The following is a 57671-nucleotide window of genomic DNA, read 5'->3' as shown; positions in this document are numbered from 1 at the left end:
GCGGCGGTACTACCACCATTGTTGATCATATGGGCTTCGGGCCCGTCGGCTGCCACCTGCGCCACCAGTTCGAGGTCTATCGCGGCTACGCCGCCTATAAAGCCGTTATCGACTACAGTTTTCACGGCGTTATCCAGCACGTTAACCACGGCATTCTCGACGAGATCCCGATGATGGTGGATAGCGGCATCAGCAGCTTTAAGCTCTATCTGACCTACCAGTACAAACTCAGCGATGATGAGATATTGCAGGCGATGCGCCACCTGCAGCGCGCCGGCGCGCTGACGACGGTGCATCCGGAAAACGATGCCGCCATCGCCCAGCGCCGGGCGGAATTTATCAACGCCGGTAAAACCGCACCGCGCTATCACGCCCTGAGCCGCCCGCTGGAGTGCGAGGCGGAAGCCATCGCCCGAACGATCAACCTCGCGCAGCTGGCGGGAAACGCGCCGCTCTATATTGTTCATCTTTCCAACGCCCTGGGCCTGGAGTATCTACGTCTTGCCAGAAGACGCCACCAGCCGGTGTGGGTAGAGACCTGCCCGCAGTATCTGCTGCTCGACGAGCGCTGCTACGAGCGCGAAGACGCGCTTAACTATCTGCTCAGCCCTCCCCTGCGCAACGCCAGCAACAACGATGCGCTATGGCGCGGTATCCATGATGGAGATATTGACACGGTCGCCACCGACCACTGCGCCTTCTCTGCGCAGCAGCGCAGGCAGATCTCCGGCGGCGACTTTAGCCGCTGCCCGAACGGCCTGCCGGGGGTGGAAAACCGGCTACTGCTGCTGTTCTCGCACGGCGTGATGACCGGGCGCATCACTCCTGAGCGCTTTGTGGCGCTCACCAGCGCCAACCCGGCGAAGCTGTTTGGCCTGTGGCCGCAGAAGGGGCTGCTGGCGCCCGGCGCCGATGGCGACGTGGTTATCATCGATCCGCAGCGTACCACCACCATCCGCCATGCCATGCTGCACGACAACGCCGACTATTCACCCTATGAAGGCTTTATCTGTCAGGGCGCGATTCGCCAGACGCTCTCCCACGGCAGAGTGATCTTTGATAACGGCACCTTTACCGGCATCGCCGGACAGGGCCGCTTTTTACGCCGACAACCCTTTTCCACCGCTCACCAGGCCGTCAGCGGAACAGAAACGTAATGAGAGGAAGCTATGAGTAAAAAAATTGTTCTCGCTCTCGGCGGGAATGCGCTGGGTGACGATCTCGCCGGACAGATGCAGGCCGTACGACACACCGCCCGGACGATCGTCGATCTTATCGCCCTTGGCCACCAGGTGGTGGTCACTCACGGCAACGGTCCGCAGGTGGGCATGATCAACCAGGCCTTCGAAGCCGCGGCAAAAACCGAGGCCCATACGCCCATGCTGCCGATGTCGGTCTGCGTGGCCCTGAGCCAGGGCTACATCGGCTACGACCTGCAGAACGCGATTCGTGAAGAACTGCTAACGCGCCAGCTGGATATCCCGGTGGCGACCTTGATAACCCAGGTGGAAGTGGACGCTAACGATAAGGCATTTCTTAATCCGACCAAGCCCATCGGCTCGTTCTTCAGCAAAGAAGAGGCCGAAAAGCTGAGCCAAAACGGCTACATCATGAAAGAGGACGCCGGGCGCGGCTACCGTCGCGTCGTCGCGTCGCCCATGCCGGTAGATATTATCGAGAAACAAACGGTAAAAGCGCTGATGGATGACTGCCACGTGGTGATCACCGTCGGCGGCGGCGGCATTCCGGTGATTCGCGAGGGTAACCATCTGCGCGGCGCCAGCGCGGTTATCGATAAGGACTGGGCCAGCGCGAAGCTGGCGGAGATGATCGACGCCGACCTGCTGATCATTCTCACCGCCGTAGAAAAGGTGGCGATCAACTTCGGTAAACCTGACGAGCAGTGGCTGGATAACCTCTCCCTGCGCGATGCCGAACGCTTTATCGAAGAGGGGCACTTTGCCAAAGGCTCAATGCTGCCAAAAGTGGAAGCCGCCGCCGCCTTCGCCCGCTCAGGGCCGGGGCGTAAAGCGCTGATCACGATGCTGAGCAAAGCCAAAGAGGGGATTGAAGGAAAAACGGGCACCATTATTAGCCAATAAGCTGTACGCCACGAGTTGCCGGGAACCTCCCGGCAACATTTCCCCTCGCAGAAGCTCAGACCTCAACCGCCTCAGCCAGACAATCCGGCTGGCACGCTTGCCTCACCTGGTTCATCAGCCCCCCCGGCGCGCCGTTTTTCACCTGCAGGATCTCCGCCAGCACGCTGATGGCAATCTCGTTTGGCGTCTCGGCGCCGATGTCATAGCCAATCGGCGCCCGCAGACGGCTGATATCCGCCTCCGTCACGCCGTTTTCCCGCATCTGGCGGACAAAGGCCTGCACTTTCCGCCGGCTGGCCAGCAGCCCCAGCCACGCCACCGGCTGGGTTATCAGCCTGTCCAGCGCCTCCCGATCCTGGTTGTTGGTGGCAATCAGCACGAAATCCTGCGGCCGGACCGCCATCGCCTCCACCACGTCCGTAAAGCTGGCAGCGTGCACCAGCCGCGCCGAAAGCGGAAAAGCGTCGGGGCAAAGGCTGGCAGAATAGATATCGCCGACGCAGATGTCAAAATCCACCCGCGCCGCGGCGTGGGCAACCGCACGGTTGACGTGCCCGGCGCCGACCAGCAGCAGGCGCGGGCGCAGGCCGTGCACGCTGATGTAAACCGACATCGCGCCGCCGCAGTCGGAGCCCACGGCGTCGCTGCCGGTGCGCGCCATGCGGCCGTGAAACATTCGCGACGCCCGTTCGCGCAGCGCTTCCAGCGCCGCATCGATGACTTTACGCTCCACCATTCCGCCGCCAATGGTGCCCACAATCGAACCGTCCTCCCGGATAAGCATCTGAGCGGAGTGTCGGGGGGTGGAGCCCCGACTTTCGACAATCTGCGCCAGGGCAAAGGGGCGATTCTGCTCCTCAAGTCGTGCTGCTTCTGCAAAAATATTCATACCAACCTCAAAGGCGATGTTTACGGCTCTATTTGTTTACCTGCGATATTTCCCGGGTTCTCAGTTTGAGAGTTTACCCGGCGTTGAAATAGCGTCGCAGCGACCCGTATCGACTATGCAATATTTATACTTAGCCGCCGTTTTTCATCGCAAATTGTGAGACAGGTCATTTCGTTAGCCGTAATGACGCTGCAACCGGGATCCTACGCCGAATATTTCCTCTGTCGCCGCGATAAAAGAAAGCCGCCCGCTGAAATCACCGCCGAACGGCCGGCATAAATTATCATTCTGATATTCAGGATCTGATTTTGAGAAATCTCGCCGAATGATAAAGCGTATTGATTTGAGTTCTCATTTCCCCGCTGTGGAATTATTCACGCATTCGCGTCGAGTTTCGACCTGGTTCACAAATTAATTATTCTACCGCCGCGGTTTGAATAACTGGTGTGATTGTTGCTCCTCTTTCGTTATCCGTCGGGATGATTACCACCGGCAATGTCGATCTTACAATGATATCTAAGGAGAGGGTTATGGGAGATATAATGCGTCCCGTGCCGTTTGAGGAGCTTTTAACGCGCATTTTCGACGAGTATCAGAGTCAGCGGACTATTTTTGGCATCCCCGAGCAACAGTTTTATACGCCGCAGGCGCAGCGGTCGATCGGCGTATTCGGCGAAAGCTGCGCGACGCCGCTCGGCCCGGCAGCCGGGCCGCATACCCAGCTGGCGCAGAACATTATTACCGCCTGGCTAACCGGCGGGCGGTTTATCGAGCTGAAAACCGTACAGATCCTTGACCGCCTGGAGCTGGAAAAGCCCTGCATCGATGCCGAAGATGAGTGCTTCAACACCGAGTGGTCCACCGAATTTACCCTCAAAAAAGCCTGGGATGAGTACCTGAAAGCCTGGTTCACGCTGCATCTGCTGGAGCAGGTCTTTCCGCTGGGCACCCATAAAGAGAGCAAGTCGTTTATTTTCAACATGAGCGTCGGCTACAACCTTGACGGTATTAAGCAGCCGCCAATGCAGGAATTTATCGACAACATGATGGACGCTTCCGCCCATCCTAAATTCGCCCAGTACCGCGACACCCTGAACCGCTGGCTGCAAAATAGAACCTTTATCGACAGCCTGCCAACCTGCGCGCGCAAAGACGGGCTGGACAATCTGGCCCAGCGCGTGCCGGCCAGGCTGGTTCAGGGCGTCACCCTCTCAACCATGCACGGCTGCCCGCCGGACGAGATCGAAGCCATCTGCCGCTATATGCTGACGGAGAAAAATCTCAATACCTTTGTGAAGCTCAACCCGACCCTGCTCGGCTATCCGCGCGTTCGCCAGATCCTCGACGCCTGCGGCTTCGGCTATATCGGCCTTAGCGAAGCGTCGTTTGACCATGACCTTAAGATCGACCGGGCGCTGGAGATGCTGACGCGCCTGATGGCGCTGGCGAAAGCGCGCAGCCTCGGCTTTGGCGTCAAGCTGACCAACACCCTCGGCACCGTCAACAACAAGGGAGCGCTGCCGGGAGATGAAATGTATATGTCAGGCCGCGCGCTATTCCCGCTATCGATCAACGTAGCCGCCCTGCTCTCGCGGGCGTTTGACGGCAAGCTGCCGATCTCCTACTCCGGCGGCGCCAGCCAGCTCAACATTCGCGAGATTTTCGACACCGGCATTCGCCCTATCACCATGGCCACCGACCTGCTGAAGCCGGGAGGATATCTGCGCCTGAGCGAGTGCATGCGCGAGCTGGAGAAAGCCGACGGCTGGAACATGACGCAGATCGACGTCGAGCGCCTCAACGCGCTGGCGGAAAAAGCGGTGAGCATGGACTACACCCAGAAACAGTGGAAGCCGGAAGAGCGCATTGATACCGGCGAGCCGCTGCCGCTGCTGGACTGCTACGTCGCCCCCTGCGTGACGGCCTGCGCCATCAAGCAGGATATTCCGGAGTATATCCGCCTGCTGGGCGAGCATCGCTACGCCGACGCGCTGGAGCTGATCTATCAGCGCAACGCGTTGCCGGCCATCACCGGTCATATCTGCGACCACCAGTGCCAGTACAACTGTACGCGTCTGGATTACGACAGCGCGCTCAACATCCGTGAGCTGAAAAAAGTGGCGCTGGAGAAAGGCTGGGACGAGTACCGCAGCCGCTGGCATAAGCCCGCGGGATCCGGCTCCCGGCACCCGGTAGCGGTGATCGGCGCAGGCCCTGCCGGTCTCGCCGCCGGATACTTCCTCGCCCGCGCCGGGCATCCGGTCACGGTTTTTGAACGCGAAGCCAGCGCCGGGGGCGTGGTGAAGAATATCATTCCGCAGTTCCGCATTCCCGGCGAGCTTATCCAGCACGATATCGATTTTGTCGTCGCCCACGGCGTCAAAATTGAGTACGGCTGCGATCCGCATCTGAGCGTGGAAAAACTGCAGGCGAAGGGTTTTCGTTACGTGCTGGTCGGCACCGGTACCGATAAAAACAGCGGCGTGAAGCTGGGCGGCGATAACCAGAACGTGCATAAGTCGCTGCAGTTCCTGCGCGAGTTTAACCGCGGTGCCGAGCTGAACCTGGGCAAACGCGTGGCCGTGGTCGGCGCCGGCAACACCGCCATGGACTGCGCCCGCGCGGCGCTGCGCGTACCCGGCGTGCAGAGCGCGACCATCGTCTATCGCCGCTCGCAGCAAGAGATGCCCGCCTGGCGCGAAGAGTACGATGAGGCGCTGCTCGACGGCGTCGACTTCGAGTGGCTATGCAACCCGGAACAGTTTAACGCCGACGGGACGCTCGTCGTACGCGTCATGAAGCTCGGCGAGCCGGATGAGAAAGGCCGCCGCCGCCCGGTGGAGACCGATGAGATTCGCACCCTGCAAGTCGACTCTCTGATTACCGCCATCGGCGAGCAGCAGGACGGCGAAGCGCTGTCGGCAATGGGGATCCCGCTCGACCCGCAGGGCTGGCCGGTGGTCAACGCCGATGGCGAGACCAGCAAACCGAACGTTTTCCTGATCGGCGACGTTCAGCGCGGCCCCTCTTCTATCGTCTCCGCTATCGGCAACGCGCGACGGGCCACGGACGCGATCCTGGCCCGGGAAAATATCGCCAGCAGCTACGGAAACAAAGTCTGGAACAACGTCGATCCGGCGAAGGTGTACCAGCGTAAAGGCACCATCGCCGTCACGCTGGTGGATAAAAACCAGCGCGAGGCTTTTGTCGAGCAGGAAGCCAGCCGCTGCCTGGAGTGCAACTACGTGTGCAGCAAGTGCGTCGACGTCTGTCCGAACCGCGCCAATATTTCCGTGGCCGTGCCGGGCTTCCAGAATCGCTTCCAGACCCTGCATCTGGACGCTTATTGCAACGAATGCGGCAACTGCGCTCAGTTCTGCCCATGGCAGGGAAAACCGTATAAAGACAAAATCACCGTGTTCAGCCTGGAGCAGGATTTTGTCAACAGCACCAATCCGGGCTTCTTCGTCGCGGGCGCCAGCGTCAAAGTGCGTCAGGACGACCAGACGTGGCAGCTGGAAATTAACGACCGCGGCCAGTTTAACGAGGTACCGGCCCAGCTGGACGCCATGTGCCGCATCATAAGCCATATTCATCAGCACCAAAGCTATCTTCTCGGAGGCGTTGAAGTATGAGTATCCTGATCCTGAAAAATGCCACCGCCGCGCAGATCTATCCGGCGAAAGTGTGGGAGAACGTCGATATCGCCATTGAGAGCGATAAAATTCTCGCCGTCGGCCCCGGCCTGTGCCAGCGCTATCCACAGGCGCAGGTGAAAGAGATGCGCGGGCAGCTGGTGATGCCCGGCATGGTCTGCTCCCACAATCACTTTTATTCCGGCCTGTCCCGGGGGATTCAGGCCAATATCGCCCCCAGCCCGGACTTTATCTCCACGCTGAAAAACCTGTGGTGGCGCCTTGACCGGGCGCTGGACGAAGAGTCGCTCTACTACAGCGGGCTGATCTGCGCCATGGAGGCCGTGCGCAGCGGCTGCACGGCGGTTGTCGATCATCATGCGTCGCCCCACTATATCGCGGGCTCCCTGAGCCAGCTGCGCAACGCCTTCCTCAAAATCGGGCTGCGCGGGATGACCTGCTTCGAAACCACCGACCGTAACTTTGGCAGCCGCGAGCTGCGCGACAGCGTTGAGGAGAACATTCGCTTCGCCAGAGAGATCGACGCCGCGCGCGAAAAGGGCGACCAGCCTTATCTGGTCGAGGCCCATATCGGCGCCCATGCGCCGTTCACCGTGCCGGATGAAGGTCTGGCGATGCTGCGTGAAGCGCTAAAAGCCACCGGCCGCGGCCTGCATATCCACGCGGCGGAAGACCGCTACGATGTCTCTCACAGCCATCACCTTTACGGCAAAGACCTGCTGGTGCGGCTGGCGGAGTTCGACCTTATCAACAGTAAGACGCTCATTGCCCACGGCCTGTACATCTCCGATGCCGACGTCGAGCTGCTCAACGCGCAGGACGGCTTCCTGGTGCACAACGCCCGCTCCAACATGAACAACCACGTCGGCTACAACCCCCGCCTGCCGCAGATGCGCAATCTGGCGCTCGGCACCGACGGCATCGGTTCCGACATGTTCGAGGAGATGAAGTTTGCCTTCTTTAAACATCGCGACGCCGGCGGGCCGCTGTGGCCGGACAGCTTCGCGAAGGCGCTGAGCAACGGCAATGAACTGTTGAATCGCAACTTCAACGCCCGCTTTGGCCGCCTTGAGGCGGGCTATAAAGCGGACCTCACTATTTGCGACTATATGGCGCCGACGCCGCTTATCGCGGAAAACATCGCCGGACATATCGCCTTCGGTCTGGGGGCAAACAGCGTGCGCAGCGTCATGGTGAACGGCGTGATGATCTACAAGGATCGCCAGTTCAGCTTCGACTGCGAGCCGATATTCCGCGAAGCGCAGAAAGTGGCGAAAAAAATGTGGGCGCGAATGGATGCGCTCCCCGCGTAGCCCGCGTAAAAACGCTAAACCGGCCTGGCAGGCCGGTTTTTTTTGCTGACAGAACGCGGGCGTATGAAATTGCCCGGCAGCTTCCGCGCCGCCGGGCGCGAGGTTTACAGCGACAGCAGCGCGGCGGTGGCGATATTGCGCTGCTTTTGCAGCGCGCTGAGCTGCTCTTCGGTCATGATACTCAGCGCCGCCGTCGGGCAGACATCAACGCAGGCGGGGCCGCGCTCCCGGGTGCCGCAAAGATCGCACTTAACGATAACCGGCGTCACACCGGCCTCCACCTCAATGGTAATCGCCCCAAACGGGCAGGCGACCACGCAGCTCTGGCAGCCAATGCAGCGCCCGCCGTCGGCCTCCACTTTCTCCGCCCCCATGCTCAGCGCCCCGGTCGGGCAGGCGCCCACGCAGGGCGCATTCTCGCACTGATGACACATCACCGGCACGCTAAGCTCGTCGAGGCGCATCACCTTCAGGCGGGGATGAAACTCCGCCCCCGGCGCCACGTGTTCCAGCGCACAGGCTACCTCACAGGTCCTGCAGCCGATGCAGGCCTGCGAACTGGCAACGATAAAAAGAGTCATATCTCCTCCCGGGCCGTGAATTGCATCAACATCTCGCTGGCCGCCTGCCGCCCGGCGACCATGGCGGTAACCACCAGGTCCGCGCCGGTCACGGCGTCGCCGCCGGCAAAGATTTTGTCATGGCTGGTTTGCGTCGTTCCGCGCCCTTTGCCGCCGGTCACTATCTGCCCCCAGCGGTCCAGCTTTATCCCGTGGCCGCGCAGCCACGGCATCTCGTGAGCCTGAAAGCCAAACGCCATAATGAGCACATCGGCTTTAAGTTCAAACCCGGAATCCGGGATCGGCTGCGGCCGGCGGCGGCCGTCCGGGCCCGGCTCGCCCATCTTCGTGCGGATCATCTCCACCGCGCAGACCTGCCCCTTGCGGTTGAGCTGAATGCGCCGCGGCTGCACGTTAAACTCAAATTTAACCCCCTCTTCCCGCGCGTTAACCACCTCTTTTTTCGACCCGGGCATGCTCAGCTCATCGCGACGGTAGGCGCAGGTCACGCTCGCTGCGCCGCGGCGAACGGCGGTGCGCAGGCAGTCCATCGCCGTATCTCCCCCGCCAAGCACCACCACCCGTTTCCCCTTAATGTCGGTCAGGGGATACTCGGGGCTCTCTTCGAGCCCCATCACCTCGCGGGTGCTGGCAATCAGGAACGGCAGGGCCTGAATCACGCCGGGGGCGTTCTCTCCCTCCAGGCCGGCGGCCATCAGACCGTAGGTGCCCACGCCGAGGAAGACGGCGTCATAGTCTTTCACCAGATCGGCAAAAGCCACGTCGCGCCCCACCTCCTGGTTGAGATGAAAATTGACGCCCATGGCGCTAAAAATGTCGCGTCGCTTCTCAAGCACGTTTTTATCCAGCTTGAACGGCGGAATACCGAAGGTCAGCAGGCCGCCGATTTCCGGATGGCGATCGAACACGTCAACGTGCACGCCCGCGCGCACGAGAATATCGGCGCAGCCCAGTCCGGCGGGCCCGGCGCCAATCACCGCCACCCGCTCCGGGCGCGGGGCTACTTTGCCGATTGTCGGTCGCCAGCCCATCGCCAGCGCGGTATCGGTGATATAGCGCTCAAGGTTGCCAATGGCGACCGAGCCGCCTTCGTTCTTTAAGGTGCAGGCCCCTTCGCACAGCCTGTCCTGCGGACAGACGCGGCCGCAAATCTCCGGCAGGGAACTGCTCTGATGGCACAGCTCCGCCGCCTCGATAATCTTGCCCTCGCTCACCAGGCGGATGAAATCGGGAATATGATTATGTAAAGGACAGGTCCAGTTGCACCACGCTTTCTGCGCGCAGTAGAGACAGCGTTCGCTCTCATACTCCGCATCGCACTCGCTCAGCGGCTGATAGATTTCGCCGAAGTGCTGCATGCGGTCATCGGCGGGCACTTTTTTCGCCCCCACCCGCGGAGGTTTATTGAGTATCGCGCTGCGTCTGGCGCCGCGAACGGCGCCCAGCGGGGTTTCCAGCGCGGAGCGAATCTGCCGCGCGCTACGTAGCCGGTTAACGGCGGCCTCATCCATCAGTTGCAGCGCCTGGGTTGGACAGCTGGCCACGCACGCCTGCTGACCGGAAGGATGCTGGCTGCAAAGATCGCATTTCTGCGCCAGCTGCGGCGCGTCGTCATCGTTGGCCACCATCTCAATGGCCCCAAAGGGACAGGCGATGACGCAGTTTTTACAGCCGATGCACAGCGCTTCTGTAAACTGAACGCTGTCGTTCGCCACGCGCAGCGCCTGGGTCGGACAGGAGCCGACGCAGGGCGCGTCGTTGCAGTGGCGGCAGGTTGTCGCGCTGCTGGCGTGGCGGTGGAAGAACACCCGAATGCGCGGCAGAAAGTCGCTACGCTGCCGGGGCCAGCTGTCCTGGCGATGAGAGGTGACGCAGGCCACTTCACAGGCGTGGCAGCCAATACAGTTTGCAGAATCGGCAACAATAAATTTATTCATTTGCTTCCCTTTATTATTCCAGGACTCACCGGGAAGCAATGCAATAATCAGGCGCTTTTGTTCAGGGTATTCATATGGTGCTTATTTTTGCGAGCCGTCTCAAAAAAACAGGCCCACTCCCGCTAAGCGGCGCGATATATATCCGCTCTCGCTGAACAAAAATCATTCTCCGCGCTCAGGGTTTAATCATGTTGATAATTCAACGTATCGCGCGTGATACCAAAATGAGACGCTCCCTGTCTCAATGTGATAGCGCGCGTTTATTCACCACGAGATTTATTTGAGAAGTTTCGCAGCGCGTCGATATTCCCGCCTTTTTCTCGTGAGTTATTTCACACAATTCTCCTTCAATCCTCCAGGCGCTTATTTTTGGCACAGCTTACGCATATTACTTCTCGTGCGCGCAACACGCTGATGAACGCATCGGCTCAGGGAGGCAGCGGCCTTCGAATCGTAACTTCGGCTCTGTTCATGTTTATACAGAGTGAAGTCGTACAGGAGATAACAACTTCATGAAAGATATCGCCAATTCCGCCTCACATAACGGGAACTCGACCGCACCGGTCGATGAAATATTACCCGTTACGCAAATGATTCTTTATGGGCTACAGCACGTGCTGGTGATGTACGCGGGCGCCGTGGCGGTTCCGCTCGTTGTGGGTAATGCGGTAGGGCTCCCGCCGGAGCACATTATTTTACTGATCAGCGCCGACCTGTTTATCTGCGGCGCGGCCACCATCGTGCAGTCGCTGGGGGTCGGTAAGTGGCTCGGCTGTCGGCTGCCGCTTATCCAGGGCTGTACCTTCGCCGCGCTGATCCCGATGGTGTTGATCGGTAAGGAGTACGGGATCGGCGGTATTTCCGGGGCGGTGATCGTGTCCGGTATTTTTATCCTCTGCTGCGCGCCGTGGATTAGCAAGCTCATCCGCTTCTTTCCCAAGGTGGTGATGGGCAGCATCGTCACGCTTATCGGCATGTCTATTATGCCGGTGGCAGGCGGGTGGATTGGCGGCGGGAGCAGCGAAATGAGCGGCTTTGGCGCCCCCTTCTCGCTGCTGATGGCGGCAATCACGCTGGTGATTATTCTCAATATTTACACCTTTGCCTCCGGCGTCGTGAAAAACACGTCGGTGCTGATCGGTCTTATCATCGGCACCGTACTCTGGAGCTGCTTTAAGCCTCTCGACTTTAGCCTCGTCCACGCCACACCCTGGCTCCATCTGCCGACCCTGATGCCCTTCGCCAAACCTGAATTTCATATTATCCCCGTCGCCCTGCTGTCGATGGTGATGGTGGTGGTGATGGTGGAAACCATGTCCTCGATGATGGCGACCGGGGATATTGTCGGGAAAAAGGTGGACGCGAAGATGCTGCGCAACGGCCTCAACACCTGCGGTATCGCGACCACTATCTGCGGCTTCTTCAATCTGTTTCCCTACGCCGCCTTCGCGCAGAACGTCGGCCTGATCGGTTTAACCGGGGTGCGCAGCCGTTTTGTGGTGTCGGTCTCCGGCATCATTCTGATTCTGATGGGTGTGTTCTCGAGGATGGCGGCGCTGGTGGTGCTGATACCGAAACCGATCCTCGGCGGCGCGGGCATTGTCATGTTCGGTATGGTGGCGGTGTCCGGTATTCGTACCCTGGGACAGGTCAACTACCGCAACAATAATAACGGTATGGTGGTGGCATTAACGCTCGGCCTCGGCATGATGCCGGTGCTGGTGCCCAATCTGTTTACCCAGTTTCCGCCGATGGTTCAGCTGTTTCTGCACAGCGGGATTACGATTGGCACCCTGACGGCTATCGTCGCCAACCTCACCCTCAACGGCAGCGTGCCATTCCGCGTTAACCACGAAACGCCGGTCCCCGATCCGGCCCCGCCAAGCTCGGCGGCGCGCAACATGGCCGTCAGAACCGTCAGAATGTGGCTCCTGCTGCGCAAAGTTCAGAAGGAGAGACAGCCTGAAGAAGCGCAGGAGGGGTAATGATGCTCACCAGACTCCTGTTTGCCTTGATCACCCTGCTGCTGCTGGCGATTCCCGTCGTGCAGCAGGGTATCGCGCAGGGCCTGAACGGCCGTTTTAGCTATGCCCTGCTGTTCTAAGTTTAAGGACCACTGCTATGAAAAAAGTCACGACCGTCTGCCCCTACTGCGCCTCCGGCTGCAAAATGCAGCTCACGGTAGAAGAGGGAAAAATTACCCGCGCCTACGCTGCGATGGGGAAAAATAATCAGGGCACCCTGTGCCTGAAGGGCTACTACGGCTGGGATTTTATTGACGACCCGCAGATCCTCACCCCGCGCCTGAAAACCCCGATGATCCGCCGCCGGCGCGGCGGTAAGCTGGAGTCCGTCTCCTGGGAGGAAGCGCTCGATTACGTGGCAAACCGCCTCAGCGACATAAAAGCGAAGTACGGGCCGGATGCGATTCAGACCACCGGATCTTCGCGCGCCACCGGCAATGAAACCAACTACATCATGCAAAAATTTGCGCGCGCCGTTATTGGTACCAATAACGTCGACTGCTGCGCACGCGTCTGACACGGCCCTTCGGTTGCAGGTCTGCACCAGTCGGTCTGCAACGGCGCGATGAGTAATGCCATCACCGAGATCGATAATACCGATCTGGTGTTTATTTTCGGCTATAACCCGGCGGATTCGCACCCGATCGTGGCGAATCACATCCTCAATGCCAAACGCAACGGCGCCAAAATCATCGTCTGCGATCCGCGTAAAATCGAAACCGCGCGTATCGCCGACCTGCATCTGGCTCTGAAAAACGGCTCCAACATTGCGCTGCTCAACGCCATCGGGCAGGTGATTATCGAAGAAGATCTCTACGATAAATCCTTCGTCGCCGGGCGTTCCGAAGGCTTCGAAGCGTATCGCAACATCGTCGAAGGCTATACGCCGGAGTCGGTGGAAGCCATCACCGGCATCAGCGCCAGGCAGATTCGCGAATGCGCGCGGCTGTACGCCAGCGCCGGAAACGCCATGATTCTGTGGGGGATGGGCGTAACCCAGTTCTGGCAGGGCGTCGAAACGGTGCGTTCCCTGACCAGCCTGGCGATCCTCACCGGTAATCTGGGGAAACCGCACGTCGGCGTCAATCCGGTGCGCGGCCAGAACAACGTCCAGGGCGCCTGCGATATGGGCGCGCTGCCGGACACCTATCCCGGCTATCAGTACGTGAAATTCCCGGAAAACCGGGAGAAGTTCGCCAACGCCTGGGGCGTTGAGAGCCTGCCGGAGAACCCTGGCTACCGCATCAGCGAGCTGCCGCACCGCGTGGCGCACGGCGAAGTGCGGGCGGCTTACATTATGGGGGAAGATCCGCTCCAGACCGACGCCGAGCTTTCCGCCGTACGTCAGGCCTTCGAAGAGATGGAGCTGGTTATTGTCCAGGATATCTTTATGACCAAAACCGCCGCGGCGGCCGATGTGATTCTGCCCTCGACCTCGTGGGGCGAACATGAGGGCGTCTATACCGCAGCGGACCGCGGCTTCCAGCGCTTTTTCAAGGCGGTGGAGCCGAAGTGGGATCTGAAGACCGACTGGCAAATCATCTGCGAAATCGCCACCCGGATGGGGTATCCAATGAAGTACGACAACACGCAGCAGATCTGGGATGAACTCCGCCATCTGTGCCCCAACTTCTTCGGCGCGACCTACGAGAAGATGGGAGAACTGGGCTACGTGCAGTGGCCGTGCCGCGACGAGTCGGAGGCGGACCAGGGCACTTCGTATCTGTTTGCGGAACGGTTCTCCACGCCGAACGGGCTGGCGCAGTTCTTCACCTGCGAATGGCAGGCGCCGGTCGATAAGCTGAGCGATGCCTATCCGCTGGTGCTCTCCACGGTGCGCGAGGTGGGCCACTACTCCTGCCGTTCGATGACCGGCAACTGCGCTGCGCTGGCCAAACTGGCGGACGAACCGGGCTACATCCAGATCAACACCGCCGACGCCAAACGGCTCGGCATTGAGGACGAAGAGCTGGTGTGGGTTAACTCGCGCAAAGGCAAGGTGATCTCCCGAGCGAAAATCAGCGACAGGCCGAATAAAGGGGCGGTCTACATGACCTATCAGTGGTGGATTGGCGCCTGCAACGAGCTGGTCACCGAGAATCTCAGCCCGATAACCAAAACCCCGGAGTACAAGTACTGCGCCGTTAACGTTGAGCGTATTGCCGATCAGCGAGCCGCCGAACGGTACGTCAGTGAGGAATACAGCCAGTTGAAAGCCCGTCTGCGCGAAAGCGCCGCGGGGTAAAAAATATCGCCCCGGCGCTGTGCGCTCCGGGGCGATATTGTCTTTTCTTCTTCCCTCCGCCAGCGCTAACCGACGGCGGCCAGATCTTTGCGGCAGCGGCGCGCGACCTCAAGATACTGCTGCGGAGTGTCAACATCCCAGTGAATCCCCTGATTCGCCACGGGGATAACGCGCGCCGCCATCTGACCGATAACGTCCCGCAGGGTGGCCCCTTGCGGCGCGCGACGAATCAGAGAAATCGCCCGCTGGGGCAGAAGAACCGGATGGCCTTTACCGCGATCGTAGGCCGGTATAATGCAGCTCCCGGCGTCGGCGTTGGCCCACAGCCGGCGGTAGACGCCCGGCGTGACCTCCGGCATATCGCCCAGCGCCAGAAAGAAACGCGAAGCGCGAATATGGCCTACCCCGCACTGAATAGAAGAGAACATACCGTCCTGATATTGCGGGTTAAAGACCACCTCAACGCCCGGATGATCCCGATAGCACGCGGCCAGTTCGTCGCCGCGAAACCCCGTCACCAGCACCACCCGATCGCAGAACGCCAGGGCGCTGGCAAGGGCGCTATCGAGAATCGTTCCCTCGCCCCACGGCATCATCATTTTCCATTTGCCCATCCGGCTGGAGAGCCCGGCGGCCAGCATAACGCACTGTTTATCCATTTTTTTGCTCATCGTCATCCTCCCCCTGAAGCCGAATATAACGCCGCCGTCGGCTGGCGACGGCGGCGCTTGCGGCGATCAGGATTTCAGCACCGCTTTAATCGAGGTAATGATCGGCTGATATCCCGTACAGCGGCAGATATTCCCCTCCAGCGCCTCTTTCAGCTCATCGTCGCTGGGGGCCGGGTTGGCATCCAGCAGCGCCTTGGCGCTCATCAACACGCCGGGCGTGCAGAAGCCGCACTGAACGCCGCCGTGACGAATAAAGGCGTTCTGCAATTTTTTACCGACCGGATCGTGATGCAGCGCTTCGACGGTAGTGACCTCCGCCCCGTTGCACTGGGCGGCCAGCAGCAGGCAGGAGCAGACGGATTTGCCGTCCATAATCACGGTGCAGGCTCCGCACTCGCCCACCGAGCAGCCCTCTTTGGTGCCGGTGAGCTTCAGCTCCTCGCGCAGAAAATCGATCAGGCGAACATTGTCTTTCACATCGCGGGCAATGCGGATGCCATTCACTTTTAGCTCAATATGGTTCATGTTCATGGCTCCTTATTTTTTCTGCTCTGTCATAACTTCCTGCAGCATCTGCCGGAACATATCGATAAATACGGGGACTTTATAAGGCGCAGACCAGCGTCCGCCGATGGCTTTTTCTACCTTGTCGTGCAGTACCCCGGCCGCATAGTCAATGGCGGCGGCGTCTAACGCCTTCCCGGTGAGCGCCTGCTCAACCTCAGTCAACCGCTGCGGTTTGGCCATCAGCGCGCCATCCACCAGACGGCACAGGCGAACCACGCCCTTATCGACCATAAACTGCCCGGTTAAGCTCTGGCGCGTAATGTTCAACGCATTGCGCCGGCCAAGCTGCAGATAGCGATTGATCAGCGGCTGCTGCGTCGGCGCCGGCAGGATAAAGCGGACAACCAGCTCATCGGGCTCAAGAAGGGTGCGATAGCCGCCCACGACAAATTCGCTGACCGGCATCCGGCGCGTTCCGCGCGCGCTGCGCAGCTCTACTTCCGCATCGTAGATAATGAGCGGCGGCATGGAGTCCGCGCACGGGGCGGCGTTGACGATATTGCCGCCGATCGTTGCCCGGTTGCGCAGCTGCAGGGAGCCGACGGTTTTACAGGCCGTAACCAGTAGCGGATAGCGCTGCTGAATCAACGGATGCTTAACCAGGTCGGTAAAGCAGACGCCGGAGCCAATGGAGATCCCGCCCTCAACGTCAAAAATCTCTTTCAGCTCCGCCAGTCCGGCAATGTTGACAAGCGGCACCTCGCCGGACAGCATCCGGGCCTGCACCAGCACATCGGTGCCGCCGGCAATAGGCATTGCCCCCTTCCCGGCCATCAGCGTCAGGGCCTCTTTCAGGGTTTGCGGGACGCTCAGCGACAGGGTGTTGAGGCGGTGAACCTGTTTCTTATCGCCAGACTCCAGCATCTGCTCGCTCTGGCGCTCAGGCTTCTTGAGGTTATAACCCAGGCGAACCTGCTCGAGGGTCAGCGGCAGGGTCCGGTTGGGGCGGTCGATGGCGAAGCTCACCGCGTTATTGAGAGCCGCAGCGCCCAGTTCAAGTACCGGTTCGCCGATAACTTTCGCCCCCATCGGGCCCGCTTTATCGTAGTTTTCCACCGCAATGATATCGATGTGCGGCATATCCTTGATGGTCGGCAGCAGATAGGTATCGAAGTTTTCCGATTTCACCACGCCGTGCTCGGTGTTGAAATCCTCCAGCATGCCGTAGCCGATCATCCCCTGCAGCACGCCGCCGTAGACCTGGCCGCTAAAGCCAACCGGGTTAATGACTTTACCGACATCGTGGGTGGCGACGACGTTATTGACGGTGATTTTGCCGGTGCGCATATCCACCGCCACGTCGGCCAGCTGGCAGCCGTACACCCAGGTGAAATAGGGGCTGCCGCAGCCTTTCTCTTCATCCCAGTGAATATTCGGCGCCACGTGCCAGCCGTAGGCGGAGAGGTTTGCCCCGGTAGCCCTGGTCATATCGCACACCTGCTGGAAGCTGAGGCTCAGCTCCGGGCTGTGGCGGTTGAACACCTTGCCATTTTGCCAGGCGATATCGTCGATGCTCTGCGCTTTCAGCGTTTCCCTGACGGCGTCCGCCATGCGTTGTTTAATTTTGTTCGCCGCGCTCAGAATCGCCTGCCCGCCCATCAGGGTACCGCGCGAAGCGACCGTTGAGCCGCCGTCGGCGATCATCGCGGTGGCCGGTTCGCTAAACATCACCCGATCGAGCGCAATACCGAACGCTTCCGCCGCCAGCAGCGACATGGTGGTCTGCAGCCCCTGCCCGTTCTCGGATACCGAGGTGGAGATGTTCACGCTGGCGTCGGCATTCACCTGAATCAGCGCCGAGGACGCATCCAGCCCCTCGGCCCCCAGAGAGCAGCCGCGGTGGCTCAGCGCGAAGCCAATCCCGTAGCGGATCGGGCCGCCTTCCGCGTTAAGCTTTTTGTAGTGCTCGCGTTTGGCCTCATATTCGGCCTTGAGCAGCGTCTTCTCCAGCACCTCCCGCGCGGAGACGGTATGCTCGCTGAAGACCTGCCCGGCCATGCTGGTATCGCCCTGCTTGAGAATATTGCGCAGGCGGAACTCAACGGGCGACAGGCCCAGTTCGCCCGCCACGTCATCCATCAGCGATTCGTTGGCGAAAATGACCTGCGGCGCGCCGTAGCCGCGGTAGGCCGAGGTATAGTTGTTGTTGGTGTAAACGCCCACCAGATCGACGCGTACGTTAGGAATGTTGTAGGGGCCCGCCGCCTGCACGGAACTGCGCCAGGTGACAAACACCGTCTGGCCGCAGTAGCTGCCGCCATCGGCGATAATATCGATTTTAATCGCCTGAATGCGCGCATCGTCGTCCACGCCAATGCGGTATTTCATCTTATAAGGATGGCGCTTGTAGCTCTCGCGCATCGACTGTTCGCGGTTATAAGAGATCTTAACCGGCCGCCCGGTCAGGTGCACCAGCAGCGCCGCGCGGCAGGAGACGTTATCGATAATGTCATCTTTACCGCCGAAGGAGCCGCCGAGGACGGAGCGCTTAATGTTGACCTTCGCCTGGGGCAGGTCGAGATATTTGGCAATCACCGCCCGGGTGCGGTGAGCGTTCTGAATCGACCCTTCGATGGTCATGATCTGTTCATTATTGTCCAGGTAGGCGGTAATCGATTCCGGCTCAATATAGCCGTGCTCCTGGAACCCCACCTCATACTCACGTTCGAAGATATGGCTGGAGGCGGCAAAACCGGCATCAATATCGCCCTTCGCCGTGTGGTGGCGGTTGATGATATTGCTATCGAGTTCGCTGTGAATAAGGCGCGCCCCGGGCTTCATCGCCTCTTCCGGGGAGGTAATCGGCTCCCACGGGGTGTAGGTGATTTTGATTTTATCGACGGCGATGCAGGCTGCCTCGTAGGTTTCCGCCGCCACCACGGCAACCACGTCGCCGCGGTAGGCGATCTCCTTGTCGATAATCGGCGGATGATCGGGAACAATCGCTCCCAGCTTGCGCTGACCGGGGATATCGTTCCAGGTGGCAATACGCACGACGCCGGGTACTTTTTCCGCCTCCGACAGGTCGAGCGCATCGATGCGCCCGGCAGGAATATCCACGTAGCGACAGACGCCATACAGCATATTGTTCATAATAATGTCATCGCCGTAGACCGCTTTACCCGTCACCTTGGCGAGCCCGTCTACGCGGGGCACCTCACTGCCAACTAGTAATGTATCCATATTTTTCAGTCTCCACTCACAAAGAAAGATAACGGATTAAAGCAATGGCTATGCCACCTATAAATAAAGGGTTATTTCAGGCTGAGTTATGTGAGGCGTATCTAAAAATAGCGGCCGGTTAAAGAATAAAAAGCGCATGAGGTCGCCGCTGATTATCAAAACGAGAGCATGCGTATCACTATGATAATTGGCGGTTCTCAATTGTGTTTCCGGGGTGACGCCAGCGGTGCATCCGCAGCTCCTGCCGCCGCCGGGCATTGAGCGCAACCGTCACCCTGCGGCAAAACGCGTATCGAGGTGATGAAGCTTTTTGACGCCCCCCGATTTCGAATAAAAAATAAAACAGACGCAATAATGAAATTTAAATTTCATAAACGAACATGTTAACAAATGTGATATATATCATAATTTTAACAATTCATCTTCCTGCCACCGGGCCAGTCCCCCGTAAACAATCCTAAAAATTGCCATATATATCAATTAATTATAAAAATAGCCATTCTATACACAAGGCTGTTACACATGGCCCACAAAATCAAACCGAAATAAAACTTTCAAAATGTGATCTGTTTGTATTTTTATTTCACTTATAGCGGTAATAATCATCTCTCACTAAACGCACTCTGCCCGCCTTGATGGCGCAGCAGAAATCCTAACCCCCCGGAGGATGCAATGAAGGAAGTGAGATCAGGACTTATCCGAACCGTTTATATTGGCCCGCCCCTTTTCCACCCTCACGCTACCGGGGACTTTCTGAACGTCAACCACCCCGGAGGCCCCAGCCCCGCATCTACCGATGATTCATCATTAATCAAAAAGAAACCTCTTTGATCGGTTTTATTTAGCGCATAGCAATCGCGCTAAATAGTTGCACTAAGAACAAAAAAACATTTCATCCCGGCCGTGCTTCGCCAGGCGCAAAGGCATGCCGTGACGGGGATGGGATGACACGTTTTTATCTCGTGCCGTTAATCAAAACAAAAGGTATAAAAATGTCTCTTATTATGAATCTGAACCTACAGCAGAGAAAACGATTACACCAGATAACCCTGGTTGCGACATTTGGCGGCCTGCTATTCGGTTATGACACCGGCGTTATTAATGGCGCATTTTCCTCTCTGAAACAATATATGGCCCTGACCCCGACTACCGAAGGTCTGGTCATGAGCGTATTGCTGATCGGCGCCGCGTTAGGCAGCGTATTCGGGGGAAAATTCGCGGACTTCTTTGGCAGAAGAAAGTACCTGCTCTTTTTATCCTTCATCTTTTTCATCGGCGCATTAATGTCCGCTCTGGCGCCGGATATCACCGTACTGCTTATTTCACGTTTCATCCTCGGCTATGCCGTGGGTGGCGCCTCGGTGACCGCCCCCACCTTTATTTCCGAAGTGGCGCCAACCGAAATGCGCGGTAAACTAACCGGCTTAAACGAAGTCGCCATTGTTATCGGGCAGCTCGCCGCATTTGCCATCAACGCCATTATTGGCATCCTCTGGGGCCATCTCCCCGACGTCTGGCGCTATATGCTGATGGTGCAGACCATTCCCGCCATCTGCCTGTTTATCGGTATGCTGCGATCGCCGGAAAGCCCGCGCTGGCTGATCAGTAAAAACCGTCATGAAGAAGCGCTGGAAATATTAAAGCAAATCCGCCCTCTGGAACGCGCAACCAAAGAATTCAACGATATCACCACCTTAATTAAGGCCGAAGCGGACAAAAAGCTTCATGCGCAGAACGCCTTTGTCACCATTCTCCAGACGCCATGGATTTTCAAACTCCTGCTGGTGGGCGTCATTTGGGCGGCGCTGCAGCAGACCACCGGGGTCAACGTCATTATGTACTACGGTACTGAGATCCTCAGCAGCGCCGGATTCTCAGAAAGAACCTCCCTCATCTGCAACGTACTCAATGGCGTGTTCTCCGTCGGCGGCATGCTATTTGGCGTGCTGTACCTCGTCGATCGTTTTAAACGTAAAACCATCATTATTTATGGTTTCGCGATCATGGCTACCCTGCACCTTATCATTGCCGGCGTAGACTACACGCTGGTCGGCGACATCAAAGCCACGGCCATCTGGCTGCTCGGCGCGATGTTCGTTGGCGTTATGCAGGGAACGATGGGCTTTATCACCTGGGTGGTGCTGGCTGAGCTGTTCCCGCTCAAGTTCCGCGGACTGTCGATGGGCATATCGGTATTTTTCATGTGGGTGATGAACGCCATCGTCAGCTATCTGTTCCCATTATTGCAGGCCAAGCTCGGGTTAGGTCCGGTATTCCTGATTTTTGCCGCGATTAACTACCTGGCGATTGTTTTTGTCATCGCGGCGCTGCCTGAAACGTCCAATAAATCGCTGGAGCAGCTGGAAGAGGAGCTTTCAGCAAATAAATCTGCAGCGGGATTCAATACGGCCACTAAGGAAAACGGATTATGATCGATACTATTACGCAGGATAATCTCCATCTGTCGTGCCGGGCGAAAAATAAAGCAGAAGTCCTGGCCATGATTGGCGCGGACTTTAAGTCCAGAGGGTACGTCAGCGAAGATTGCGTGGCGTTTCTTGCTGAAAGAGAGCGTCAGGTCTCCACCTTTTTAGGCAATGGCATTACGCTGCCGCACCTGCCTAAATCAGCCACCAGCATCATTGTCAAAACGGGGGTGGAGATTTATCAATTCCCTGACGGCGTGATCTGGGACAGAAATAACGTCATGTTTATTGCCATTGGCGTGATTGCTAAAGAGAGCGAGCACATCGATGTGCTGAGAGAGGTGGCGTCGATCTTTAGCGATGAAGTCATCGCCAGAGCGCTGTCGTTGATTGCTAATAAAGAGGATTTTTTAAGGATCCTCCAGCAGAATCACTAAGCACGGCTATCTCCCGATAGTCGCCCGATGAAAGCCTGCTTGCGCGCAGGCTTTTTGCTTATTCAGGATGGACGTAGCGATTAGCTGCCTTTATAGGTGGAGTAACCATACTGGCTGAGCAGCAGTGGAATATGCAGCTTTTCATTGGTGCGCGTGACGGTGAAGAGAACCGGGATCTCGGGGAAAAACGAGGCCAGTTTCTGTTTGCTGAAGTCATCGCCGGTTTTGAAGGTCACTTTATAAATCCCCGGCTGCATATCCCCTTCAGCTGGATAGAGCGATTCAATACGACCATCGTTGTCGGTGACGCCGGTGGCCAGCGCTGTCCATTTATTCGCCTGCTGTTTTTCAAGGGTGACCGTCACGCCCGATGAAGGCAGACCCGTCTGCTGATTGAGAATATGTACGCTGAGCGTCCCGACGGGGGCGCTAAATGCGGCTGGAGCCACAGACATAGCAGATAACAGAATCAGACTGGATAATTTTTTCACGATGTTTTCCCGTTGTGAATAATAACGTTCAAACGTTAGCACCTGGGCTGCTAAAATATATTCAACTTTTTGTGATAATCGCCTTAACGGAAGCAGGACGAGGAAAATAGCGAGCAGGGCAACAGCCCATTCGCAGTGATAGAATTATCTGAATATAAGGTGCATCGCTGGGGCGTGAATAAAGGCCCGCGCGCTTGCGCTATACTTATTTTCCTCCGCGTTCACAAAAGGAATTCACATGAAGATATGGCCAGTTCTGACGGGTGTGGCTATCGCCCTGACGCTTGTCGCCTGTAAATCCCCCACTCCGCCCAAGGGGGTCCAGCCGATAAATAACTTTGACGCAAGCCGTTATCTGGGGAAATGGTATGAGGTTGCCCGGCTCGAGAATCGTTTTGAACGCGGTCTTGAGCGGGTTACCGCAACGTATGGTCAGCGCAGCGATGGCGGCATCAGCGTGGTTAACCGCGGTTACGATCCGCGGAAACAGAAATGGAGCGAGAGCGAAGGTAAAGCGTATTTTACCGCGGCGCCGACCACCGCCGCGCTGAAAGTCTCCTTCTTTGGCCCGTTTTACGGCGGCTACAACGTGATCGCCCTGGATAGCCAGTATCAGTATGCGCTGGTCAGCGGTCCCGATCGCGGCTATCTGTGGATCCTGTCGCGCACGCCGACCATCCCGGAATCCATTAAGCAGGAGTATCTGCGCATCGCGCGGGATCTCGGCTTCCCGGTAGAAAAATTAGTCTGGGTGAACCACGGGTAACAGGCTGAATCCACACTATCTTCAGCGAACCAACGAGCTGAAGATAGTGTGGCGATAAGGCTGGAAGACGATAAATAATTAGTGCGATGACGGCTGGCTGGAGTCGGCCGCCTCTTCTGCGGTTTTAGCGGGAGCGATACTCTCTTTAATCTCTTTGGTTTTATTCGCCGCATCGTTGGCCAGGTTATTGGCATCAACAATCGCGCTGTCTTTAATTTTTCCCGCTTCCTGCACGATTTGGTCGCTTTTCTGCCGGGCATCCTGCTTAACGGCATCAGCCTGGGCCTGGGCTTGCTGAGCGATAGCTTCCGCTTTTTTATCCGCTTCCGCCTTGATGCTGGAGGCCTGGCTGCTGAGATTGTTCGCCTCGTCCGCCGCCTGTTTTTTTATCGTATCAATGTGTTTATCCGCTTCATCCTTAATTGCTTCGGCTTTATCGGACGCCGCCTCTTTAATTTGCTGCGCGTTATCTTTTGCTTTATCCAGATTTGCATCAACTTTTGATGAATCATCACAGCCGGCGAGAATTAAACAAACGGCAGAAGCGATCAGCGTTTTACTCCAGAGTTTCATAGTCATTCCTTTATTTATTAATATCAGCGTATCGGGGAAGTCTTCGCCGCAGGGTTGCCAGGATAATTCTCATAACAATGATGTCATGAAATTATTTAGCCCCAATACTTAGCCCTGCATCCCTTTATTTATAATCGCTAACCAGGCAGAGTCAAGTTCCTGCGCCACTCCCCCGGCGAGGGCTGACGTAAAAAACCCGGGCGGCTGCCCGGGTTGGTCACTGAAAAAAGAGTTTAGGCGGTGACGGCTGATTTTGTCAGCGTTGGGCCGGCTAACGCCAGCCGGGCGCCGGCATCGGTATCGGTATATTGCTTAAAGTTATCCATAAACAGTTGCGCCAGACTCTCGGCCTTCTCCTGCCATTTGTCGGCAGAAGGCCAGCCGCTACGCGGGTCAAGCAGCGCGCTGTCCACGCCAGGCACGCTTTGCGGGATAGCGAGACCGAATACCGGTACCGTTTCTTCGCGCAGCTCGCCGGTGGTCCCGTTTAAAATCGCGCTGATGATATTGCGCGTGTCGCGCAGCGAAAGGCGCTTGCCTTCGCCGTTCCAGCCGGTGTTAACCAGCCAGGCCTCGGCGCCGGCCTCCGCCATTTTGGCCGCCAGAACGCTGGCGTACTGCGTCGGGTGCAGCAGCAGGAACGCCGCGCCGTAGCAGGCGGAGAACGTTGGCGTGGGCTGAGTAATGCCGCGTTCGGTACCGGCCAGCTTCGAGGTAAAGCCGGACAGGAAGTGATACTGCATCTGCTCGGTCGTCAGACGGGATACCGGCGGCAGGACGCCAAAGGCATCGGCGGCAAGGAAAATCACCTTCGACGGATGGCCCGCACGCGACACCGGTTTCACGATGTTTTCAATATGCGATAGCGGATAAGAGACGCGGGTATTTTCGGTCTTGCTGCCATCGGCGTAATCCACGCTGCCATCGGCTCTGACCACCACGTTTTCCAGCAGCGCGTTACGACGAATCGCGCGATAGATTTCCGGCTCGGCCTGCGGGTCAAGATTAATCGTCTTGGCATAGCAGCCGCCTTCGAAGTTGAACACGCCGTCATCATCCCAGCCGTGCTCGTCATCGCCGATCAGCTGACGCAGCGGATCGGTGGAAAGCGTGGTCTTACCGGTGCCGGAAAGACCGAAGAACAGGGCCACGTCCCCCGCTTCACCGCGGTTCGCCGAGCAGTGCATCGAGGCGATGCCCTGCTGCGGGAGCAGGTAGTTCATCACCGAGAAGAGGCCTTTTTTCATCTCGCCGCCGTACCAGGTGCCGCCGATCAGCTGAATTTTTTCGCTCAGGTTAAACGCGACAAAGTTCTCGGAGTTGAGCCCCTGCTCCTGCCATTTATCGTTGGTGCAGCCCGCGCCGTTGAGGACGACGAAGTCCGGCGTAAATTCAGCCAGCTCCTCTGCGCTCGGCGCAATAAACATGTTTTTGACAAAGTGCGCCTGCCAGGCCACTTCGGTGACGAAGCGGACGCCCTGGCGCGTTGCCGGGCTGGCGCCGCACCACGCATCAACGACATATAATTTCTTGCCGCTCAGCTGTCCGGCGACCAGCGCCTTCAGATCTGCCCATATCTCGGTGGATAGCGGCTTATTGTCGTTGCGGCCAAGGCCGGAATCGGCCCACCAGACGGTGTCCCGCGTCAGATCGTCCCTGACAATATATTTGTCGCGCGGCGAGCGCCCGGTAAAGATCCCGGTATCCACGGCAACGGCCCCGGACTCGGTCATGACGCCGCGCGCCGCGCCGGTTAATTCCGGGCTGGTTTCATGCGCAATCAGCAAGTCGTAATCGGGGTTATAAAACAGCTCGCTGCTCTCCTGAATACCGAGCGAAAGAAGAGCGTCTTTTACTGATTCAATACGTGACATGGCACTCCTGACAAACTATTGGCTGGATAAGATGCTATTAGGGTATTTCAACCTGTCAGCTAAGCGGATGGATTTATTTTAATAAAAAAACCATCGTGAAATTAAATAAACAGGATGAACAGACCAGAGCCGGCGATGTAAAATCGTGCTCGTGTAGGGTGTCGCCTGAACTTTAGAAATATCGTTTGCACGAATAAGTCATAAGCTAACTCTGCAAAAAATGTTAACACCTGTAGATAATTATGTTAATTGCATAGTTTCTATACATCATGCTAAAATTGCATAGCTATTATTGCAGGGCAGAGGAACGGATCGGTGCTGGCGAATCTTGAAGTAAAATGGCTTTACGATGTGATTGCCCTTGAGGAATCCAGAAGCTTTACCCTGGCGGCAAAAAGCCGCAATATTTCCCAGTCCTCCTTCAGCCGCCGCATCCAGGCGCTCGAGGCGTCGCTGGGCTTCAGCATCTTCGACCGTTCGGCAAACCCGCTGCAGCTGACCAACCGCGGGAAGATTTTTGTCGGCTATGCGCGAAATATGCTCGACGACATGGACTTCCAGATTAGCCGAATTAAAGGGCTGAACAACACCACCCAGAAAATAAGAATCGACGCGGCGCCGTCGCTTTCCGTTTTATTACTTCCGGAAATCATCGCCGGTTATACCGACCGAAAGAATAAAACTTTTCATGTTGAATCGATTAACGTCAACGATGCGGTGTTCAACCTGAAAGAAGGCAAAAGTGATTTTATCCTGTCGTTTTATAATGAAGAGCTGATGAACTATCCGTTTATCAATCACAAAATTTTTGACTCGGCGCTGCACCTCGTTTCTCCCTGCGATAAACACGGCAGGCCGCTTTTTCATTTACACCGCGGGGTGCTGCCGCTGATGAAATACGCCAACGACAGCTATATGGGGCGCCAGGTGAATCAGGTGATCGACCGCAAGCCGGAGATCACCTTCTCGCTGACCTTTGTCTCCTCGATGAGCGAGCTGTTAAAACGCATGATCCTCAATGGCGACGGCGTGGGCTGGCTGCCGCAGTACTCTATCAAGCGCGAGCTTGAGGAGGGTCGCCTGACGATTATGGATGAGAGCCTGTCGCTGCCGATCGGCGCCTATATTTACCGCTCCGGCGCGCGGCTCAACCAGTCAGCCGAGCGCTTCTGGCAGCATATTAAGTCTATGAATACCGTGACCGCATAACTCGCATGGCGGCGGGAAATTCGCTATCATCCGCATCCACTCCCTCTCCGTGCAGCCTGATGTCTACGATTATCGATACCTTTATCGCCCCGCCGTGCCACGCTGAAATCGACATCCTCTACGAGGATGACCATCTGCTGCTGATCGATAAACCCTCGGGCCTGCTGAGTCTGTCGGGGAAAAATCCGCGTAATCTCGACTCGGTGCATTATCGGCTGGTACAGCGGTTTCCCGGCTGCACTCTGGCGCATCGTCTTGATTTCGGCACCTCCGGACTGATGGTGATTGCGCGCAACAAGGCCATCAACGCCGCGCTCTGCCAGCAGTTCAGCCAGCGTGCGGTGAGCAAAGTCTACAGCGCGCTGCTGTGCGGGCATCTGGCGGATGATGAAGGAACCGTTGACGCTCCGATAGCCAAAGATCCGGCGCTGTTTCCGCTGATGACGATTTGCCCGCGCCGCGGCAAGCCTGCCCGCTCCGGCTATCGGGTGGTTGAGCGCCTGCGCTATCAAGGTAGCGTGCCGGTGACGCGGGTCCAGCTGACGCCGGAAACCGGCCGCACCCATCAGCTGCGTATCCACTGCCAGTGGCTTGGCCACCCTATTCTGGGCTGCGATCTGTACGGCGGTCTGTTGCTTCCGGGAACAGAACAGGCGCCGCGCCTGATGCTGCACGCCAGCGAACTGCATTTCGTGCATCCGGTTAGCGGAGAGCGGATCGATGCGATAAGCCCCAGCGGGTTTTAACTCGCCCGCTCGCCAGCCCTTTTACCGAATCTCTCCCGCACGCTGATTGACGTCGACGCTTTAATTCGAATCGCGGCATTGCAAATGCAAATATCATATTTGCTCGTTAATCACCGCCTCTGTAGCTTGTGCTCTATTCATGCTTTTCATGAAAGAACATTCAGGGCGCAACGGCTTTATGATTAAACTCGATAATATTCGCAAGACCTACCCCGGCAGCGCGCATGCGGCTATTCGCGGCCTTAATCTGGTGATTAATAGCGGCGAGCTGTGCACTTTCGTTGGCCCCAGCGGGTGCGGAAAAACAACCATTCTGCGGATGATTAATCAGCTGGATATTCCTGACGCCGGTGACGTATACGTTCAGGGCGTTAAGCTTGCCGCTGCCGATATTATTCAGGTGCGCCGCCAAATTGGCTTTGTCATGCAAAGCGCCGCCCTCTTTCCGCATCGTACGGTCGCGCAAAATATAGCCACGGTTCCGCGCCTTCTCGGCTGGAGCAAAAAGCATATCCAGGCGCGCATCGACGAATTAGTGGATTTGATGTCTCTCGACCGCAACGTCCTGCCCCGCTATCCGCACCAGCTTTCCGGTGGCCAGCAGGGACGCGTAGCGATCGCCAGAGCGCTGGCCGCCGATCCGCCTATTCTCCTGATGGACGAACCTTTCGCCGCCATCGACCCGGTGGTTCGCGAGCGCCTGCAGGACGAGCTGCTGTTGCTGCAACAGCGCCTGCGCAAAACGATCGTCCTGGTGACCCATGATATCAATGAAGCTATTCGCCTTGGCGATAGAATCGCTATCTTCCAGGAGGGCGGCGAGCTGGCGCAGTTCGCCACGCCTGACCATATTTTGTCGCATCCGGCCAGCGACTTTGTGCGCCGTTTTATCGGCCCCGAACCGAATCTGCAGCGGCTGGGGAGAATTCAGGTCGGACAGCTCCCGCGTCATGACGTGCCGCTTATTGATGAGAGCCTCTCCCCCATCGCCAGCCCGCATCCGCCGGTCGCCAGTCCGCTGCGCCTGGTGCTGGACAAAAAACGGCGTCCGCTGAACTGGTTCGATCCGGTTAAGCGCCGGACGCTGCCGGTCGACGCGCCGCTGGCGGCCATCAACACGCTGCGCTTTGCCTACAGCGCGCTGCTGGATGCGCCCGGCGGCGTAGTGGTTCATGTCGATACCGACGGTGAATATCAGGGCAGCATCTCCCACGCTCTGCTGCAGAACGTGCTGGAAGGCCACGTGGATCTTCGCCGCTATGATTGACTGGCCGTGGATCCTCGACAACAAAATCATGATCGGTGAACTGCTCTGGCAGCATGTACAGCTGGTGATCGTTGCGCTGTTTTTCGGCACCCTTTTCACCGGCGTATTGATTAGCCTGACGCTGCGCTGGCCCGCGGCCGCCCAGCCGCTGATCTACCTGTGCGGGATACTGTTCACCATCCCGTCTCTGGCGCTGTTTATTCTATTACTGCCGTTTACCGGACTGTCGCTGATGACCTCAATCATCGGCCTGACGCTCTACTCGCTGCTGATCCTGCTGCGCAACGTTATCGCCGGAATAGAGAAACTCCCGGCGACGGTGCTGGAGTCTGCGCGCGCGCTGGGCTATACCCGCTGGTTTCGTTTTGTCGATATAGAGCTGCATCTGCTGCTGCCCTCGCTGTTCGCCGGGTTACGCATCGCTTCGGTGACGCTGGTCGGGCTGGTGACGGTCACCGCCTTAATTGGCCAGGGCGGTCTCGGGCAGCTTCTGTTAGCCGGGTTTAACCAGAACTTTGTCACGCCTATCGCGGTCAGCCTGGTGCTCAGCGTTGTGCTATCTCTGCTGTTGGATTCGCTGATTGCCCGCGTCGGCTATTGGCTAACGCCGTGGGCCCGCTAATGGATATCCTGCAAGCAACATTTCACTGGTTATTACAACCGCAGCACTGGACAGGCGACGCGGGAATATTACTTCGCCTGCGCGAGCATCTTTATTATGTGCTGATTAGCATCGTCGTTGCCTCGGCGATTGCGCTGCCGCTGGGGATTATTCTCGGCTACTGGCGCAAGGGCGCGTTTGTGATTATTAATCTGTTTAATATTGGTCGCGCCATTCCCTCTTTAGGTTTAATTCTTTTATGCATTATTGTGTTTGGCTTTAATGATATTCCGGTCTTTACCGCGCTGGTGGCGATGTCGATTCCGCCGATCCTCACCAACGCCTGGGTTGGCATTTATCATGCCGACCGTCAGTTGTGCGATGCGGCAAAAGCGCTGGGCATGACGCCACTCCAGAGCCTGTGGCAGCTGCGGATACCGCTCGCCGCGCCGCTGATACTCGCCGGCCTGCGGACCGCGCTGGTACAGCTGATCGCGACCGCCGTCGTCGCCGCCTACGCCGGGCTTGGCGGCCTCGGGCGCTTTCTGATCGACGGACTTGGCCAGCGCGATATTCCCCAGGTCATTGCCGGTTCGCTGGTGGTATCGCTGCTGGCCATCGGCTGCGAGCTGCTTTTTTCATTACTCTCCCGGCGCATCGTTCCGGCGCCGGTCACGCAAATAAATTAATTTCCCAACAACAAAAAACCACCTGCAGGTAAAGAGGTATTATGAAGCAGCTATTTAGCATTTCCGCGTATCGTCGCCGCTTGCGTCTTTCGGTATTCACCGCGGGATTATTAAGCTTAAGTTTTAACGCCCTGGCGCAGGACGTCACCATTGGCGGAGCGAATTTCACCGAAAGTTCAATCCTTGCCAATATTTACGCCAGCGCGCTAAAGAAAAACGATATTGCGGTGAAAACCCGTCTTAATCTCGGCAATCGCGAGATTATTATTCCGGCGCTGCAGAGCGGCGAAATTGATATTGTTCCGGAATATCTCGGTGCCCTGCTGAACTATTATGACGGCAAAACGCTGGCTACCAGCCAGAGCGACGTTAGCGCTGAGTTAGCTAAAGCGCTGCCGGCGGACTTTACGCTGCTCACCCCCTCCCCGGCCTCGTCCATTACCGCCTGGGCCGTGCGCGCGGAAACGGCAAAAAAATATCACCTCAGCAAGCTTTCCGACCTGCAGCCCGTGGCCCATCAGCTGACTATCGGCGGCCCGCCGGAATTCCCGGTGCGCGCCCTGGGCCTGCCGGGCCTTAAGCGCGTCTACGGACTTGAATTTAAGGCGGTGAAATCTCTGGATATGGGCGGGCCGCTGACCCGTCTGGCGCTGAACTCCGGCAAAATCGACGTCGCCACGGTCGTCTCCACTCAGGGCAACCTCGCGAAAGAGGATTGGGTGGTCCTGGAGGATGATAAGCATGAGCAGCCGAGCCAGAACGTGGTGCCGCTGGTGCGCAAAGCCAGCCTGACGCCGAAAATCAGCGAAGTGCTCAATGAGGTCTCCGGCAAGCTGAACAACGCCGCGCTGATCGAACTTAACCAGCAGGTCGATCTGCAGCATAAAGATCCGGCGGCGGTGGCCGAACAGTGGGTCAAAACGCACCTCAACGGCAACTGATTGCCGCCATGCCAGGGAAGGCATCACCTCCAACTGAGCCGAGAAAATGCCAAATAATCCTATGATCCTGAACCTTTTCTTCTTCAATCCCCAGGGTGACTACCGCTTTTCCTGGCGTCACCCGCAGGCGCCGGAGAAGGAAATTTTCAGCCTCAAGTACTATGCCGATCTGGCCCGTAAAGCGGAGGCCGCGACGCTCGACGCCATTTTTATCGCCGACCATATCGCTATCTGGGACACGGTGCCCAGCGGCTTAACCCACTACGCTAACGCCCGGCTGGAGCCCATCACTCTCCTCTCGGCGCTGGCGGCGGTGACGGAACATATCGGCCTGATGGGCACGGCGTCCACCTCTTATAACGAGCCCTATAATCTCGCCCGCTATTTTGCCTCCCTCGATTTTCTCAGCAACGGGCGGGCCAGCTGGAATATCGTCACCTCATGGCTGGAGGAGGAGGCGGCCAACTTCGGCCTTGACCACCTGCCGCAGCACGGCAGCCGCTACCAGCGCGCCGGTGAGTTTATTGATGTGGTCACTCAGCTGTGGGACTCGTGGGAAGACGGCGCGGTGCGCTATGACAAAGCCAGCGGGCTGTTTGCCGATTCCAGCAAGGTGCATCATCTTGATTTCGCGGGCGAGTTCTTCCGCGTGCGCGGGCCGCTGAACGTCCCTCGCCCGCCGCAGGGGCACCCGGTCCTGGTGCAGGCCGGCTCGTCGGAGGCGGGTAAAAACCTCGCCGCCGCCTGGTCAGATATGCATTTTGTGTTTATCAAATCTATCGCTGAGGGGCTGGCCTACCGCGAAGAGATGAACCAGCGTTTGCGCAGCCACGGCCGGGATCCGGCGCATTTCAAAATCATCGCCGGCGTTTTACCGGTGGTGGTGAATTCAAACGCGGAAAAGGAAGAGCGCCAGCGGCTTAACGAGCAGCTAATGAGCGACCAGATGGCCATCGACCTGCTCTCTTCCTATCTGCGCATGGATTTATCCGCTTATCCCGTCGACCAACCGCTGCCGCCGCTGCCGGAGGAAGAGACCTTTGATGGGATCCGCACCGCCCTCAGGCTGATTCGTGATTACGATCCGCAGTTGACGATCCTGGCGTTGGGCAAGCTGCTGTTGCAAAGCTCCGATAGCTGGCTGCTCATCGGCAGCGCCGAGGAGATCGCCAGCGCGCTGACGGAAACCTGGCGCGCCGGCGCCGCCGATGGTTTTAACCTGATGTTCCCGCTGCTGCCGGGGGACTTCGACCGCTTCGTTGAGCAGGTGGTGCCGATTCTGCAGCGCAGCGGCGCGATGCGGGATCGCTATCCGACCGGCACGCTGCGCGAGAAGCTGGGTCTGCCGGTCGTCGAAAACCGCTTCGCCCGCCGGGATGGCAAACCGCTGGCTTCATAGCGCGGCTGTTCCCCGGTGGCGCTGCGCTGACCGGGCTACGGGTTCACAACCGTCTGCGATCCGGTAGCCCGGACAGGCGCAACGCGCCGCCTCCGGGGAAGGGGCGCTGCCGGATGCTTTGCTGCGGTTTTCTTCCCGGCTTGCGCTGCGCTTAGCCGCGCTACTGGTTCACAACCGCCTGCGATCGGGTAGCCCGGACAGGCGCAACGCGCCGCCTCCGGGGAAGGTGCTGTGTCTGAAACCTCGGTGCGGTTTCTCCCCGGCTTGCGCTGCGCTTAGCCGGGCTACGGGTTCACAACCGTCTGCGGATCGGTAGCCCGGACAGGCGCAACGCGCCGCCTCCGGGGAAGGTGCTGTGTCTGAAACCTCGGTGCGGTTTCTCCCCGGCTTGCGCTGCGCTTAGCCGGGCTACGGGTTCACAACCGTCTGCGATCGGGTAGCCCGGGCAAGGCGCTTGCGCCGCGGCCCGGGGAAATTGGCGCCTACAGCCGCACGACGCCCCTGGCCGCCGCCTCATCACGCCACGCCAGCAGGGGCTGATAGTCCGCGCGCCGCATATCGCTGTAGCCGCAGATAAACAGCGCTTCGCAAAGCGGCCGGTAGCGTTCATCGCTCACCAGCTGCTGCAACGCCTCTCTCAGCAGCCCCAGCGTCGCTGCGGACGTCGTCGCCGACGTAATCAGCGGCAGACCCGGGGCGAGCGGGCTGCGCGCAATCACCGCCAGCCCCGCCAGCGCCTCCGGCTGATGACGCTGCAGCAGCGCCCAGGTCACGCAATCAATGGCGGCAATATCCGCCGTCCCCTGCTGAAGTTCACGCAGCGACTGGCGATGGCTGCCGCTAAACGCGACCGCCGAGAAGAAACGCCCATCGAGCGACAGCGGCGCGACCATTTTTAACAGCACGTTATAGCCGGACTGGGAATCCGGCGAATTGCACACGACCAGGCGCCCGCGAAAATCCGCCAGCGTCTGACCACAGTCCGCCTCACGTACCGCCAGCAGGCTGCGGTAGTTCCGCCCTTCGCATCCGGGCGCCGAATAGTGAAAACAGCCGACCGTTTGCACTGCCGGCAGCCGCGTCATCAGCGGATAACCGCAGGTCTGGCTCAACAGCAGCGCCGGATGGCGCCAGTGCGTCAGCAGATCCTCAGGTACCTGATACGACAGCGTATCCTCCTCCACCACGCCGCGGGCCGCCAGCAGCTGCCGCACCGCCCGCCAGAGCGCCTGAGTATCCTCGTCATTCACCGCGTACATCGGAAACGCCAGCCTTTCACTCATGCTCTTCATCCGCCTTACCCTGCTGGTTGAACCCGGGATGGGCATTCACCGCCACCGGTCTGGCAAAAAAATGCCGCAGCCATTCACCGTAGCCGCGCACCACAAACCCGGCGTTGCGCCGCTGATACTCCGCCTGATTATGCAGATAGATTTTTCGCAGCCCGTACCACGGTACCCCCGGCAAATCGTGATGCACTGAATGGTAGTTGAGATTGAGGAACAGCACCCGCCAGACCAGCCCCGCCTCGTTAATCACCGAACGGGCCAGCGGATCGTCCGCGGCGCGGTGTTCAAGGAAAGAGCGCACTTTGGTCAACGCCAGCGCCGGGTAGCTGATAGCCAGCACGAAGTAAAGCGGCGAAAAGCCGAGGTGATTCATCCACGCGAACAGCGCCGCCAGCAGCAGGCCGTGAACCAGCCACATCGCTATTGTGTTCACCCGCCGGTGTCGAAATGCCGCCAGCGCGCTGCCGAGCGTCTGGGCAATATCCAGCAGCGGCGCCACCAGCAGCCTGCCGATAAACGTATTGCGCAGATGAATAAGGCTGCGCTGCCAGGGGGCAAAACGCTGCCAGCTCTGCGGCGTAAAATAGTAGGATTCCGGATCGTCAACCGGCTGCGTCAGCAAATGATGATGATGGTGCGCCAGGTGCGAGTCGCGGTACAGCCCGTAGGGATACCAGACCGCCAGCGGCAGGGTCCCCAGCAGCTGGTTAAACCATGGTCGCGACGTGGGGTGACCGTGAATAAGCTCATGCTGCAATGACATATACCAGGCGGTGAACCAGATGAGCAGCAGCGTGGCGGGGAAAATGCCCAGCTCGCGCCACCAGGCCAGCGAGGCAAACCAGCCGCCGTAGACGGCAACGATCAGTAGCCAGGTGGGCAGCTCGCTGCGCCACAGCCAGCTACGGGAAAACTGATGAATCCGCTCGCGCTGCTGCGGATGCAGATAGACCGACCTGCTTTTTGCCATTCCTGCCACTGCCTTTTCGCGTTATCGTTTGATCCTCCGAAGATGTGAGATAACGCGTTAAATAACAAAGAATTTAAATCGCTTAGCTTTGCCAGAAAATCACCTTAGCCCTCGTTGAGCACGATGATATATCGCCACCCGGCGAGCATGCTCACGCCCGCGCACGCCAGCAGCGACGCCCCCAGCGATTGCCCCCACCCGGCCGCCAGCAGACCGGCGCCAATCAGGACATAATAAAACAGGCCGAAAAAGGCGCCGGCGGTGCCCCGACAGTCGCCGTAGGCGCTCAGCGCCGACCCCAGCACCAGCGGGATCGCCATGGCCCAGGCAAGGGTGACCAGCGCAACCGGCGCCACAAACCAGATTGATTCCCGCAGCACGTACACCGCGACGCCGCCGGCTAAGTGCAGAATGCAGGCGATGGCGAGTATCCGCCCCAGCGAGACATTCCGACGCAGCAGCCGGTGGTTAAGCAGCGCGCCGAGCAGCGAACCCGCGGCAAGCGCCATGCCGCTGTAGCCAAACGTCAGGGCATCAAGATCGAATCGGGCGAACAGAAACGGGGCCAGGCTGTAGTAGCTGAACAGGCTGACGTTAAATGCCGCCACCAGGATTGCCGCCAGGGCGATACGCGTATCGCCCACCATCCGCCGCAGCACGTGAAGAAACGGCCCTCTCCTGAGGTTTTGCGGACGCGTTTCCGGCATCAACGCCAGGCAGCCCAGCAGAAGCGCAGCGGCCAAAAGCGCCAGCGCGCTGAATACGCCGCGCATCCCCCAGAGGGCGGTCAACCCGCCGCCGATATAGACCCCGACGGCCGGGCTCACCGCCAGCGCCAGGCCGATAAACGAAAAAATTCCCGCCAGCTGCCGCCCGCGATAGCAGTCCCGCAGGACCGTCTGCGTCACCACTGAACCGGTTGCCGCGCCAGCGGCCGTGACGATCCGCGCCGCCAGCAGCAGCGAAAAATCCGTCGCCCACAGCGCCATCAGGCATCCCAATGCGTAAACCCCTAACCCCGCCAGCAGGGCCGGACGCCGGCCGTAGCGATCGCTGAATCCGCCCCACAGCAAAACGCCGACGGCAAAACCGATAAAGTACACGGAGAGGGTTTGCGCCGCCTGCGGCGCGCTCACGGAAAAACGGGCGCTGATATCGGTCAGCGCCGGGCTATAAATCGTTTCCGCTATTTGCGGAAACATCAGTAGCGCGGTCACCAGCACCAGCGCGGCACGTCCCAACATATCCACCTCCTGATTAACAAGAGGCGCTATTGTAGGGAAGCCGTTTATCGAACATTATAAACATAATGACTTTAAACATCGGAAATCAGACATTATGGCCTGGCTTGACGCTGACGCGGCATTCGATCCGGATGCGTTGAAAAGTAGCCTGATTGGCGTGCAGTCGGCGCTCGGTAACCACGACTCCGGCAGCCACCGGCATAAGATGGCGCAGATCCTGTTTACCCGTCAGGGATGCGTGCGTTTAACGCTCGACGATGGCGCCCTGCTGTGCCTGCTGCCGCCGGGGCGCGCGGCGTGGATCCCCGCCGACGTCAGCCATCGCGCGGAGATGAAAAACATTGTCGACTATCGTTCCGTCTGGTTTCAGCCGCAGCGTTACCCTCAGTTGCCAACGCAGTCGGCGATACTCAACGTGGTGCCGCTGCTGCGCGAACTATTAGAGCGCATCAGCGCCAGCCCCTGGGATACCGACTGGGAGGCCGAGCCGGCGCGACATCTCGCCGCCCTGTGCCAGGCGGAAATTCGCGCCGCCGCGCGGGAGCCGATGATGCTCGCGCTGCCGCAGGATAAACGGCTGGCGATGGTTTGCGGCGACGCGCTGCCGCCGCCGCTTGGGACGCTCGCTGCCCGCTGCGGCGCCAGCGAAAAAACCATCAGCCGACTGTTTCGCCGCGATACCGGGATGTCCTACCAGCAGTGGCGTCAACAGTGGCGATTAATGAAAGCGGTCGAGATGCTGGCAACCGGGGAGCGGATTACCGATACGGCGCAGGCGCTCGACTTCGCCAGCGACAGCGCCTTTATCTACTTCTTCCGCACCATGACCGGCATGACGCCGGGGCGTTATTTTTCCGCCTGATTGTGGCCGCCCGGCGTGAACGGCGGCAGCTTCAGAAAGGTGTTCTGCAGCCCTTCGGACCACGCTTTGCGAATGGTATTGAAATAGGGATCGTTTTCGGTGATCCGATGCTGTTCGGCGCTGCTAAGGCTACCGCTGCGGTACAGCAGGGTGTCCAGCGGCAGCCCCACCGAAAGATTGCTGCGCAGGGTGGAGTCGATCGAAATCAGCGCGCAGCACATCGCCTGCTCCAGGGGAGTATCGATGGTCAGAACCCGGTCGATAATCGGCTTGCCGTATTTGCTCTCGCCAATCTGGAAATAGGGCGTGTCGCGCGTGGCTTCAATAAAGTTGCCTTCCGGATAGATATGAAACAGCCGGTGCGTTTCGCCGGCGATCTGCCCGCCGAGCAGCAGGTTGCAGTTGAAGTTGGTATTGCCGCAGTTCTGCTGATTGCTGCTGTCGCGCTGAATCACCTCCTGTAAGGTTTTGCCGATCAGCATCGCCGCGTCGTATAGCGAGGTCACCTGCATCAGGTTAGGCTCCTGCTGGGTGCGAATGCGGGCGCTGAGCAGGCTAATCACGCTCTGAGTGGTGGCCAGGTTGCCCGCCGACTGCAGGACCATGACCCGTTCGCCATCCTGATGGAAAACGTGCAGTTTTTTAAACGTTGCAATATGGTCCACTCCCGCGTTGGTGCGGGAGTCTGAGGCAAATACCAGTCCATCTGACAAACACATGGCCACACAGTAGGTCATCGTTTTTTGTTCCTGCCGTTATTGCTGCTGCGCCTGCTGCGAATGCTCGCGCACTTCAGCGTTAGTTAACATGATTTCCCCCCCGCCGCCGAGGCGGGTGCCGCGTACCGGGCACGCATCAAGATAGTCCAGCCCGGTCGCCAGCCGCAAATGTTGATTCAGGCTGCGCGTGTTATTGGTGATATCAAACGACTGCCAGCGCTCGTTGAGCCACACTTCGGCCCAGGCGTGCATGGCGACGTGCTCGGCGTTATCGCTGTAAACGTAGCCGCTGACGTAGCGCGCCGGGATCTCCAGCGCCCGGCAGCAGGCGAGAAACACGTGGGTGTGATCCTGGCAAACCCCTTTCGCGCGCGCAAAGGCATCGGCGGCGGAGTCCTGCACCTGGGTGGCGCCCGGCGAATAGGGCATTCTCAGCAGCAGCTCGGCCATTAACCGGTTCAGGCTCTCCTCCTGCGCCTCCGGCTGATACCAGCGCTGGGCGAATTCGCGGATCGGGCCGTCGGCGCGGGTGAGCGGCGTACAGCGCAAGAAAACCAGCGGCGACAGCAGCTCCTGCGGCTCCGCGCCGATGTCGTCCCCCTCTTCGGCGATATCGACGATCCCGCTGGCGCGGATAGTAATCTCTTTATGCGGATTATCCAGCGTCAGCACGTGCAGCACGTTGCCCCAGGCGTCGGTGGTGGCGACGGCGGAACCGTCCGGCAGGGTTAATGTCCAGGCGGTGATCTTCTGCCGACCGCTGCTGCGCGGCGTCAGGCGCAGATACTGGGTCGAAAACTTCACTTCTTCATCGTAGCCGTAGCGGGTCAGGTGATCGATAACCAGTTTCATAACGCCTCCAGATAGGTTTGTCTGATGCTGTCGGAAAGCGCGTTAATCCGCGCCAGCAGTGCATTAAGGGTGACCTGTAAATCGGCCTGCGCCAGATCGTCGCGGGTGCTGAAACGCAGGTCGACGTTGAGCTGGTGCGCCAGCCGCAGCGGCAAGTGCGAGCGGTCGTTGGCAATCTGTTCCAGCTGCCCGACGAGGTCGGAAATACTCGCTCTCAGCGATCTCGGCACATCGTTGCGCAGGATCAGCAGCTCCATCACCGTTTCGCGGCTGACCGGCTGGCGGTAAATGCTGTTGTAGGCCTCGCGGGCGCTGACCGCATTAAGTAGCGTATCCAGCCGGTAGTACTCGCGTACCGGATCGGGATCGCTGTTCAGCTGCTGATCCTTAATCAACAGCAGCTGCGCGGTGGCGGATGCCCGCTCGATCAGCGTCCCGATCCCGATAAAGCTCAGGGCGTCGTTACGCAGCAGCGTGCCGAGGATCGCCCCGCGAAACAGATGTACCCGCTCTTTTACCCACTCAAAGAAAGCGTCGTTGCCCAGCTCGCCGATCCCCTGCTGGCGCAGCTTTCGCAGCTCAATGCGCGTGGCGTTGATGCTTTCCCACACCTCCGCCGACAGGCTGCCGCGCACCGCATGGGCGTTGTTCCACGCCATCTCGACGCAGCTGAAAATGCTGTACGGGTTGTTGCCGTCGAGCGCGAAAAAATTAAGCAGGTTGCTCATAGTGAAACGCGCGTGCCGCGCCTGAAACAGCTCATGGGTCAGCGACAGATTCAGCGGCAAGGCTAAATCCCGCGACTGCTGGCTGTGACGGGGGATCATCGACAGCTTCCAGGTCACGTCCAGCACCCGGGCATAGCTTTCCGCGCGCTCAAGGTAGCGCGCCATCCAGAAGAGTTCACTCGCTGTGCGGCTTAACATGATTCATCATCCTCCATCACCCAGGTATCCTTGGTGCCGCCGCCCTGCGACGAGTTCACCACCAGCGAACCTTCGGTTAGCGCCACCCGCGTCAGCCCGCCGGGAACCAGGCGGATCTCCTGGCCGGAAAGGACGAAGGGACGTAAATCGATATGGCGCGGCGCCAGCCCCTCGTCGACAAAGGTTGGGCAGGTCGACAGCGCCAGGGTGTCCTGGGCGATATAGTTGGCCGGATTCGCCAGCAGACGCTGGCGAAACGCATCGCGCTCCTCTTTGGTCGAGCGCGGGCCAACCAGCATGCCGTAGCCGCCCGCGCCGTGAACCTCTTTCACGACCATCAGTTCAAGATTGCTCAGCACGTAGCTGAGATCTTCCGCCTTACGGCACTGCCAGGTGGGAATATTGCTCAGGATCGGCTGCTCGCCCAGATAGAAGCGGATCATCTCCGGTACGAAGGGGTAGATCGATTTATCGTCGGCGACGCCGGTACCGATAGCGTTGGCCAGCACCACGCCCCCGGCGCGATACACCGACAGCAGCCCCGGTACGCCTAACATGGAGTCGGCGCGGAAGGCCAGCGGGTCAAGGTATGCGTCGTCGATACGCCGGTAAATGACGTCCACGCGCCGCGGTCCTTCGGTGGTGCGCATATACACCGCCCCGGTTTTAATAAACAGATCCGCGCTTTCCACCAGCTCAACGCCCATCTGCTGGGCCAAAAAGCTGTGTTCAAAATAGGCGCTGTTAAACCGTCCCGGGGTCATCACCACCACGCACGGATCGTCCACCGGCGAGCTTTCGCGCAGCGTTTGCAGCAGATAGCTGGGGTAGCGTTCTACCGGCGCAATATGGTGCTGTTCGAACATTTCGGGATACAGCCGCATCATCATTTTGCGGTTTTCCAGCATATAGGAGACGCCGGAGGGGGTGCGCAGATTATCCTCCAGCACGTAATACTGGCCGTCGCTGTTGCGCACCATATCGACTCCGGTGATATGGGCGTAGGTGTTATTGGGTAAATTTATCCCCTGCATACAGGGTTGATACTGTTCGTTCGCCAGCACCTGTTCGGCCGGGATCAGCCCCGCGCGAAGGATATTTTGATCGTGGTAGATATCGTAAAGAAAAGCGTTGAGCGCTTTCACCCGCTGGCGGATGCCGCGGTCAATCCGCTGCCACTCGCCGGCGGGAATAATACGCGGCACGCTGTCGAAAGGGATCAGTCGTTCGGTGCCCTCATCCTCGCCGTAGACGTTAAAGGTGATGCCGATGCGGTGAAAGAGCAGCTCCGCCTGCTCTTTCTTCTGCCGGATAGAGAATTGATCGGTACTGCGAAACCATTGCCACCAGGCGTTATAGTGCTGACGCTGCTCTCCCTGTGCGGTAAGCATCTCATCATAATAATGCCCGTCAGGAAGCGTTATTTTTATCATGGCCGTCTCCTCCGGTTGTACTCACTTTGAGGTAATCCCGGTAAGAGATAAGCATTAATTATGCCAGGTAACGCAGCGCGGCGGCGCGGCGTTATGCTGTTATGCAATGACGCTGAATTGAATAAAAAACAATCAGACGCTTTGCTTATTTATGGCCTGTTTTTCGCGTAAAGCGCACCAATTTGGGGCAAGTCGATTCACGCGATACTAACGCGCCGCCAGCCACGCTGCGTAGCGCTCGGGCCACTCGACGCTGGGCGTACCGACCCGGCCCAGCGCAAAACCGTGACCGCCGCTGGCGTAACGATACAGGGTGACCGGGACCTGATGCTGACGGCAGGCGGCGGCCATTATCAACGTATTGTGCGGATCGGAGACATTATCGTCCTCCGCCTGAACCAGAAAACAGGGCGGCGTCCGCCCGCTGACCCAGGTTTGTACCGACCAGGCGCGATCGACCTCCTCCGCGGCGTGAGGCCCGGCGAGGAGCCGATGGGTGGCGGTATGGGTGTACGGAGGTTCGAGGGAAATCACCGGATAAATCAGCGCGGCGCCGTCGGCCCGGGGCGGGGTGTCGTCCACGCCGTCGATCGGCGGGTAAGAGGCATAATCAGCGCGACAGGCAGCCATTCCCGACAAATGTCCGCCGGCGGAAAACCCCAGAAGGCTGACTTTGGCTTCCCGCTGACGAATCAGGCGCAGCGCCCGCTGAGCGTCCTGCAGCGGAGCAAGGCCGCCCGCTTGCCACCCCTCCCCGGGAAGACGATAGGTCAGCACGTACGCGGTATAGCCGCGCATCGTTAGCCAGCGCGCGGCGGGCCAGGCCTCCTTCGCCATTTCAATGCGTCGATAGCCGCCGCCGGCAGCAATTAATACGCCGTGGCCGCGTGGCGCTGCGGGACGCCATACCGTCAGTTCAGGCTGGGCGATATGGCTTAGCGCGCCGCGTGCCGATAAGCGGACGGGGCCGTCCGGTCCGCCGCCGCCGGGAGGCACGCCAGGCCACAGGCGGATCGTTTGCTGGCTTTCAGCGGCGCGAAGACGACCGCCCGCCAGCAGCGCGGCGGCGCTTAAAAACAAAAAATGGCGTCGGTTCATCGGCGGCTCCTGAGACGGAAATTAGTCATTAACGAGCTTGAGTTCCAGCCAGTCCACCACCAGACCCGGCTTGATAAAATCAAAGCCTACACGATATTTCCCCGACTGTAGCTCAATCCGACACAGCTTCTGCACAATCTCACGACCGAGCGTACCGTTGGTCTGGATCGTCGCCACAAATTGTTCATTAAGCAGCAGGTTGCAGGCGGTTTGTGCGAGCGGCGCACCGTTAGCGTGAACGCTCACCAGCACGTCATAAACCGCTGTTCGCTCAACGCTCAGCACCAGCTCCTCGTCGTAGCGCAGCCGCGACTGCTCGGCGATTTTAATTGCGCCAGGACAGGCCCCATCGCACGCTGGATCCGCCGCCAGGCGAATAATCCCCGCCCGCGGCATCTCCCCGCGCTTAAAGACCTGCGTCTGCAGCATAAAGTCGAGGATGTTTATCGCGCAGCGCTGAAGCTCACCGAGCGTTAGCTCGCCTGTCGCCAGCGCCGCCAGGGTGTTATCTCCCCCTGCATTAACTTCCGCGCCGTTATTATTGACCACCATATAAAGGTCGTTCTGCGCGCGGATCATCGCCGCGGTGTTGTGAGTGCTCGCCGCGCCGCCATCGATGGGATCGTTCATCGTTGCCCACCAGTCGGTCATCACGATCCCGCGAAAGCCCCACTCCTCGCGCAGTACGGTGGTGGTGAGATCGTAGTTGGATGCGGCATGGTGGCCGTTGACCGGGTTATAAGCGGTCATTACCGCATTTGCGCCGCCGGATTTCACCGCATACTCAAAACCTTTGAGATAGATTTCACGCAGCGCGCGCTCTGACACCACCGAATCCGCTTTGGCTCTGGCGAACTCCTGATTGTTGCAGGCAAAGTGCTTGAGGGTGGCAATCCCGCCGCCGCTGCGAATGCCGCGAACCACCGCCGCCGCCATCATCCCGGTGAGCAGCGGATCTTCGGAAAAGTACTCAAAATTACGCCCGTTCAGCGGATGGCGCTGGATGTTCATCCCCGGCCCTAACAGCAGGTCGATACCGTTGCGCAGCAGCTCTTTGCCTTCCATCACGTATAAGCGTTCCACGAGGATCGGGTCCCAGCTGGAGGCCAATAATGTTCCGCTGGGAAGCAAAGTGGCCTTTGCGCCGTTATCCATGCGAATCCCGGATGGGCCGTCGGCGGTCGATGCCAGAGGAATACCTTTTTCCAGCAGGCTGTCGGCCACGCCGCCAAAAGCCGATGCGACGCCGGGCGTCACTTTGTGGCTACACATGCCTTCTCCGCGCACCAGGCAGGCCAGCTCCTCAACAGACAGCTGAGCAACAAAGGCGTTCATCGTGGTACGCCCTTCAGCCACGTCGTTGAGGGTCAGCCCCTGGTTGCCGGTAAGGGTGATAGCCTCTGGCAAACGCTCCTCAATGCGCGCGCGCAGATTAATCTCCCGCCGCGGCACGTCCTCCCACTCGATCTGATAGCGCCCATCATCGCCGTCCGCGACCGGTTTTATACGTACGAAAGGCACCGTCGGCGCCAGCACCTGCTGATGGCAGGAGAGGATCCGCAGCGTTTTCTGCGCGTACCCCGCCTCGCCGTCAACCGGCAGCGGCTGTAGATCGCGCACGCTGTTACCAAGCAGCAAACGATAAAGCCCTGGCTCCATTACATAACAGTGTGGATGTCCGGTCGCTCCGCTATCGTCCAGAGAAGCAAAGCGTTCCAGCGGAATTGATAACGTTAAGGTTTCGCTTTCCCCCGGTTGCAGCAGGCGAGTTTTAGCAAAAGCCACCAACACTTTGGCCGGTTTGCCGAGCGCGCCCTGCGGCGCCTGGAGGTAGATTTGCACCACTTCTTTGCCCGCGAAGCGCTCCCCGCGATTGGTCACGGTGACGGTCGCCTTGATCAGGTCGCCAAAGGTTTCCGCCCGCGCCGATTGCAGGGTGAAAGAGGTGTATGAGAGACCAAAGCCAAAGGGGAACTGCAGACGCTGCGGACAAAAGGTTTCGAAGTAGCGATAGCCGACGTAAATATCCTCCTGATAGAGGCTTTGCGCTTCCGTCCCCCAGCAGGGCGATGCCGGATGGTCGTCGAGAGAGATCGCGATGCTGCCTACCAGCTTGCCGGATGGCGTCACCTCACCATAGAGCAGCGAAGTGGCCGCCTGAGCGCCGTCGGCGCCGCCGTGCCAGACGTAGAGCAGCGCGCGAATGCGTTGACGCAGCCGCGGATCGTCAGCCCATGAGAGATCGATAAGCCCGGCGGTATTCAGCACCACCGCCACGTCATCAAATTCGCCGCAGACCTGATACAGCAGGTTCATTTCGTCGGCGGTGAGCCGATAGCCACCTTCCACGTCGGCGTTGTCCCGATCCTCTCCCGCGGTACGCCCAAAAACAATCACTGCCTGGCTGGAGAAAGCGCGCGCCTGACGAATCTGCTCATCGCTCAGCGGCATCTCCTGCTGGCACCAGGGTTCCGCTGCCCAGCCCCCTCCGCCGTTGTCGAAGGGGTGTTGTTCAACCCAGCGTTCGTAGAGTCCGGCCAGCTGCGTATTCAGCCTCATCCCGTTTCGCGCACGCATCGCCTGCAGCAAGGTTGTGCTGCTCACCACGTTAACAGCCCCACCGGAACCGGTACCGCTGCGATAGTAGTCAATCTGCGTTCGGCCAAATAACGATAGCGGCCGTTCGGGAGCGAGCGGCAACATTTGGCCATCGTTTCTCAACAGCACCGCGCCTTCGGCAGCGGCGGCGGCGGCAAATTCGGCAAACCCTTCCAGCGGCGTCCCCGCTTGACTGTCATACATGGTGTTGTCCTGTTAACTCATGCCCCGACAGGAGGCTTAATAGCATAATAAACAGAGCCCGCGAAATGCGGGCTCCGCTGTGCTCAGAAGAAATACTTGAAGCGCAGCCGGCCGCCGTAGCGGGAGTCTTCCTGGCCGTCGCCGTTGTTCGGGTGGGATTCAATCCAGGATGCGTAGGCGCCCAGATAGATGTTGAAGTTCTTCATATTCATCACGTTCGGAAACAGATACGACGCATGAATGGTGTGGATATCATATTTTCCCGGATCGGCGATCCAGCAGTTATCGTCGCAGTTAGCGATAAAGTTAGCGGTATTAAAGCTTTCAATCTTGTTATGCGCGTAAATGTAGCCCAGCTCAACACCGTGCCACAGGGAGTTCACCCCGGCGGTAAAGTCGGTTTCATCTTCGGCATCCATATAAGCGACGTTAAGGTTGGTCACCACGCCATCCAGCGGATCGGTTTTTTGCCCGTTCCACGTCATCGTATAGCCATAGCCGGTGCGGCTGGACTGGTCGACCCAGCGCCCTTTCGCATCGTGATAGCCATAGGCGTTATTCACCACGTTGCTCTCCATGGCGATGGCGGTGGAGAAGCGTCCGCTGTTCCACGCAATAACCGGGCGTAAATAGGCGACATTTTTCTCATTTTCCAGTTCAGTACCGTGATACTGCTGGTCCTGGAACAGCGTGCTGCCGTTTTCCAGCAGGGTATTGAGTTCGAAATACCAGTTATCAAGGGTTTTGCTCATCAGGAAGTTGCCGCCGCTGCTGCTGCGGCCGCGCCCTTCCTTCATCATGTAGATATAGCCGTAGCCGTCGCTGTAGAGATCGTTGGCGGTGTTCCCGGAGTATTCCACGAACGTATCCTGATTCAGCGGGAACATATCGTAGGCTTCGAAACGGCCGACCTTCACCTTCCAGTCGTTCTCCTGGCCAAAAAAGAATACCGCATCATCAAGATTCATTTTGCCGTTCAGGTCAGCCAGCGGCTGGACGGAAAAACCGGCAAAGCTGCGGTTATCCATTTTGCGCATACCGTCAAAACCTAGCAGCAGGCGGCCATTAATATCCCAGCGTTCGTTATTGCCCGGCGCCCAATCTTTATTCGCCGTGGTTTTTACCGAAGTCAGGCTACCGCTGCTGCTGGCGCCATCCATATTGAATTCCACATCGCCATAAAATTTGATATCCCCGTAGCCGGACAGCGTCAGTTTCGTCGGCTCCGCGCCCGGTGCGACGGGCTCGGCGGATTCCACTTTTACGGTTGGCGTACTTTTCGCCACAGCAGCCTGCTGCCGGGTTAAGGTCTGAATTTTCGCTTCCGCATCGGCCGCCCGTTGCTCAGCATTTATTAAGCGCTGTTCCAGCTGCGCTAAACGCTTTTCAATATCCGCAGGAGCATTATTTGTCGCTGCCCAAAGGCCAGAGGAGAACAGGCCACTAATAACCAGAGCTATATACTTTACTTTCATTATTAACATCCCTAATTACATTATTATTTGTTTCATCCAGGGTAAAACCAGGGCTATCCAGAGAAATAGTCTGTACAGCCCTTTAAATACGGTGTTGAATAATCAGGATTCAGCGAAGGTTCCGTGGTTTAAATCATCGACGATGCCGTTCATTCTCTTTTCCGTTAAGCCGTAGAATTTAATAGAGACGGCGGTAAGAACATAAAAAACAGAAGGAACCAGGGTGAACAACAGCACCACGCCCTGCACCGCTGAAGCTGGCTGCACCGCGGTGTTAGCGGCGTAATGGTAATAGGCCAATATCCAGCCGAGGATCGCCCCGCCAACGGCGACGCCCAGCTTGATAACAAAGATATTTGCCGCAACGTTCATACCGGTAATACGCCGCTGGGTTTTCCATTCGCCATAGTTATTCACGTCGGTAATCATCGACCACTGCAGCGCGCCGTTGCCGCCCTGAATAATAGAAATCAGAATATGCACGCCGAGCACCGCAATCCAGAATTGCACCGGAACGATAAAGCAGACCACGCCCAGCGCGGCGGTGAGCAGGTTAATCCAGAAAGAGAGTCGGACCTTACAAAAACGCGTCCCGAAGGGCTTGGCCAGCACCGAACCCAGCATGGAGGCAAACATCCCGCCGAGCATGAATATCGTTATCACGTCGGCGCCTTTATGCAGCACGCTATTCACATAGTAGACGACGGCGCCACCGCGAATCACTACGGCGACCAGCATCATAAAATTGTAAACGGAAAGAATACGCCACTGATCGTTACGAAAAAGTATTTTCACGTCCCGCGCTACGTTCAGGTTCTCTTCTTTAATCGGCTGCACGCGCTCTTTGGTGGTGGCGAAGCAGGTGATAAACATCAGGCAGCCGATAACGCCAAACAGGGCCATCGAGACCTGAATGCCGGTCGCGCGGTCGCCGGGATAGAGAAAGTCAGCCAGCGGTAAAATAAACGCGGTACCGAGCGCGCCGCCGATTGGGGTGATAGCGAAACGCCAGGACTGCAGCGAGAGGCTTTCGCGCGGATCGGAGGTCAGCGCCGCGCCCAGCGAGCAGTAAGGAATATTAATCGCCGTATACATCAGGGTCATAAATATATAAGCCGCCACGGCGTAGGCAATTTTTCCGGAGTCGGAGAAAGAGGGAATGGAATACACCAGCACGCAGCTCACCGCAAAGGGGACGCAGATCGCCAGCAGCCAGGGGCGGAAACGGCCCCAGCGGGTTGAGGTGGCGTCAGCAATCGCGCCCATAATCGGATCGGTAATCGCATCCAGCAGACGAACCAGCAAAAACATCGTCCCCATCACGGCGGGCGGCAGGCCATAAATATCGGTATAAAAATAAGCCAGAATAGCCACGGACGAGTCAAATACGATATGACTGGCCGCGTCCCCGAGGCTATAGCCTATTTTCTCTCTGACAGAAATTTTGTCGCCAGCAGACATACACCACTCCTTTATGCAAAATGAAACCGGTTTCTGTAATGTCTGCATTTTTTACTTATCCGCTATGCGGGCGCCATTATGTTTTTTAATTAATTATTTATGTTTTTTAATTTATGTGATCCTGTCAGCCTTCAGTCATATTAATCCCGGGAATTCTGTCTGACAGATCACAGGTTTTCATCCTTTGCGCAATTTTTAAAAGGCGATAAATATGACCATTATTGTCACAGATAAACATCAGTTCCGTTTTCTATTTACTGGCATCACTATTGAACGGTGTTTTTTATTTGCGCAAAAACATTCATAACACAAATAACATCATGCCAGTTTCATATGATTAAGATTATAATATTGTGCTTAGCGCAATAGTGCCGGTTGGCTGCCGGCCAGTGGGCGGTAAATACTCTGTTTTCACGTAAAATGTTACCTCGGACACGCGCAGCGGCGGATATTCGTCTAAGGTTTTCTGATGGCCGAATGCAGTGGCACATAGTCTGCAATGATAAGGAGAACAATCTATGACGAGTCCCGTTTCCCGTCGCCCCGCTACCCTGCCTTTTGCTCTTCGTCTGGCGCTAGGGGGCGCGTTTGTCGCCCTGGCGACGTTGACGGCTCAGGCTGAAGAAACCCGTCCCACCCCGCAATCACCCGATATCCTGCTCGGTCCGCTATTTAACGATGTGCAAAGCGCGAAACTTTTTTCTGACCAGAAAACGTTTGCTGACGCCATTCCGAACGGCGACCCGCTGATGATCCTTGCCGATTATCGTATGCAGAAAAGCCAGACCAGCTTTGATTTGCGGCACTTCGTCGAACTCAACTTTACCCTGCCTCGCGAAAACGACCAGTACGTTCCGCCAAAAGGACAAACGCTGCGCCAGCATATCAACGGATTATGGCCCGTACTGACCCGCAGTACCGTCGACGTCGAAAAATGGGATTCGCTGCTGCCGCTGCCAAAGCCCTACGTGGTGCCCGGCGGACGCTTTCGCGAAGTCTATTACTGGGACAGCTACTTCACCATGCTCGGCCTGGCTGAGAGCGGCCACTGGGATAAAATTGAAGATATGGTGACCAACTTCGCCGCGGAGATCGACGCCTGGGGCCATATTCCCAACGGCAACCGCACCTACTATCTGAGCCGCTCGCAGCCGCCGTTCTTCCCGTTTATGGTTGAACTGCTGGCCACGCACGAGGGCGATGAAGCGCTCAAAAAATGGCTGCCGCAAATGGAGAAAGAGTACCAGTACTGGATGGATGGCGCTGAGGCGCTTGAGCCCGGCAGCGCCAGTAAGCGCGTGGTGCGGATGGCCGACGGCGCCCTGCTCAACCGCTACTGGGACGATAACGACACGCCGCGTCCGGAATCCTGGCTGGACGACGTCACGACCGCCAAAAACAATCCCAACCGACCGGCCACGGAAATCTACCGCGATCTGCGCTCCGCCGCGGCATCCGGCTGGGACTTCAGCTCCCGCTGGATGGATAACCCGCAGCAGCTCGGCACCATCCGCACCACCTCGATTGTTCCGGTCGATCTGAACTCGCTGATGTTCCACATGGAAAAAGCCATCGCCCGCGCCAGTAAAGCGGCAGGGGATAGCGCTAAATCCGCGCAGTATGACGCCTTAGCCAACGCCCGTCAGAAAGCGCTGGAGAAATATCTGTGGAACGATAAAGAGGGCTGGTACGCCGATTACGATCTGAAAAGTCATAAGGTGCGCAATCAGCTGACCGCCGCGGCGCTGTTCCCGCTGTACGTTAACGCCGCGTCCAGCGAACGCGCCGCGAAGGTCGCCGCCGCCACCGAAGCGCGACTGCTCAAGCCCGGCGGCCTGACCACCACGACCGTCAATAGCGGCCAGCAGTGGGATGCGCCGAACGGCTGGGCGCCGCTGCAGTGGGTCGCCGCTGAAGGCCTGCAAAAGTATGGCCAGCAGAAAATCGCAATGGAGGTGAGCTGGCGGTTCCTCAGCAACGTTCAGCACACCTACAACAGCGAACAGAAGCTGGTGGAAAAATATGATGTCAGCTCGACCGGAACAGGCGGCGGTGGCGGAGAGTATCCGCTACAGGACGGCTTTGGCTGGACCAACGGCGTCACCCTGAAGATGCTGGACCTGGTGTGTCCGAAAGAGAAGCCGTGTGACTCCGTCCCCACCGCGCGACCGGCGGCAAATGACGACAACGGCAAAGCGGCGGACGTCTCGGCGCAGCCTGCCGCTCAGCAGCCGGCTGCGGTAGAGGAGAAAAAAGTCGCGCCGTAAACCTCCGCGCGGCGGGGGCCCGCCGCGCGTCTTTATCAATTTGCAGTTCCAGAATCGGCCGGGCCGACGGCTCCCCGGCAAGTTGAACCTGCGGGGAGCGCCCTTTACATGGCGTCCAGCGCCTTCTGCAGCTTCCAGATATAGCGCGGCGCCTGCGGTGCCGGATGCTTTTTCACCACGTGCTCAAAGAAATCATCGGCGTCCATATCGTTAATCTCTTCAATCGCATCCTGGCGATTGGACGAGAATGTCCGCAGCAGCGCGCCCGCGCCGTTGGCATAGGAGACCACCACCGCATAGCGCATCACCTGCGGGTCTTTAATCCCCGCCAGCGGACCGTTTTCGAGGATGCTGAGGTAGGCCGCCCCCATCGAAATATTGCGCTCGGGATTCTTCAGCTCGCTCACCGAAGGATCCCCGCTCCAGCCCATCCGCCGGTAAACATCGCGACCGGAGGTCGAGGGCTTCAGCTGCATCAGGCCAACCGCGCCGGATTTGCTGACCACCGTCGGGTTACCGCCGGACTCAATGGCGATGATGGCGGTAATCAGCTGGGGATCGACGCCCCACGCCGCACCGGCTTTTTCGCTGATTGGCATCCACTGCATCGCCCGCTTAACCGGGACTTCCGGGTTCCACGGCGGGTTACGATAATCGTGTTTTGAACTACAACCGGCCAACAATACACATAAAAAAACACACCATCTCAATTTCACACATCTATCCTTATTGGCTGAAGTTTGCCGCACGGAGATGACAATAAACGCTCCAGGCGGCATGATAACCCTTTCATTCTTAGCAAGGAATTGTCATGTCTCAGTTTTATCTCGTCGCCCCTTCCGGTTACTGCATCAACCAGGAAGCGGCGTATCGCGGCGTGCAGCGTCTGCAGGAGGCCGGGCACCAGGTCGCACACCAGGAAGTCATTCCCCGCCGGGCGCTGCGCTTTGCCGGAACTGAGAATGAACGCCTTGCCGATATCAACCAGCTCGCCGCCCTCGCCGGTAAAAACCGCATCGTGCTGGCGGTACGCGGCGGCTACGGCGCGACTCGCCTGCTGCCGCAGATTGACTGGCAGGCGCTGATCGCCCGCCAGCAGCAGGATCCGCTGCTTATTTGCGGCCACAGCGATTTCACCGCCATCCAGCTGGGGCTGCTGGCAAAGGGTAGCATAATCACTTTTAGCGGGCCGATGCTGGCGGGAAACTTCGGCGCTGAAACGCTGAACGAATTTACCGAGCACCATTTCTGGCAGGCGCTGCGCAACCCGGCGTTTACGCTCGAATGGCACGGTGAAGGCCCGGACTGTCGCGCCGACGGCACGCTGTGGGGCGGCAACCTGGCGATGCTGACCTCGCTTATCGGCACCCCGTGGATGCCGCAGATTAGCGACGGAATTCTGGTGGTGGAAGATATTAACGAACACCCGTTCCGCGTCGAACGCATGCTATTACAGCTGCTCAACAGCGGTATTCTCGCGCGCCAGCGGGCGATTATCCTCGGCAGTTTTACCGGCGCAAACGCCAACGACTACGATGCCGGATACGATCTGCCTATGGTATACGACTACCTTCGCCAGCAGCTTAACATTCCGGTCATCAGCGGCCTGGATTTCGGTCACGAGCAGCGTACGGTCACCCTGCCGCTTGGCGCCAGAGCATTGCTGGTCAACAACGCATCCATCACCACGTTAAGCATCAGCGGCCACCCGGTTCTGGCGGAATAAAAATTCCTCTAACGCATATCCCGATCGGCGTCAGATTGTTAAAATGGTGTAGTTTTTAATTTATCTTCACGCCGGTAAGGAGTACGTCAACATTGGACGCCGCTGCGGTCATCAGTCTGTTTATCCTGGGTTCTGTTTTAGTAACCTGTAGTATTTTATTAAGTTCCTTTTCCTCACGCCTCGGCATCCCGATTCTGGTTATCTTCCTGGCGATTGGGATGCTGGCGGGCATTGACGGTATCGGCGGCATTCCGTTTGACAACTACCCTTTCGCCTACATGGTGAGCAACCTGGCGCTGGCGGTTATCCTGCTTGACGGCGGGATGCGCACTCAGGCCAGCTCTTTTCGCGTGGCGCTGTGGCCCGCCCTCTCGCTCGCCACGGTCGGGGTGCTAATCACCTCGGCCCTGACCGGACTGATGGCGGCCTGGCTGTTTCATCTCAACCTGATTGAAGGGCTGCTGATCGGCGCTATCGTCGGCTCAACCGATGCCGCGGCGGTGTTCTCACTCCTCGGCGGTAAAGGGCTGAACGAACGCGTCGGCTCGACGCTGGAAATTGAATCCGGCAGCAACGATCCGATGGCGGTGTTCCTGACCATTACCCTTATCGAGATGATTCAGCAGCACGAGACCGGCCTGAGCTGGATGTTCGCGGTGCATATCGTGCAGCAGTTCGGGTTGGGTATCGCTATCGGCCTCGGCGGCGGCTATCTGCTGCTGCAGATGATTAATCGCATTGTGCTGCCGGCCGGGCTTTATCCTCTGCTGGCGCTGAGCGGCGGGATCATGATTTTCGCCGCCACCACCTCGCTGGACGGCAGCGGCATCCTCGCGGTCTACCTGTGCGGATTCCTGCTCGGCAACCGGCCGATTCGCAACCGCCACGGTATCCTGCAAAACTTCGACGGCCTGGCGTGGCTGGCGCAGATCGCCATGTTCCTGGTGCTCGGCCTGCTGGTCACCCCGTCCGACCTGTGGCCTATCGCCATCCCGGCGCTCATTCTGTCGATGTGGATGATCTTTATCGCCCGTCCGCTGTCGGTGTTTGCCGGTCTGCTGCCGTTTCGCGGCTTCAACCTGCGCGAGCGGATATTTATCAGCTGGGTGGGCCTGCGCGGCGCGGTGCCGATTATTCTCGCCGTCTTCCCGATGATGGCGGGCCTGGAGAATGCGCGGTTGTTCTTTAACGTGGCCTTCTTCGTGGTGCTGGTCTCGCTGCTTTTACAGGGGACCTCGCTCTCCTGGGCGGCGAAGAAAGCCAAAGTGGTGGTGCCGCCGGTCGGCTCGCCCATCTCCCGCGTCGGGCTGGATATCCATCCGGAAAACCCGTGGGAGCAGTTCGTGTACCAGCTTAGCGCCGAAAAATGGTGCGTCGGCGCGGCGCTGCGCGACCTGCATATGCCGCCGGAGACGCGGATTGCCGCGCTGTTTCGCGACAACGTACTCCTGCACCCTACCGGCAGTACCCGGCTGCTGGAAGGCGATATTCTCTGCGTGATTGGCCGCGAACGTGACCTGCCCGCGCTGGGTAAACTGTTCAGCCAGTCGCCGCCGGTGGCGCTGGATCAGCGCTTCTTCGGTGATTTTATCCTCGATGCCAGCGCCAGATTTGCCGACGTCGCGCAGATTTACGGCATTGACGGGGGAGAAGAGTTTCGCGATCGCCAGCAGTCGCTGGGTGACGTCATACAGCACCTGTTAGGCGCCGCGCCGGTGGTCGGCGACCAGGTGGAATTTGCCGGGATGGTGTGGACGGTGGCGGAAAAGGAAGAGGATCACGTACTGCGGGTCGGCGTACGGATGGCGGAAGATGAGGCGGAGTGATCCGCCTCAGGCTAAGTTACACCGTCACAACCGGTACGCGCGGCGCGAGCGCGCACATTAATTCATATCCGACGGTGCCGCAGGCGGCCGCGACATCGTCAATTTTGATCTCTTTGCCCCACAGCTCAACCGGCGCGCCGATCCCTGCCTGCGGGCATGGGGTTAAATCCACGGCCAGCATATCCATTGAGATGCGCCCGACCGTCACGGTGCGTACGCCGTCAACCAGCACCGGCGTACCGCTCGGCGCCAGCCGCGGGTAACCATCGGCATAGCCGCAGGCAACGATGCCGATACGCCGCTCCTCCGCCGTGCGCCAGGTTGCGCCGTAGCCGACCGCTTCACCGGCTTTCAGGTTCTGTACGGCAATAATTTCGCTGCTTAGCGTCATCACCGGTTTCAGCCCGGTGTTGGCCACATCCTGCCACAGGCCTGAAGGCGAGGCGCCGTACAGCACGATCCCCGGCCTCACCCAGTTAAAATGCGACTCCGGATGCCACAAGGTTGCCGCCGAGTTCGCCAGCGAGCGCGGGCAATCCAGCCCTTCCGCCGCCTGCTCAATGCGCCGCATCGGCTCGACAATGCCGTCCGGGTTTTCCGCTTCGGCGAAATGCGACATTAACGTCATTTCGCTGACGTTACCGAGCGCTCGCAGCTGCTGCCAGACGATGTGCAAACGGTCCGGCATAAAACCCAGCCGATTCATCCCGCTATTCACCTTGACGTAAATATCGAGGGGCGCGTGCAGCTTCGCCTGCTGCAGCGCCTTGATTTGCCAGTTACTGTGCACGCTGGTAGTCAATCGGTATTTATCAAACAGCGCCAGCTCATCGGCATGGAAGAAACCTTCCAGCATCAGTATCGGCCCTTTCCAGCCGAGCTCGCGCAGCAGGATCGCCTCTTCAAGATTGAGCATCGCGAAACCGTCCGCGGCGCTCAGCGCGTTCCAGACCCTTGCCAGGCCGTGGCCATAAGCATTGGCTTTGACCACCGCCCACAGGCGCGAGCCGGGCGCCGCGCGGCGAACAATGTGTTGATTCTGGCGTAAGGCTGACATATCAATGCTGGCCTTTACAGGACGAGACATGAAAGCTCCTTGTTAATTGTGAACGCCATGCAGATGCTGAGCGCGGGCCGGCGTAAAGCCGCGGCCGTAGCGGGCGACGGCAAGATCGTCATACGGGATCGCCGGCGTACGCCCGGAGATCAGATCGCTGATCAGCTGGCCTGAACCGCAGGCCATGGTCCATCCCAGCGTGCCGTGGCCGGTGTTGAGCCACAGATTTTTATACGCCGTGCGGCCCACCACCGGCGTACCGTCCGGGGTCATCGGACGCAGTCCGGTCCAGAAGGTTGCCTGTTCAACGTGGCCGCCGCGCGGGAACAGATCGCGCACCACCATCTCCAGGGTTTCACGCCGCGGCTGCAGCAGTTCTTTATTAAATCCAACAATTTCCGCCATTCCGCCAACGCGAATACGCCTGTCGAAACGGGTGATGGCGATTTTGTAGGTTTCATCAAGGATAGTCGAAACCGGCGCGCCGTCTTCTTGCGCGATCGGAATCGTCAGCGAATAGCCTTTCAGCGGGTAGACCGGAATATCCACCAGCCCTTTCAGCATGGCCGTCGAATATGAACCGAATGCCATCACGTAAGCGTCGGCTTTGATGATTTCAGCGCCGCACTTCACGCCGGAGATGAGATCCCCTTCATAGAGCAGTTCATCCACCGGTGTATTAAAACGGAAAGTCACGCCCGCCTGTTCCGCCATCAGGGCCAGACGCGTGGTGAAAAGCTGGCAGTCGCCGGTTTCATCATTGGGTAAACGTAAACCGCCCGTCAGTTTATGGCTCACTTCCGCCAGCGCCGGTTCAACGTCCAGCAGGCGGTTTGCCTCCAGCAGCTGGTAAGGCACGCCCGCCTCCTGCAGTACCGCGATATCGCGGGTCGCGTTTTCGAACTGCTTGTCGGTGCGGAAAAGCTGCAGCGTGCCGCCCTGCCGGCCTTCATACTGGATACCGGTGCTCTCGCGCAGCGCCTTCAGGCAGTCGCGGCTGTACTCCGCCAGGCGCACCATACGTCCTTTGTTTTCCATATAGTGGCGAGTGTCGCAGTTGCGCAGCATCTGCCACATCCATTTCAGCTGGAACGGCGTGCCATCCAGCCCGATAGCCAGCGGCGCGTGGCGCTGGAACATCCACTTAATCGCCTTCAACGGTACGCCCGGCGCCGCCCACGGCGCAGCGTAGCCGGGAGAGATCTGCCCGGCGTTAGCGGCGCTGGTCTCTTCGGCCGGCCCCGGCTGACGATCGATAACCGTCACTTCATGTCCTGCCTGGCTTAAGTACCAGGCGCTAGCGACTCCAACTACCCCACTTCCCAGTATGACGACGCGCATAGCGGCTCCGTAATCGTTAAAGAACAATCATCTGATTACAAATTGATAACTCAGATGAAAATATTATTCAACAAACGCTTTATTTATGGTGACTTATCTCACAGGGTTCTGCGCCAGCTCTGCCCCCGTCGGTTTACCATCTCCTGCTGCGCCTCATTTTTCTACAGAATAAAATCCTGTTTAAACCGCAAAACAACGCCTATAAGATTGTGAAATCGCGAAGAAAAGAAAATGTGGATGCACGCAGTTTGCGACGCCGTGTTCTATGCTTGTTAAGAGGTTTTCCGTACAGAGAGAACCATCAACAACGAGGGCGCGCTAATGGCTACGATTGATTCCATGAACAAGGACACAACCCGTTTAAGCGATGGACCCGACTGGACTTTTGAGCTGCTGGAAACCTATCTGGCAGAAGTCGATCGGGTGGCAAAGCTGTATCGTCTTGACACCTATCCGCACCAAATCGAAGTCATTACTTCCGAACAGATGATGGATGCCTACTCCAGCGTCGGGATGCCGATTAACTATCCGCACTGGTCGTTTGGTAAAAAATTCATTGAGACCGAACAGGCCTATAAGCACGGGCAACAGGGGCTGGCCTATGAAATCGTCATTAACTCCAACCCCTGTATCGCCTATTTGATGGAAGAGAACACCATCACCATGCAGGCGCTGGTGATGGCGCACGCCTGCTACGGGCACAACTCGTTTTTCAAAAATAACTACCTCTTTCGCAGCTGGACCGACGCCAGCTCCATCATCGACTATCTCATCTTCGCGCGTAAATACATCACCGAATGTGAAGAGCGCTACGGCGTTGATGAAGTCGAGAAGCTGCTCGACTCCTGCCACGCCTTGATGAACTACGGCGTTGACCGCTATAAACGCCCGCAGAAAATCTCGCTGCAGGAGGAAAAGGCGCGGCAAAAAAGCCGGGAAGAGTATCTGCAAAGCCAGGTGAATATGCTGTGGCGCACCCTGCCGAAGCGCGAAGAGGAAAAGACCATTGAAGCGGCGCGCCGCTATCCCTCTGAGCCGCAGGAAAACCTGCTCTACTTTATGGAGAAAAACGCGCCCCTGCTGGAGCCATGGCAGCGTGAGATCCTGCGTATCGTGCGTAAGGTCAGCCAGTATTTTTATCCACAGAAGCAGACTCAGGTGATGAACGAAGGCTGGGCGACCTTCTGGCACTACACCATCCTGAATCATCTTTATGATGAAGGAAAAGTCACCGAGCGCTTTATGCTGGAGTTTCTGCACAGCCACACCAACGTGGTGTTCCAGCCGCCCTATAACAGCCAGTGGTACAGCGGCATTAACCCCTACGCGCTGGGTTTTGCCATGTTCCAGGATATCAAACGTATTTGTCAGTCGCCGACGGAAGAGGACAGGTACTGGTTCCCGGATATTGCCGGATCCGACTGGCTCGAAACCCTGCACTTCGCCATGCGCGACTTCAAGGATGAAAGCTTTATCAGCCAGTTCCTGTCGCCGAAAATCATGCGCGATTTCCGCTTCTTTACCGTGCTCGATGACGATCACAACAACTATCTGGAAATATCCGCCATTCATAATGAAGAGGGATATCGTGAGATTCGTTCGAAGCTTTCAGCGCAGTACAACCTGAGCAACCTCGAGCCGAACATTCAGGTATGGAATGTGGATCTGCGCGGCGACCGTTCGCTCACCCTGCGCTACGTGCCGCACAACCGCGTGCCGCTGGATAAAGGCCGCCG

At 58.2% G+C, this 57671-nt stretch carries 42 protein-coding genes and 2 pseudogenes (2 of these 44 only partly in view); 21 read left to right on the top strand and 23 right to left on the bottom strand.

All coding sequences use genetic code 11. The features are described 5' to 3' along the window. Both hydA and arcC read left to right on the top strand, forming a co-directional pair. A protein-coding gene (hydA, locus tag F8562_RS18220; RefSeq protein WP_004851908.1) for a dihydropyrimidinase crosses the window boundary here: on the top strand, window positions 1–1157 show its 3' portion. Its footprint begins 250 nt before the window's first position; the window shows 1157 of its 1407 coding nt (coding positions 251–1407); its start codon lies off the left edge, out of view; its stop codon occupies window positions 1155–1157. Window positions 1158–1169: 12 nt separating this feature from the next. Continuing rightward, window positions 1170–2102, top strand: coding sequence for a carbamate kinase (gene arcC / locus F8562_RS18215; RefSeq protein ID WP_014229764.1), 933 nt, complete (start codon window positions 1170–1172; stop codon window positions 2100–2102). Window positions 2103–2214: 112 nt separating this feature from the next. Here arcC and F8562_RS18210 read toward each other — a convergent pair. Further along, a pseudogene (locus F8562_RS18210) lies at window positions 2215–2991 on the bottom strand (XdhC family protein); the annotation flags it as partial. A 530-nt stretch (window positions 2992–3521) separates the two neighbouring features. On the opposite strand from F8562_RS18210, the gene ygfK reads away from it, so the two are divergent. Together ygfK and ssnA are read left to right on the top strand one after the other, a co-directional pair. Continuing rightward, on the top strand, window positions 3522–6626 hold the full coding sequence (ygfK, locus tag F8562_RS18200) for a putative selenate reductase subunit YgfK (protein ID WP_014838774.1): 3105 nt from the start codon (window positions 3522–3524) through the stop codon (window positions 6624–6626). A gap of 2 nt (window positions 6627–6628) precedes the next feature. Continuing rightward, window positions 6629–7960, top strand: a complete 1332-nt coding sequence (gene ssnA / locus F8562_RS18195) for a putative aminohydrolase SsnA (RefSeq protein ID WP_167331664.1) — start codon at window positions 6629–6631, stop codon at window positions 7958–7960. A gap of 104 nt (window positions 7961–8064) precedes the next feature. On the opposite strand, the gene F8562_RS18190 is transcribed toward ssnA, so the two are convergent. Both F8562_RS18190 and ygfT read right to left on the bottom strand, forming a co-directional pair. Then, complete coding sequence (locus tag F8562_RS18190) at window positions 8065–8541, bottom strand: 4Fe-4S dicluster domain-containing protein (RefSeq protein WP_014838776.1); 477 nt, start codon at window positions 8539–8541, stop codon at window positions 8065–8067. After that, complete coding sequence (gene ygfT / locus F8562_RS18185; protein ID WP_094909336.1) at window positions 8538–10478, bottom strand: formate-dependent uric acid utilization protein YgfT; 1941 nt, start codon at window positions 10476–10478, stop codon at window positions 8538–8540. Before ygfT ends, F8562_RS18190 begins: the two co-directional genes overlap by 4 nt. A 512-nt stretch (window positions 10479–10990) precedes the next feature. Between ygfT and F8562_RS18180 the strand changes: the two genes are divergently transcribed. Together F8562_RS18180 and fdhF are read left to right on the top strand one after the other, a co-directional pair. Further along, a complete protein-coding gene (locus F8562_RS18180) occupies window positions 10991–12463 on the top strand; it encodes a nucleobase:cation symporter-2 family protein (RefSeq protein WP_014229771.1) in 1473 nt (490 codons plus the stop codon). A 136-nt stretch (window positions 12464–12599) separates the two neighbouring features. Then, window positions 12600–14747, top strand: a complete 2148-nt coding sequence (gene fdhF / locus F8562_RS18175) for a formate dehydrogenase subunit alpha (protein WP_151891930.1) — start codon at window positions 12600–12602, stop codon at window positions 14745–14747. Between the two features lie 65 nt (window positions 14748–14812). On the opposite strand, the gene F8562_RS18170 is transcribed toward fdhF, so the two are convergent. The 3 genes from F8562_RS18170 to F8562_RS18160 form a co-directional block, all read right to left on the bottom strand. After that, window positions 14813–15418 (bottom strand): CTP--molybdopterin cytidylyltransferase, encoded by a 606-nt coding sequence (locus F8562_RS18170; protein ID WP_014838779.1) that lies wholly within the window; start codon window positions 15416–15418, stop codon window positions 14813–14815. A 66-nt stretch (window positions 15419–15484) separates the two neighbouring features. After that, on the bottom strand, window positions 15485–15943 hold the full coding sequence (locus F8562_RS18165; protein ID WP_009651983.1) for a (2Fe-2S)-binding protein: 459 nt from the start codon (window positions 15941–15943) through the stop codon (window positions 15485–15487). Window positions 15944–15955: 12 nt separating this feature from the next. Next, window positions 15956–19168: a molybdopterin cofactor-binding domain-containing protein gene (locus tag F8562_RS18160; RefSeq protein WP_032718842.1), complete on the bottom strand. Its 3213-nt coding sequence runs from the start codon at window positions 19166–19168 to the stop codon at window positions 15956–15958. A gap of 992 nt (window positions 19169–20160) precedes the next feature. Here F8562_RS18160 and F8562_RS18155 point away from each other — a divergent pair. Together F8562_RS18155 and F8562_RS18150 are read left to right on the top strand one after the other, a co-directional pair. Continuing rightward, a pseudogene (locus F8562_RS18155) lies at window positions 20161–21622 on the top strand (sugar porter family MFS transporter). Next, window positions 21597–22031, top strand: coding sequence for a PTS sugar transporter subunit IIA (locus F8562_RS18150; protein ID WP_004851939.1), 435 nt, complete (start codon window positions 21597–21599; stop codon window positions 22029–22031). Before F8562_RS18155 ends, F8562_RS18150 begins: the two are co-directional and overlap by 26 nt. A gap of 80 nt (window positions 22032–22111) precedes the next feature. Here F8562_RS18150 and uraH read toward each other — a convergent pair whose 3' ends face one another. After that, a complete protein-coding gene (uraH, locus tag F8562_RS18145; RefSeq protein ID WP_227633497.1) occupies window positions 22112–22486 on the bottom strand; it encodes a hydroxyisourate hydrolase in 375 nt (124 codons plus the stop codon). A 274-nt stretch (window positions 22487–22760) separates the two neighbouring features. Here uraH and F8562_RS18140 point away from each other — a divergent pair, with 274 nt between their 5' ends. Beyond that, window positions 22761–23288 carry a lipocalin family protein gene (locus F8562_RS18140; protein WP_014229778.1) on the top strand — a complete coding sequence of 176 codons (528 nt, stop codon included), beginning with the start codon at window positions 22761–22763 and terminating at the stop codon, window positions 23286–23288. Between the two features lie 78 nt (window positions 23289–23366). Here F8562_RS18140 and F8562_RS18135 read toward each other — a convergent pair whose 3' ends face one another. Beyond that, window positions 23367–23861, bottom strand: coding sequence for a hypothetical protein (locus tag F8562_RS18135; RefSeq protein ID WP_014838784.1), 495 nt, complete (start codon window positions 23859–23861; stop codon window positions 23367–23369). 233 nt (window positions 23862–24094) lie between these two features. Beyond that, the gene (gene pckA, locus F8562_RS18130) at window positions 24095–25735 is read right to left on the bottom strand and encodes a phosphoenolpyruvate carboxykinase (ATP) (protein WP_014838785.1); all 1641 of its coding nucleotides are present in this window, start codon (window positions 25733–25735) and stop codon (window positions 24095–24097) included. A gap of 315 nt (window positions 25736–26050) precedes the next feature. On the opposite strand from pckA, the gene F8562_RS18125 reads away from it, so the two are divergent. From F8562_RS18125 to F8562_RS18095, 7 genes are all read left to right on the top strand, one after another. Further along, window positions 26051–26944 carry a LysR substrate-binding domain-containing protein gene (locus F8562_RS18125; RefSeq protein ID WP_004851947.1) on the top strand — a complete coding sequence of 298 codons (894 nt, stop codon included), beginning with the start codon at window positions 26051–26053 and terminating at the stop codon, window positions 26942–26944. A 59-nt stretch (window positions 26945–27003) separates the two neighbouring features. Then, on the top strand, window positions 27004–27690 hold the full coding sequence (locus tag F8562_RS18120) for an RluA family pseudouridine synthase (protein ID WP_014229781.1): 687 nt from the start codon (window positions 27004–27006) through the stop codon (window positions 27688–27690). Window positions 27691–27868: 178 nt separating this feature from the next. After that, entirely contained in the window at window positions 27869–28957 is a 1089-nt protein-coding gene (locus F8562_RS18115; protein ID WP_025108425.1) for an ABC transporter ATP-binding protein, read from the top strand. Then, window positions 28950–29579, top strand: a complete 630-nt coding sequence (locus F8562_RS18110; protein ID WP_014229783.1) for an ABC transporter permease — start codon at window positions 28950–28952, stop codon at window positions 29577–29579. Before F8562_RS18115 ends, F8562_RS18110 begins: the two co-directional genes overlap by 8 nt. After that, window positions 29579–30247 (top strand): ABC transporter permease, encoded by a 669-nt coding sequence (locus tag F8562_RS18105; protein ID WP_014229784.1) that lies wholly within the window; start codon window positions 29579–29581, stop codon window positions 30245–30247. The genes F8562_RS18110 and F8562_RS18105 overlap by 1 nt, the downstream gene beginning before the upstream one ends. A 41-nt stretch (window positions 30248–30288) precedes the next feature. Continuing rightward, window positions 30289–31188, top strand: coding sequence for an ABC transporter substrate-binding protein (locus tag F8562_RS18100; protein WP_014838787.1), 900 nt, complete (start codon window positions 30289–30291; stop codon window positions 31186–31188). Window positions 31189–31234: 46 nt separating this feature from the next. Continuing rightward, window positions 31235–32587, top strand: a complete 1353-nt coding sequence (locus tag F8562_RS18095; RefSeq protein ID WP_032718839.1) for an LLM class flavin-dependent oxidoreductase — start codon at window positions 31235–31237, stop codon at window positions 32585–32587. Between the two features lie 482 nt (window positions 32588–33069). Here the strand turns inward: F8562_RS18095 and F8562_RS18085 are convergent, their stop codons facing one another. The 3 genes from F8562_RS18085 to F8562_RS18075 all read right to left on the bottom strand — a co-directional run bounded on the left by F8562_RS18085 (window position 33070) and on the right by F8562_RS18075 (window position 36090). Beyond that, window positions 33070–33870, bottom strand: a complete 801-nt coding sequence (locus F8562_RS18085) for a phosphate/phosphite/phosphonate ABC transporter substrate-binding protein (RefSeq protein WP_014838789.1) — start codon at window positions 33868–33870, stop codon at window positions 33070–33072. Continuing rightward, the gene (locus F8562_RS18080) at window positions 33863–34846 is read right to left on the bottom strand and encodes a fatty acid desaturase (RefSeq protein ID WP_014229788.1); all 984 of its coding nucleotides are present in this window, start codon (window positions 34844–34846) and stop codon (window positions 33863–33865) included. Before F8562_RS18080 ends, F8562_RS18085 begins: the two co-directional genes overlap by 8 nt. Window positions 34847–34950: 104 nt before the next feature. After that, a complete protein-coding gene (locus tag F8562_RS18075; protein ID WP_014838790.1) occupies window positions 34951–36090 on the bottom strand; it encodes an MFS transporter in 1140 nt (379 codons plus the stop codon). 94 nt (window positions 36091–36184) lie between these two features. Between F8562_RS18075 and F8562_RS18070 the strand changes: the two genes are divergently transcribed. Further along, window positions 36185–36952, top strand: a complete 768-nt coding sequence (locus tag F8562_RS18070) for an AraC family transcriptional regulator (RefSeq protein WP_094909337.1) — start codon at window positions 36185–36187, stop codon at window positions 36950–36952. Here the strand turns inward: F8562_RS18070 and F8562_RS18065 are convergent. From F8562_RS18065 to F8562_RS18030, 8 genes are all read right to left on the bottom strand, one after another. Next, window positions 36937–37689, bottom strand: a complete 753-nt coding sequence (locus F8562_RS18065) for a proteasome-type protease (protein WP_014229791.1) — start codon at window positions 37687–37689, stop codon at window positions 36937–36939. The genes F8562_RS18070 and F8562_RS18065 overlap by 16 nt on opposite strands. Window positions 37690–37707: 18 nt before the next feature. Further along, the gene (locus F8562_RS18060) at window positions 37708–38523 is read right to left on the bottom strand and encodes a transglutaminase family protein (RefSeq protein WP_014229792.1); all 816 of its coding nucleotides are present in this window, start codon (window positions 38521–38523) and stop codon (window positions 37708–37710) included. Further along, window positions 38520–39449, bottom strand: coding sequence for an alpha-E domain-containing protein (locus F8562_RS18055; protein ID WP_004103215.1), 930 nt, complete (start codon window positions 39447–39449; stop codon window positions 38520–38522). The genes F8562_RS18060 and F8562_RS18055 overlap by 4 nt, the downstream gene beginning before the upstream one ends. Then, on the bottom strand, window positions 39443–40882 hold the full coding sequence (locus tag F8562_RS18050; protein WP_014229793.1) for a circularly permuted type 2 ATP-grasp protein: 1440 nt from the start codon (window positions 40880–40882) through the stop codon (window positions 39443–39445). The genes F8562_RS18055 and F8562_RS18050 overlap by 7 nt, the downstream gene beginning before the upstream one ends. Before the next feature lie 207 nt (window positions 40883–41089). After that, window positions 41090–41980 (bottom strand): alpha/beta hydrolase, encoded by an 891-nt coding sequence (locus F8562_RS18045; protein ID WP_014838793.1) that lies wholly within the window; start codon window positions 41978–41980, stop codon window positions 41090–41092. A gap of 21 nt (window positions 41981–42001) precedes the next feature. Continuing rightward, window positions 42002–44782, bottom strand: coding sequence for a glycoside hydrolase family 3 protein (locus tag F8562_RS18040; RefSeq protein ID WP_014838794.1), 2781 nt, complete (start codon window positions 44780–44782; stop codon window positions 42002–42004). An 83-nt stretch (window positions 44783–44865) separates the two neighbouring features. Continuing rightward, on the bottom strand, window positions 44866–46257 hold the full coding sequence (locus F8562_RS18035; protein ID WP_014229796.1) for a carbohydrate porin: 1392 nt from the start codon (window positions 46255–46257) through the stop codon (window positions 44866–44868). A gap of 102 nt (window positions 46258–46359) precedes the next feature. After that, a complete protein-coding gene (locus F8562_RS18030) occupies window positions 46360–47718 on the bottom strand; it encodes a glycoside-pentoside-hexuronide (GPH):cation symporter (RefSeq protein ID WP_014838795.1) in 1359 nt (452 codons plus the stop codon). Window positions 47719–48236: 518 nt separating this feature from the next. Between F8562_RS18030 and F8562_RS18025 the strand changes: the two genes are divergently transcribed. After that, entirely contained in the window at window positions 48237–49985 is a 1749-nt protein-coding gene (locus F8562_RS18025) for an alpha,alpha-trehalase (protein ID WP_014229798.1), read from the top strand. Window positions 49986–50089: 104 nt separating this feature from the next. On the opposite strand, the gene emtA is transcribed toward F8562_RS18025, so the two are convergent. Next, complete coding sequence (gene emtA / locus F8562_RS18020; protein ID WP_009651970.1) at window positions 50090–50701, bottom strand: membrane-bound lytic murein transglycosylase EmtA; 612 nt, start codon at window positions 50699–50701, stop codon at window positions 50090–50092. Window positions 50702–50796: 95 nt separating this feature from the next. On the opposite strand from emtA, the gene ldcA reads away from it, so the two are divergent. Together ldcA and F8562_RS18010 are read left to right on the top strand one after the other, a co-directional pair. After that, window positions 50797–51711 (top strand): muramoyltetrapeptide carboxypeptidase, encoded by a 915-nt coding sequence (gene ldcA / locus F8562_RS18015; RefSeq protein ID WP_014229799.1) that lies wholly within the window; start codon window positions 50797–50799, stop codon window positions 51709–51711. 92 nt (window positions 51712–51803) lie between these two features. Beyond that, window positions 51804–53537, top strand: coding sequence for a potassium/proton antiporter (locus F8562_RS18010; protein WP_004851981.1), 1734 nt, complete (start codon window positions 51804–51806; stop codon window positions 53535–53537). A gap of 16 nt (window positions 53538–53553) precedes the next feature. Here the strand turns inward: F8562_RS18010 and dadX are convergent, their stop codons facing one another. Together dadX and F8562_RS18000 are read right to left on the bottom strand one after the other, a co-directional pair. After that, window positions 53554–54624, bottom strand: coding sequence for a catabolic alanine racemase DadX (dadX, locus tag F8562_RS18005; protein ID WP_014229800.1), 1071 nt, complete (start codon window positions 54622–54624; stop codon window positions 53554–53556). A gap of 12 nt (window positions 54625–54636) precedes the next feature. Continuing rightward, a complete protein-coding gene (locus F8562_RS18000) occupies window positions 54637–55935 on the bottom strand; it encodes a D-amino acid dehydrogenase (protein WP_014229801.1) in 1299 nt (432 codons plus the stop codon). A gap of 321 nt (window positions 55936–56256) precedes the next feature. Between F8562_RS18000 and F8562_RS17995 the strand changes: the two genes are divergently transcribed. Then, window positions 56257–57671: the 5' portion of a SpoVR family protein gene (locus F8562_RS17995; protein ID WP_004138526.1), read on the top strand. It continues 118 nt past the right edge of the window; only the first 1415 of its 1533 coding nucleotides appear in the window; its start codon is at window positions 56257–56259; its stop codon lies off the right edge, out of view.

It is taken from the genome of Klebsiella sp. RCJ4, assembly GCF_009025755.1.
GTDB classification, from domain to species: Bacteria; Pseudomonadota; Gammaproteobacteria; order Enterobacterales; family Enterobacteriaceae; genus Klebsiella; species Klebsiella michiganensis.
The sequence above is the reverse complement of the archived record's forward strand: the minus strand, read 5'-3'. Positions and strand labels throughout refer to the sequence as shown.

Coding starts and splice junctions, on each gene's coding strand:
- arcC (WP_014229764.1), top strand. CDS start 1,170: ATGAGTAAAAAAATTGTTCTCGCTCTCGGCGGGAATGCGCTGGGTGAC.
- ygfK (WP_014838774.1), top strand. CDS start 3,522: ATGGGAGATATAATGCGTCCCGTGCCGTTTGAGGAGCTTTTAACGCGC.
- F8562_RS18190 (WP_014838776.1), bottom strand. CDS start 8,541: ATGACTCTTTTTATCGTTGCCAGTTCGCAGGCCTGCATCGGCTGCAGG.
- ygfT (WP_094909336.1), bottom strand. CDS start 10,478: ATGAATAAATTTATTGTTGCCGATTCTGCAAACTGTATTGGCTGCCAC.
- F8562_RS18180 (WP_014229771.1), top strand. CDS start 10,991: ATGAAAGATATCGCCAATTCCGCCTCACATAACGGGAACTCGACCGCA.
- F8562_RS18170 (WP_014838779.1), bottom strand. CDS start 15,418: ATGAGCAAAAAAATGGATAAACAGTGCGTTATGCTGGCCGCCGGGCTC.
- F8562_RS18165 (WP_009651983.1), bottom strand. CDS start 15,943: ATGAACCATATTGAGCTAAAAGTGAATGGCATCCGCATTGCCCGCGAT.
- F8562_RS18160 (WP_032718842.1), bottom strand. CDS start 19,168: ATGGATACATTACTAGTTGGCAGTGAGGTGCCCCGCGTAGACGGGCTC.
- F8562_RS18150 (WP_004851939.1), top strand. CDS start 21,597: ATGATCGATACTATTACGCAGGATAATCTCCATCTGTCGTGCCGGGCG.
- uraH (WP_227633497.1), bottom strand. CDS start 22,486: ATGTCTGTGGCTCCAGCCGCATTTAGCGCCCCCGTCGGGACGCTCAGC.
- F8562_RS18140 (WP_014229778.1), top strand. CDS start 22,761: ATGAAGATATGGCCAGTTCTGACGGGTGTGGCTATCGCCCTGACGCTT.
- F8562_RS18135 (WP_014838784.1), bottom strand. CDS start 23,861: ATGAAACTCTGGAGTAAAACGCTGATCGCTTCTGCCGTTTGTTTAATT.
- pckA (WP_014838785.1), bottom strand. CDS start 25,735: ATGTCACGTATTGAATCAGTAAAAGACGCTCTTCTTTCGCTCGGTATT.
- F8562_RS18120 (WP_014229781.1), top strand. CDS start 27,004: ATGTCTACGATTATCGATACCTTTATCGCCCCGCCGTGCCACGCTGAA.
- F8562_RS18115 (WP_025108425.1), top strand. CDS start 27,869: ATGATTAAACTCGATAATATTCGCAAGACCTACCCCGGCAGCGCGCAT.
- F8562_RS18110 (WP_014229783.1), top strand. CDS start 28,950: ATGATTGACTGGCCGTGGATCCTCGACAACAAAATCATGATCGGTGAA.
- F8562_RS18105 (WP_014229784.1), top strand. CDS start 29,579: ATGGATATCCTGCAAGCAACATTTCACTGGTTATTACAACCGCAGCAC.
- F8562_RS18100 (WP_014838787.1), top strand. CDS start 30,289: ATGAAGCAGCTATTTAGCATTTCCGCGTATCGTCGCCGCTTGCGTCTT.
- F8562_RS18095 (WP_032718839.1), top strand. CDS start 31,235: ATGCCAAATAATCCTATGATCCTGAACCTTTTCTTCTTCAATCCCCAG.
- F8562_RS18085 (WP_014838789.1), bottom strand. CDS start 33,870: ATGAGTGAAAGGCTGGCGTTTCCGATGTACGCGGTGAATGACGAGGAT.
- F8562_RS18080 (WP_014229788.1), bottom strand. CDS start 34,846: ATGGCAAAAAGCAGGTCGGTCTATCTGCATCCGCAGCAGCGCGAGCGG.
- F8562_RS18075 (WP_014838790.1), bottom strand. CDS start 36,090: ATGTTGGGACGTGCCGCGCTGGTGCTGGTGACCGCGCTACTGATGTTT.
- F8562_RS18070 (WP_094909337.1), top strand. CDS start 36,185: ATGGCCTGGCTTGACGCTGACGCGGCATTCGATCCGGATGCGTTGAAA.
- F8562_RS18065 (WP_014229791.1), bottom strand. CDS start 37,689: ATGACCTACTGTGTGGCCATGTGTTTGTCAGATGGACTGGTATTTGCC.
- F8562_RS18060 (WP_014229792.1), bottom strand. CDS start 38,523: ATGAAACTGGTTATCGATCACCTGACCCGCTACGGCTACGATGAAGAA.
- F8562_RS18055 (WP_004103215.1), bottom strand. CDS start 39,449: ATGTTAAGCCGCACAGCGAGTGAACTCTTCTGGATGGCGCGCTACCTT.
- F8562_RS18050 (WP_014229793.1), bottom strand. CDS start 40,882: ATGATAAAAATAACGCTTCCTGACGGGCATTATTATGATGAGATGCTT.
- F8562_RS18045 (WP_014838793.1), bottom strand. CDS start 41,980: ATGAACCGACGCCATTTTTTGTTTTTAAGCGCCGCCGCGCTGCTGGCG.
- F8562_RS18040 (WP_014838794.1), bottom strand. CDS start 44,782: ATGTATGACAGTCAAGCGGGGACGCCGCTGGAAGGGTTTGCCGAATTT.
- F8562_RS18035 (WP_014229796.1), bottom strand. CDS start 46,257: ATGAAAGTAAAGTATATAGCTCTGGTTATTAGTGGCCTGTTCTCCTCT.
- F8562_RS18030 (WP_014838795.1), bottom strand. CDS start 47,718: ATGTCTGCTGGCGACAAAATTTCTGTCAGAGAGAAAATAGGCTATAGC.
- F8562_RS18025 (WP_014229798.1), top strand. CDS start 48,237: ATGACGAGTCCCGTTTCCCGTCGCCCCGCTACCCTGCCTTTTGCTCTT.
- ldcA (WP_014229799.1), top strand. CDS start 50,797: ATGTCTCAGTTTTATCTCGTCGCCCCTTCCGGTTACTGCATCAACCAG.
- dadX (WP_014229800.1), bottom strand. CDS start 54,624: ATGTCTCGTCCTGTAAAGGCCAGCATTGATATGTCAGCCTTACGCCAG.
- F8562_RS18000 (WP_014229801.1), bottom strand. CDS start 55,935: ATGCGCGTCGTCATACTGGGAAGTGGGGTAGTTGGAGTCGCTAGCGCC.